Consider the following 56,462-nt stretch of genomic DNA (forward strand, 5'->3'; position numbering starts at 1 on the left):
TGGGCGGCGTGGGCGACTCGACCGGTCAGCCGGGCGCGGACGCGAACTACTGGCTGACCTGGTTCCAGGTCGCGGGCACCGACGCCGCCGCGGCGAAGGCCAAGCAGCTCGGCGCGAGCATTCTCGGCGAGCCCGCCGACAGCCCGTTCGGCCGGATGGCCATCGTCGCCGGACCGCAGGGCGAGGTGTTCGGCCTGATCGACACCACCGTCACCATCGGCTGAGACCACAGCCGTGACCCGGGCCGAGTGGCATCGCGCCACTCGGCCTTTCGATTCGGATCAGGCGAATAGTCGGGCCACGAACGGCACGCTGTCGGCCAGCGAGGCCAGCATGGCGCCGCTGTGATCCTTGCCCGGGTACACGTGCACCTCGGGATGCGTTCCGGCGGCGGCCATATCGGCCACCAGCTTGGCGGTCAGCGGGGCGGGGACGTCCGTGTCATTGGTGCCCTGGCCGATGAACAGCGGACGGTCGTAGCCGGTCAGCGGCACATCCATGACCGAGCGCGCGACGGGCACGAAGTCACCCTCGTTCAGCGGCCGGGACACCAGCTGGTCGAGCGAGACGCCGGTGGCGCGCTCGGCCATCGGGGTGAAGCAGAGGGTTTGCCCGGCGGTCACCAGATCCTTGCCGAGCGGGGTGAGGTAGCTGTCCAGATCGAAATCCGGGCGCGCGGCCTTCAGCCCGCCGAACACGTAGGTGGCGTAGGCGGTGATGTGCGAGGAACCGATGGGCGGGGTGTCCGGGCCGATGAGGGTGGCGGCGTCGACGACATTGGAGGCCGGGCCGGTTGCCACCGCGCCGCGGTAATCCAGTTCGGGCGCATAGCGAGTCGCGAGCGAGGCGGTGAAAACCGTTGCGCCGCCGCCCTGCGACTGGCCGATGGCCACCCACTTGTTTGCGAGGGAATCATCCACCGCGTGGGCGGCACGGACCATGTCGATGGCGGCGTGCGCCTCGGCGCGGCCGTCGAGGTAGGCGTGCACGCCGGGCGTGCCCAGACCGATGTAATCGGTGGCGACGATGGCGTAGCCCTGCTTCATCCAGGTGGCGAGGAAGCCCATGTCACGGTCGGCACGGCCCGCGACCGAGGGCGCGCAGTCGTCGCCGAGGCCGACGGTGCCGTGTTCCCAGGACAGCACCGGCCAGCCGCCGGGCGGCGGGGTACCCGCCGGGGTGAAGACAACGCCGGTGGACAGTGCGGGCTGATCGAGGGAGTCGCGGGTCCAGTAGGTGAGCTTGCGCGCCGAACCCGTGCCCTCGATCCAGAGATTCTGCGCCAGGGCGTCATTGCCGACGACGGTGCCCGGGGCCGCGCCCTCGGCCGTGGCGGGTGGGTCGGCCAGGGCGGTGGCGGCCAGCGGGCCGGTGGCCAGCAGTGCCGCCGAGACCAGGGAGATCACGGTGCGTCGGGTCATCGGAGAGTCCTCTCGTACTCATCTCGCGTTGGTGTCACAGTGAGACACTTCGGCCAGACTATCCTGTGAAGTGTCACATTGAGACATCAGGGTCTCGGGACACGCCTACGAGAGGGTGGAATGACGGCACCGACCGGGTTGCGGGAACGGGAAAAGGCCAGGGTGCGGCGCGAATTGATCGACGCCGCGCTGCTGCTCTTCGAACGCCGCGGCTTCGAGCAGACCACGGTCCAGGAGATCGCCGATGCCGCCCACGTGTCGCGGCGCACCTTCCACCGCCACTTCCCCTCCAAGACGGCCGTGGTCTTCAGCCACGAGGAAGACGTCATGGCCCACCTGCTGGCCGCCCTGGACCTGCGCCCGCCCACCGAGGCCGTCTTCGTCGCCCTGCGCGCCGCCCTGCGCGACTTCCTGCTCGACGACTCCCAACTCGACCTGCGCCGCCGCCAGGCCGACACCGCCCGCCGCGCCCGCCTGGTCCTGATCACCAATCCCCAACTGCGCCAGGAGAACTTCACCGGCTCCTTCGGCCGCCGCGACGCCCTGGCCCGCAGCTTCGCCCACCGGGCCGGGCTGCCCGAGGACGACCTGCGCGCCAAACTCGCCGCCACCACCTGCTTCTCGGCCTTCGGCGTCGGCCTCGACCACTGGGTGGCGCAGCCCGACCCCTCGGTCCGCACCCTCTACGAGATCCTGGACCGCACCGTCGCCGCCCTGCAACACGGACTGGAGATCCCAGCGGCGGCCGACTAGACGGGCCGGACGTAACCTCGTCATTCCGCGCTTCGGCCGGAATGCACTGCGGCACGCAGGTTCCCGGCCAGGAGAATGCCGGGATGACCATGCGATATCACCCCCGACGACGAAGGACAGCGCCGGATTCAGCAGTCAGCAGGCTGGGGCATTGCCGCGCCGTCGCTGATGTGCAGGACCGCATCGGCGCGGTCGAGGATGTCGGCGGTCAGCGGGAAGTGGCCGTGCGGCATGGCGTCCGCGCGGGGACGGGCGGCCATTATCTCCGTGGTCGATGTCAGGCCCCAGGTGGAGATACGGGCATCCAGCAGTCCTTCGTAGGTGTCGGGCTCAGGCGCGGCCAGGCCGAAAGACGCGTTGCGGCCGAGGCTTCCGGGGATGAAGGTGTAGTCGAGGACCTGTAGCGAGTCGACGATCGCGGCGGCGCTGAACCAGGTGTGGTCCTGGTCGGGCATCGGCATGGTGGTCAGGACCGGTTGCAGGTGGAGGTTGTGGGCGAAGGCCAGGGTGGGTCCGCGGCGGGCTTCGAGGCGGCGGATGGCCAGGAGGTTCCGGGCCATGAGGGTGTCGCGGGTGGCGGCCAGCGGTGTGAGGCGTTCGTGCTGCGGGAGGGGGGCCGCGCATTGGTCGTGGTAGCGGAGCAGGGCCAGGGCGGCGGTGAGATGCGTTTCGGCCCTGGACCATTCGGCGGCGGAGGTGGCGGCGATCAGGTCGGGGGCGCGGTAGTAGAGCGTGAAGTGCATGTCCTCGCCGAGGGTGCGCAGCCGTTTCGCCTCGGGTGTGCGGCCCGGGGACGCGGCGGGATCCATGACCGATTCCATGCGGCTCCAGCGGTGATCGTCACCGGCGAGGGCCGCTATGTCGTGATCGAGTTTCAGGTAGTCGCGGGCGTATTCGAGGTAGGGGCGGGGGCTGGGCGCGCTGAAGTTCTCCATCGGGGCGTCGAAACCGTGGAAGGTCACGCGGTCCTGCGGCGGGCGGGTGCGGTTGTGGTCGCGAATCCAGGCGACCAGTTCCTGATTGACCGGTCGTTCGCCCCATTCGTGTGAGAAGCCCGCGCGTGCGACCTCGTCCAGGGTTCCGGGTCCGCCCTGGACGTAGTCGTTCACGGTGAGGGCGGCCACGCGATCGGTCTCGAGTGCGATGGATCGGAAGCCGCGCTCGATCAGTCGCGGGAGGAGTTCGTTGCGGATGCGGGCGAAGGCCGGTTCCAGATGGGTCGGCTCGCCCAGTCCGAGCAGCTCACATGAGGCGGGGACGAAGTCTCGAATGTCCTGAGTCATGTAGATGAATCGTATCGTTGAAACCCCGGTTGATACTTCGAATGGCATATCGCCAGCTGGTGGTCTATCGATTGCCGGTAAAGTCTCAATACGATGAGCACCCTGCGCCCTTCGGACCTGGCCCGTGCGCACGGCCTGTCGACCCAGGCCGTGCGGAACTACGAGCAGGACGGATTCCTGCCGCCCGCCGAGCGCACGGCGAGCGGCTACCGGATCTACACCGAGCGGCACGCGGCGGCCCTCGAGGCGTTTCTCGCGCTGGCGCGGGCCTACGGTCATGCCAGTGGGGGCCGCGTCATGACCGCGATCCACGAGGACGACCTCGACACCGCGCTGCTGATCATCGACCGCGGGCATCAGCAATCACTGCGGGACCGCGACACCCTCGACACCGTCCGCAGAGCGGTGCGCCACCTGACCTCCGACACGGAGGCGGACCCGGCACCGGAAACCGGCGCCTGGTCCATCGGCGAACTGGCACACCGCCTGCACGTCACCGCGGCCACGCTGCGCAAGTGGGAGCGCGCCGGAATCCTGCTCCCGGCAAGGGAATCCGCCACCGGATACCGCCGCTACGGCGCACCCGACATCCGCGATGCCGAACTCGCCCACCTGCTGCGCCGCGGCGGCTACCCGCTGGACCACATCGCCACCGTGATCCAGCAGGTGCGTGCCGCCGGCGGCACCGACTCCCTGGCCCGGGCCCTCGAGGACTGGCGGGCCCGGCTGACCGCGCAGAGCCTCGCCATGCTCGACGCGGCCGGTCGCCTCGGCCACTACCTCCGGCTGCGCGAGGGTTAGAGCAGCCCGCGCAGCGTCAGGTCCGCCACGTACTTGTCGATGAGTTCCTTGGTCAGGTGCGGGATGTCGCCGTTCGGGCCGATCTCGGCCTGCTGCACCGCGGTCTGGAACCGCTTGGCGGGCAGCACCGAGCCGGGAATGGGCATCCCCGGGTGGCGGTAGGCGTGCAGCAGCGGCTGCACCGAGGCCGCGCGCTGCTGTTCGGGCAGGGTGCGCAGGGCAGTTTCGAAGCGGCCGAACCAGTCCCGGTAGTCGTCGATGCGGTCGACGGCATGGCCGGATTCGATGAGCCAGTCCACGAATTCGTCGAGGGAGATGCCGTCGTCGTGCGGATTGAGGACGTCGTAGGTCTCGAAACCCTCGCTCACCCGGCTGCCCAGGGTGGTGATGGCGGCGGCGGTGAAGTCGGCGGGCAGGCCGTCGTAGTGCGCGCGCTGCCGATTGCCCTGGGAGTCCAAGGCGTAGAACGACTTCGGGGCCAGACCGGTGGCGAGCACGCTGAGCAGCAGCCGGGTGAACATGTCCGGCAGGTTGAGCTGACCGGCGAATTCGCTGTGCGCCAGGATCATGTCCGACCGGAACACCGCCACGGGCAGCCCGCACAGGTCGTGCGCCTCGCGCAGCAGGACCTCACCGGCCCACTTGCTGTTGCCGTAGCCGTTGGCGTACCCGTCGTCGAGGGCACGCACCGCGCTGATCTCGCGGATGTCGCCGTCCTCGGTGAAGACGGCCGGATCGATCTGCGCGGCGACCGCGACCGTGGACAGGTAGGTGACCGGCTTGAGCGTGGTGGTCAGCGCCAGCCGGATCACCTCGGCCGTGCCGACGACATTGGGGCCGAACAGCTGTCCGTAGGGCAGCACGTGGTTGACCAGGGCGGCCGGGTGCACGATGAGGTCGACGGTGTCGGCGAGCTCCTGCCAATCCGAGTGGCTCAGGCCGAAATTCGGTTCACCGATATCGCCGGGCAGCACCCGCAGGCGGCGTTCGGCCAGGTCCCGGTAGCGCCGCACCAGCTCCGGATCGCCGCTGTCGAACACCTCGTCCAGTCGCCGCCGGGCCGCCGCCGCGTCCTGGCCGCGAATGACGCAGACGAGCGTGCCGTCCGTATCCTCCAGGCGCTGCAGCCATTCCAGGCACAGGAAGCGGCCGAGATAACCGTTGGCGCCGGTCAGCAGCACGGTGCGCGGCGGCTGCGGCGCGTGCGGGAGCGTGGGCGCGGCTGCCAGTGTCGCCGCGTCGATGAACTTGTCCAGGGTCAGGTCGGCGGCCCGAATCTCGCTGCCGCCGTGGACAGTTGCCGCCGTCGGCCGCGAACCGCCCGAGGCGCGTTCGGCTTCGATGTGCGCGGCCAACTCCGCCAGTCCGTTGGCCGGGCTGACGATGACGCCCACCGGCACCTCGACCCCGAAGATCTCGCCGAGCAGCGTCGAGAACGACAGCGCCGACAGCGAATCCCCACCCAGATCGGTGAAGCGCGAATCGGGCTGGGGCTCCTCGCCGCCGAGCACCGCGCGGGCGGCCCGGCGCACCGTCTCGAGCACCGGCAGGTCCGCGGCCTCGCGCCGCAGCGCGGCCAGCTCGTCGAGCTGCTGCTGCGCCTGCTCGGTGTAGAGCTGCTCGAGCCGCTCGCCGTAGCGTTCCTTCAGCTTGGGCCGCAACAGTTTTCCGATGCCCGACAGCAGGCCGTTGTCCTGCGTGAACGGCTCGTGTTCGACGAGGAAGGCACGCGGGATCTCATAGGATTCGAGTTCGGCCTCCTTGGCGATCTCCTGCATGGATTCGGTGATGGCCGTGGTCATCTCGGCGGGCTCGAGCGCGAGCGCGGCCTCGGTGGGGACGACCACGGCGAGCAGGTGCGAGCGCTCGCTGGACCCGTACACGAAGATCTGCGCGATGAGCGGGCTGGTGGCGTAGACGGCCTCGAGTTTGGCCACGGTCACGAACTCGCCCTGCGACAGCTTGAGCACATTGTTGCGCCGGTCCACGTAGACCAGGTAGTCGGGCCGGACCTCGGCGACCACGTCTCCGGTGCGGTAGAAGCCGTCCTCGTCGAAGATCTCCGCGGTCACCTCGGGCCGCTTGAAGTATCCGGGGATCTGCTGCATCGACTTCACCAGCAGCTCACCGCGCGGATACGGCTTGTCGGTGGAGAAATAGCCCAGCTCGGGCACATCGGCGAGCTTGTAGTCGAGGACCGGTGGGCGGCGGATCTCGTTGTCGATGAGGATGCCGCCGCCGGCCTCGGTGGAGCCGTAGCCGTCGATGACCGGCTGGCCCATGACCGAGCCCATGAACTCGCGCATCTCGGCGGAGATGGGGGCGCTGCCGACCATCAGACGGACCAGCCGACCGCCCAGGAAGTCCTCCCGCAGTTCGGTCTTCACCGCGACATCGGCGTCCTCGGCGGACTCGCCGGCGGCGACGCGGCGCTGCAGCTCGCCCTGGTAGCGCTGGAACACCATGTCGCACACGCGGGGCACGAAGAACGCCTCGGTGGGGCGGGCCAGGGCGATGTCGTCGAACAGGGTCGACATATCGCTGGCGGCGGCGAAGTAGGCGGTGCCGCCGCGCGCGAAGGTGCCGGTCAGGACCATCCGACCGGCGACATGGCTCAGCGGCATGTAGCAGAGGTTCATGACGGGGGCCGGAATGAAGGTGGGGCCCAGCCACATTCCGGTCACCAGGCGGTGCGGGTACATCGCGCCCTTGGGTGTTCCGGTGCTGCCCGAGGTGTAGATGAGCACGGCGAGTTCGTCCTCGTCGGCCGGGACGTACAGCGGGGCCTCCGGCAGCGTGGCGCCTCGATCGACCACGGCGGCAAGGGATTCCAGCGTGAGGTCCGCCCCCGATTCCGCGATGCGGCGCTGCGCGGCGGCGAAGGTCTCGGCCTGCCGGTCGTCGGCGGGTTCGAAATCGAAGACCACGAGGGAGGTCACGGGGGTGCCGCTCAGCACGCATTCGACCGCGGGTTCGAGCAGTTCCAGGCTGACCGCCAGCGCCCGGGAGCCGGTCTCGGTGATGATCGAATGCCATTGCGCCGCACTCGCACTCGACTGCAAGGGGACGGTCACCAGGCCCTGCCGGATGGCGGCGAGCTCGAGGACGGTGAAATCACCGCTGGCGAAGCCGAGGATGCTCAGGAAGTCACCCGCGCGCAGCGGATTCCGCTCGTCGTGCTGCCAGCTCGCGGCGATCGCCCCGGCGCGCGACCACAGTTCGCCGTAGCTGAGGGTCCGGTAGGCGGGCAGCAGCCGACGGATGTGCCGACCGTCCGCGTCGACCACGATCTCGCTGGCGCGTTCCCCGACGGCCGGGCGTTCGGCATAGCCCTCCATGAGCGTCGCCACCACCCGGGCCAGCCCCAGCCCGGACTGCTGGGCGGCCTCGGCCACCTCGGGCAGCGGCATCGCCGCGCGTATCTGCTCGTCGGCGAAGAGCTTCTCGAACGCCTTCGCTACCTGCTCCCGCATCAGCTCGGACGCGATCTGCTTCTCGAGCTCTGCCCGCGTGGTGTCCTCGACCATCAACAGCCTCCCTGGTTCCTCGCCACGATGACCGTCGAAAGCCGTTCGGGCGACAGGATTTCTCCCCATCAATTAGCGATGCTAACTATTCCACGATGCGCGGGCGGGTGTGGAAAGTCAAGAACCCCGGCGCACCCCTGTCCAGGATGCGCCGAGGGTCCGGGAGCGCGCTAGTTGTAGCCCAGATCGGTCACCGCGGCATCGATCAGATCGGCGATCGCACCGGGCTGCGAGGCCAGCGACGCATGGCTCGCGGGCAGTTCCACGGTCCGGCGCGGGGCGATCCGCTCGGCCATGCGGCGCTCGGCGTCCGGATTGATCATCCGGTCCTCGGTGGAGACCTGGTACCACGACGGCTTGGACCGCCACGCCGGAACGGTGACCGTGTCACCGAAGGTCGAGCCGACCGGGGCCTTCTGGGTGACCGCCATGACCAGGCCCTCGTCCTCGGTGAGGTCCTGGCAGAAGCTGTCGTGGAATTTCCCCTGGTCGATCCACAGGTAGCCGTCGGAATCCGGGGCCACCGCATCGCTCGCGGCGGGCGGCGGACCCTGCTGGCTGAGCTGGGCCAGGCTCTCCCCGGCGTCGGGCGCGAAGGCCGCGACATAGACCAGGCCCTCGACATTGGGCAGGTCACCGGCCTCGGTGATGACCGCGCCGCCGTAGGAATGCCCCACCAGCAGCACCGGTCCCGCGATCTGGCGCACCATCTTCCGGGTCCGCTCGGCGTCGTCGGCCAGCGAGGTGAGCGGGTTCTCCACCGCGTGCAGCGACTCGTAGCCGCGCCGGCGCAGTTCGACGATCAGTTTCGCCCAGTGGGCCGCGCCGCCCCAAAATCCGTGCACCAGAACGATCGCTGGCTTGTCGGCCATGGCGTGTCTCCTCTTGTCGTGCCGATCCTTGTGCGCTTCCCGGGTTGCGAGAACTACGCTATTCGGATGCTGGAGCAAAGACCATGACGCGATCGCCGCAAAACTTTGCCGATTCACCGGGCTTGGCGGAGATGGCCGCGGACGCCGAGCTGGACGCGCTCTCGGAGATCCTCGAGACCGTGCGGCTGCGCGGACGCGCCGTCACCCGCCACGACGCCGAACCGGGTGCGCCGGTGCGGGTTCCGGGCGGTCGACGGGTGCTGCACATCGTCGAGCACGGCAGCGTCGCGCTGCGGGTCGAGGGCGAATCCACCGACGTCGCAGTCCATTCCGGCGACATGGTGGTGCTGGCGCGCGGCGACGCCCACACCCTCGAGGCCGTCGACGGCCCGGCCCGCTGGGTGACCGGGTCGTTCCTGGTCGACGAACCCCAGGCCGCGCCACTGCTTTCCGTGCTCGCCCCGGCCATCACCATCACCGGGACCGGTCCCGGGCGCGAATGGCTGCCGTTGAGCCTGGAGCTGCTGCTGGTCGAGGTCACCGATCCGCGCCCGGGCGCGGCCGCCATGATCTCGCGCATCCTGGACCTGCTGTTCATCCACGCGCTGCGGGCCTGGTCCACCGACAGCGCCGCGCCCGGCTGGCTGACCGCGGCGCTGGATCCCGCCCTCGCCCCGGTCCTGACCGCCATTCACCGCTCCCCCGCCGCCCCCTGGTCGGTGTCGGATCTGGCCGCGCTGGCCTCGATGTCGCGCACCACCTTCACCGACCGTTTCACCCGGCGCCTGGGCCAGCCGCCCGCCGCCTACCTGGCCGACCGGCGGCTGGCCCGGGCCGCGACCCTGTTGCGCACCACGCCGATTCCCGTCGCGAGCGTGGCGCATCAGGTCGGCTACGACTCCGAGGCCGCGTTCAGCCGGGCCTTCCGCCGCCGCTACGACGTCCCGCCGCTGCGCTACCGCAAGGGCGACGGCGGCTAGCGCAGGTGCCGGTCGAGCCAGCGGACGGCGTGCGCGGCGGCCGTGCTCACGTACGGGTCCTGGTCGTAGAGCTCGATGTGATTGCGGGTGTCGAGCCAGATCAGTTCCTTGTCGCCGGAGGCGGCATCGTAGACCTGCTGTGCGTACTCGGGCAGCAGCGCGGAATCGGTGGTGCCGTGGATGATCTGGAGCGGAGTGGGAGCCACCAGCGGTGCGTGGACGACGGAGTTGTAGAGGAAGTACGGCTCGAGGGAATCCGCGGTCAGGGTGTAGGACCAGGATTGCGCGGGTCGAAGGTGAGCACCGTGTAGCCCGCGTCGCTCAGCCGCTGCGCGTAATGCGGCAGCGTCTGCTCCTTCACGCTGCTGATCGGCCCGCACATGACCACGCCGGGCGTGCGCGCGTCGGCGGCGACACCCGGCGGCCGATACAGGTGCCCGGCCAGAGTCGCTGTGCCGCCGGCGAATTTCACGGTGTCGCGCCGGGCGGGGTCGGCGTGCAGCAGATTCGCCGGATCGGCGGGCAGGTAGTAGCGGCTCGGGTCGCTCGCCTCGCCCATCGCGACGGTGGTGGGCCGGATACGAATCGAGTTGCGGGCCATGGGAATCTCCTCAGACCAAGGCGTCGTCGACGGCGGTGGGCTCCGAGGCGGGGCGGTCGGAGCGCAACAGCACCCCGCAGCCCAGCGCGGCCAGCACCATGACGACCGCGCCGACCACGGCCATGGTGTTCATGCCCGAGGTGAAGGCGGCCCGCGCCGCGGCGAGCACGGCCGCACCGGCCTCGCCCGGCAGGGAGGCGCTGACACCGACTGCGCCACCGAGGGTTTCATGGACAGTATGCGCCGCCGCGGCGGGCAGATCGGCGGGAACGACCCGGTCGACCCGGTTTTCGTAGACGGCCGCGCCGATACTGCCGAGCACCGCGATGCCCAGCGCGCCACCGAATTCGCCGCCGGTCTCGAGCACCGCGGACGCCGCGCCCGCGCGTTCGGCGGAGACCGCGCCGATGGCCAGATCGGTGACCAGGGTCATCACCATCACCAGGCCCGCGCCCAGCAGCCCGGCAGCGATCAACACCAGCGCCGGCGAATGCACGCCCGCCAGCGCCATGACCACGAAACCCGAAGCCGCGAGCAGGAATCCGGCGGCGATCACCGGGCCCGGACCCACCTTCGGCGCGAACACCGCCGCCAGCGGGGCCGCGCCGCCCACCAGCACGGCCGGGGCCAGACTCCACAGCGCCGAGACGAACGGGCTCAGGCCGAGCACCGACTGCAGGTACTGGGTCACGAAGACCGCATTGCCGACCAGCGCGAACATGCCGAGCAGCTGCGCGGACACCGACACCGTGTAGACGCGCTTGCCGAACAGTGCGGCGTCCAGCATCGACTCGGGCACCCGGCGCTGGCGGATCGCGAACACCACGCCGATCGCGAGCCCGGCCAGCAGGATCACCAGGCGCGTCACCGTGAATCCGTTGGCCGCCCACTCCTTCAACCCGTAGATGACCGGCATGACCGCCGCCAGCGACAGCGCCGCGCTGAGCCAGTCGAACCGTTCCGCCCGCGCCCCACGGTATTCCGGCAGCATGGCCGGGGCCAGGCCGAGCAGCAGCACCATGGCCGGGATGTTGATCAGGAACACCGAACCCCACCAGAAGTACTGCAGCAGTGCGCCACTGAGCACCGGGCCGATGGCCACCCCGCTGCTCATCACACCCGCCCAGACCGCCATGGCCTTGGTGCGGTCGGCGTCGTGGACGAAGATATTGCGGATCAGCGCCAGCGTGGACGGCATGAGCGTCGCCCCGGCGATGCCCAGTACCGCCCGAGCGGCGATGAGCGCCTCGGCATTCGGCGCGTAGGCCGCCGCGAAGGAGGCCACGCTGAAGCCGACCGCGCCGATCAGCAGCAGCCGTCGCCGGCCGATGCGGTCGCCCAGCGCGCCCATGGTCAGCAGCAGTCCGGCCAGCACGAAACCGTAGATGTCGAAGATCCACAGCTGCTGTGTCGCACTGGGATCGAGGTCGCGCACGATGAAGGGCACCGCGAAATACAGCACCGAGACGTCCATGGAAACCAGCAGCAGCGGCAGGATGAGGACCGCGAGCGCGGCCCATTCCTTGCGGCCCGCGCGAGGGTTGGCGTCGCTGTTCATTGATCGACTTTCGTTCTCGGAAGGGCGGAAACCCTGACTCCGGGGGACTTCCTCCGAAATCCCGTGTACGGGCGGCAGAGTGACCGCCGCGGCTGGCAGGGCCCTGGTACCGGACTGCCAGCGACCTGCCAGCGTCGGCGGGCACCATGGTCGGTCGAACGCGCTCCGATCGGGAAAGTGGTTCCGCATCGTGGAGACACCGAGCGCGGCATGGCCGGATAGGTCAGACTCGAACCGCACACATCCCACGAATCGCCCGAGGAACCATGCCCAACCTCTCCGACGACGCCCTGACCGAATCCCCTGCGCGCTACCGGTTGTCGAACACCTCGGCGTTCTGGCTGCTCGCCGTCGCGCTGGCGCTGCTGCTGTTCGCGTCCTCGGCTCCGTCGCCGATGTATCCGGTGTATCAGCAGATGTGGCACTACTCGGCCCTGGTGTCGACCGGGGTGTACGCCGCCAATGCCATCGCGCTGCTGGTCACGCTGCTGTTCGCCGGGTCGCTGTCCGATCACATCGGGCGGCGGCCGGTGCTGATCACGGCTGTGCTGGTGGAGTTGGCGGGCACGCTGGCCTTCGCCGAGGCGCGGTCGGTGGCTTGGCTTTTCACCGCCCGCATCGTGCAGGGCATCGCCACCGGCCTGGCCACGGGGGCGATCACCGCGACGCTGATCGACCTCCAGCCCGCCGAATCCCGGCTCGGGGCGCTGATGACGAATGTCGCCTCCGCGGGCGGACTCGCCATCGGCGCGATCAGCTCCGGGCTGCTGGTGGCCTACGCGCCCGCGCCGACGCGGCTGGTGTACTGGCTGCTGGCGGCCGCGTTCACCATCATCGTCCTGGGCGTGCTGCTGATTCCGGAGACGGTGCGGCCCGACGGGCGGGGCATGGCCTCGCTCAAGCCCAGAGTGTCTGTGCCGCAACCGGTTCTGACCGCCTTCCTGACCATGGTGCCGTCCATCGTGGCCACCTGGGCGCTGGGCGGGCTCTATCTCGCGCTGGGCGGGGCGCTCATGCGGGTGCAGTTCCATGTGTCGACGCCGCTGGCCGGTGGGCTGGTCGTGGTCGCGCTGCAGGGCACGTCGGCGGTGACCGCGCTGCTGGCCCGCGACTGGACCATCGATCAGGCGCTGCTGCGGGGCCCGGTGCTGCTCATGACCGGCGTCTCGGTGGCACTGCTCGGAGCCGCGACGCACTCCGTGTGGCTGTTCTTCGCGGCCAGCATCCTGGCCGGGATCGGCTTCGGCCCCTCGTTCTCCGGGGCGCTGCGCATGCTCACCGGGCTGGCGCCCGCCGAGAACCGCGCGGAGGTGGTGACCGCGATCTATGTCGTGTCCTATCTCTCGCTGAGCATTCCGGCGGTGATCGCGGGACTGTGCGTGCAGCGCTTCGGACTGCCCGCGACCACCTACGGGTACGGGTTCATCGTGATCGCGCTCGAGGCCATCGCGCTGGCCGGTTCGCTGCGCCACCGCAACCCGCACACCGCGCTGGCCGGACACCTGTGCCCCGCGCCGTGCCCGGGCACGGTCGCGCCGATGCCGCGCGTGGTGTCGGCGCACCCGTGACAAATGCCCGTGTCCGAGGGCGGAGGCCGCTTGTTAAGGTAGGCAAGTGATTCACTCCCTTCAGGCATGGCGTCGGCTGCTCTAGCAGCCCGCTGAACCATGACCACGGGCTGTACGCGGCCCGTGAATCCTGAACGGACTCCGGCTCGTGCAGCCCTCTCGATGAACTTCAGGAGTTGTACGGTGACCACCCCTTCGGATTCCTTCTCCGCCACCCGCGACCGCAGCGACGAGCTCGCCGCCGAGGTGGCCGCCCACCCGGATCGCTTCCGCATCCTCACCGGCGAACGGCCCACGGGCAGACTGCATCTGGGCCACTATTTCGCGACGATCCGCGAGCGGGTCCGGCTGCAGGACCTCGGCGTCGAGCTGTTCGTGATCCTGGCCGACTACCAGGTCATCACCGACCGCGACACCCTCGGCCAGGTCCGCGACAACGTCTGCAGCGCGGTCCTCGACTATGCCGCCGCGGGCATCGACATGGACTCCGCGACCGTCTTCACCCACTCCGCGGTCCCGGCCCTCAACCAGCTCATGCTGCCGTTCCTGAGCCTGGTCACCGAGGCCGAGCTGCACCGCAATCCGACGGTCAAGGCCGAACTGCTCGCCTCCGAGCGCGCCCTGAGCGGCCTGCTGCTCACCTACCCGGTCCATCAGGCCGCCGACATCCTGTTCTGCAAGGGCAACCTGGTCCCCGTCGGCAAGGACCAGCTCCCCCACCTCGAGATCACCCGGGTCATCGCCCGCCGCTTCAACGAACGCTACGGCCACGTCTTCCCCGAACCCCAGGCCCTGCTCACCGCCACCCCGGAAATCCCCGGCCTCGACGGGCGCAAGATGTCCAAGAGCTACGGCAACGCCATCTCCCTGTCGATGACCGCCGACGAGACCGCCGCGCTGATCCGCCGCACCCCCACCGACTCCGACCGCAACATCACCTTCGACCCCGACACCCGCCCCGGCGTCTCCGCCCTCCTCACCACCGCCGCCCTCTGCCTCGGCAGCGACGAGCAGACCCTCGCCGACAAACTCGGCGACGGCGGCGGCGCGGCACTGAAGAAGCTCGCCACCGACGCGGTCAACGACTTCTTCGCCCCGCACCGGGCCCGCCGCGCCGAACTGGCCGCCGACCCGGATTTCGCCAGCGGCATTGTGCGCGAAGGCAACCGCCGCGCCAATGAGATCGCCGAACGCACCTTGGAGGAAGTCCGCGCAGCAATGGGAACCGTGTACTGACTCCCTCGGCGACCGGACCGGTCAGCCTGCGGGGAGGCCGACCCGGTCGCGCTCGAGCGTGCCACGCAACTGCGAAAAGACCTGTGCGACAACCGATAGCGAAGAGTCTGGAATGCCGTTGCCGAGCATTTCGGTCAGCTGCCGGGTGAAGGTACGTTCCGCTGCCTCGACCAGCCGCACCCCCTCACCCGTCAGCACCAGCAAAGACGACCGGCGGTCCGCCGGATTCGCCTGCCGCTCAACCCATCCCGACTTCTCCAACCGGTCGACCCCTTTGCTCATCGCCCCGACGCCCGCGGCGAACTCGTTCGCGAGATCGGCCACCCGGGCCCCGGGGTGATCACGTAGGAAGCGCAGGGCTTCGAACTGCGAGGTGACGATCCCGTGCCGCTCGCGAAGGCTCTCGTTGAGCGCGTTGTACAGCCGCGTCTCACACCGGACGAGGTCGGCGAACAAGTTCGGCAGGTTGACGGCAGCTCCCGCCGATGTATATTCCATGGCATTTAGTGTACAGGAAGATACTTCTCAGGAAGGTTGCGTTATGAGCAGGGAACAACGCGCGAAGATCGACGCACTGCTACGTCAGCCACAGCCCGCCGGAGACCGATCGGTCGAGGAGATCCGCGCGGGATTCCGCGCGCTGATGGCCCAGATGAACGTGCCGACCCAGATACGCACCCGGACCACGACGCTCGGCACCCGGCCCGCGGTACTCGTCGAACCGGCCGGGCCCCCGCGCCCCGGGACGATCCTGTACTTCCATGGCGGCGGCTGGGTCTACGGCTCCCCGCAGACAGCGATGTCGCTGACCGCGAACCTGGTGACCCGCACCGGATTCCGCGCCTTCTCACTGGACTACCGGCTGGCGCCCGAACACCCCTTCCCGGCCGCGATCGAGGACACCCTCGACGCCTACCGCGCCCTGCTCGACAGCGGCGAGGACCCCTCGGCCATCGTGTTCGCGGGCGATTCCGCCGGCGGCGGCCTGACCGTCACCACCTGCCTCGCGGCCCGCGACGCCGGTCTGCCGCTGCCCGCCGCGATCGTCGCGTTCTCCCCCGGTCTCGACGCGACCCGGACCGGTGAAAGCATCGACGCCAAAGCCGGCATCGACCCGTTGTTCACCCGCGCGAGCCTCGAGCACACCGGCGCGATGTACCTCGCCGGTCAGGACCCCCACCAGCCCCTGCTCAGCCCAGCGGTCTGTGCCGACCTCCACGGCTTCCCACCGATGCTCCTCCAGGCGGGCACCAACGAAATGATGCTCGACGATTCGACCCGCCTGGCCGCCCGCGCCCGCGCGGCCGACGTCGACGTCGTCCTCGACGTCACCGCCGACGTCCCCCACGTCTTCCAATCCTTCACCGGCATCCTCGACGAAGCCGACCGAGCCCTGGACCGCGCCGCACTGTTCCTCAGCCAGCGCCTCCGCAGCCGGGACGCCGACGCCGCACCGTGATGCCGCCTGCGGGGCCGCGATCAACTGCGGCGGCCATTGCCGTTCGTCGAGGCGTTCGGTGTGTTCGCGGTGAGGACGGCGAGTAGATCCGCGGCGCTGTCGGCGAGAAGTTGGGTGTGGTCGGCATTTTCGTCGGACATCCACCGTCGGCCGGTCTGGCGGAGGATGGCCAGGCCCGCGTCGGTGGCCAGGCGTGCGGTCCGGGGCTCGATACCGCGGCGCTCGAGGGCGGCGGTCAGGGCTTCCGAGAGGGTGGAGAGTTTGATCAGTTCGCGTTCCAGCAGGGGCGGATTGGCGGCGATGACCGCGGATCGCTCCCGCAGGAACTCGCGGGGGCGGATCACCTCGGGCGCCTTGGCGAACGCGGCCATCAGCATGGTCAGCGGGTCCGCGCCCTCGGGTGCCGCCTCGATGGCGGCGACGAAGCACTGCTCGAGCTCCTCGCCGCCGAAGAGCACCTCGCGCTTGTCGGGGAACCAGCGGTAGAAGGACCGTTCGGTGAGGCCCGCGCGCTTGGCGATCTGCGCGACCGTCGTGCGGTCGTAACCCTGTTCGGCGAACAGGTCCAGTGCCGCTCGCTCCAGGCGAGCGCGCGTATTGCCTTCCCATCGTGCCATGCCCACAGCATAGTGACAGCAGATGCTGTCGTCAGCTACCGTGAGTGATGACAGCATCTGCTGTCACTAGTCAGGAGACTTCATGCGCACCCTTCGCTTCCACGAATACGGGTCACCCCTCGACGTCGTACGGCTCGACGAAGCCGACATTCCGACGCCGGGTCCGGGCCAGATCCGCATCACCGTCCAGGCCTGCGGGCTGAACCCCGCCGACTGGGCGCTGTGCGACGGCCTGTTCGCGGGCACCCTCCCCCGCGGTATCGGACTCGAGGTGTCCGGCATCGTCGATGCCATCGGCTCCGACGTGACCGATGTCGAGGTCGGCGACCCGGTACTCGGCCCGGCCCCGTTTCGGGGCGCCACGGCCGGTGCGTCCGACCACGCGGTTCTGGACCGCTGGTTCCCGCGTCCGCCGGGCCTCGACCCGATCGCCGCCGCCGCACTGCCGATGGCGGTCGAGACGGCTCATCACGGCCTGGCCGGTCTCGGTGTCCCCGAATCAGCCGACGGCATCACGGTATTCGTCAATGGCGCGGGAACCACCGTCGGGTACGCCGCCGTGCAGATGGCGTTGCGGCGGGGCGCCCGGGTCATCGCCTCCGCGGGCAAGACCCATGCCGATGCGTTGCGCGCGTTGGGCGCTCAGGTCACCGACTACGGCGAGGGCATGGCCGAGCGGGTCCTGGAGTCGGCCGGCGGCCGTGTCGATCTCGCCCTGGATACCGCCCCGGTGAGCAACTGCCTGCCCGAGGTCGTCCGAACGGTCGGCAAACCGGCGGACGCGCTGACCGTCAGCGACTTCGCCGCGGCGCACGAACTGGGGGTGCGAACCCAGTTCAGCGAGAACGCCATCCACGACCCGGGCCGGGTACTCGGCGACCATGCCCGGCTGGCGGCCGAGGGCAGGTTCACGGTGCCGATCGCACGCACCTTCCGCTTGGAGGACTGGCGCACGGCCGCGGAACTGAGCCTGTCCGGTCGGCCCGGCGGCAAGTTGATCCTTCGGCTGGTGTGACCATCGGGCTGGGGAACACCGAGTTCGGTGCGGTGGGCCTGATCGTGCACAAACCACTACCGGAAGGCAGTTTTCCGCCAATTCCATTGCCTTAGTGCACGTTCAGGCCCACGATAAACTCACACGACCCTTCGCGGCATGACGAGTACAGAACCCGGCTACTGTGGCTGTGCGTGACTGGAACTGGGATCGAAATCGATGCGGGATTGGTCCGGGAGCTATTGCGGGAGCAGCATCCCGATCTGGCTGAACATCCGGTGCGGCTGGGGGCGCGAGGGTGGGACAACCAATTGTGGCGGGTGGGTGAGCAGCTCGCGGTGCGACTGCCGTGGGCGACGGAATCCGCGGACGCGCTGCTGCGCAAGGAGTACGCCTGGTTGCCCGGTATCGCACCGCGCCTGCCGTTGCCCGTTCCGGTGCCGCAGCGTTTCGGTCAACCCTCCCAACGGTTTCCGCGACCATGGATCGTCAGCACCTGGGTGCCGGGTACGCCTGCCGATCACGCACCCGTGACCCGCGGCGAGGAGGCGGCCACCACGCTGGCCGCGTTTCTGACGGCCCTGCATCGGCCCGCCCCGGAAGGCGCGCCCACCGGGCGACACCGCGGCGGCTCACTGGCCGACTACGGCCCGCGTTTTCTCCAGGCACTCGATTCGGCTACGGAACTGGGGCTGATCCCCGACCCCGCCGCGGTCCGCGCGGTCTGGGACGATGCCGTCGCGGCACCCGACTGGCCCGGACCGCCGATCTGGCTGCACGGCGACCTGCATCCGGCGAACGTCCTCACCACCGACGGCACCCTCTGCGGCGTCATCGATTTCGGCGATCTCTGCGCCGGGGATCCGGCCTGTGACCTCGCCGCGGCGTGGATCTTGCTGCCGGACGGGGCCGCTGACCACTTCTTTGCCGATTACCAGCCGACCCCCGACGCCGCGATACTGCGCCGCGCGCGCGGAAACGCGTTGATGCGCGCCGTGGCCGGGCTGCTCATCGGCGATGCGGGCGTTCATGGGCGCCCGGGAGGGAAGTCCACGTGGGGGCCGCCCGCCCGGGATGCCCTGCGACGCTTGATCGCTTCGGCCCCTTGATTACTCAGGGGCAGGTGAAGGGGATGCCTTTGCCGCCGCTGGCGGTGCTGGCATCCATGAAGTAGGTCAGATTGTCGGTGACGTGGTTGATTTCGACGGCGAGGGCGTGGGTGCCGGAGGCCATTCCTTCGACGGAGAAGGCGAAATCACCTGTCCCGTCGGGGCTCGTGGTGAAGGTGCTCGGCGTTGAGACCGGGGCGTTCCCGTCCAGTTTGTAGTAGACGTGGAATTGCTGGTTGGGGAGGTTGCTTCGGAACATGTGACCGCTCACGAAGAGGGTCTTCGAGTCGTCACACTGGGTGGTGGCGTAGCTGTGGTTGCTGTCGACGGCTTGCCCCGCGTGTTGTCCGGTCCACGCGACGATGGGAGCGAGCTCTCCCGAACTTGGCAGCGCCATTTCAATTCTCCTTGCTTGCGATGAGCACGGATCGTGCCCTCCAGAGCTTCGGATACGCCCCTCCATGGTCCTCCCGATCCCGCTCGCGCCGCAGCGGATTCGACTCGAAATATACTGCGGCACAAGGGATTATCGAGCAATTTCAAACCGCCCATGCGGTAGGTTCGAATCAGCCTTCGAGCGCCGAGTAGACGCCGGTGAGGAAGTCGTCGCCCAGGGGGCTGCGCCATTCGGCGGCGATGATGATATTCGCGGACTGCACGAAAAGCAGTGCGACCAGGTCGTTCTCGGGGTCGGCATACCATGCGGTACCCAGGCCACCGGGCCAGGAGAGGGTGCCGACAGCGGGGATGCCGGCACCCGGACCGGTCTGGATTCGCACGCCGTAGCCGAAGCCCTGGTCGTCCCAGATACCTTGCCCCAGGGGTGGGTTGAAGGGCGATACGGCATGCTGTTCGGGGGTGAGGTAATCGGTGCGCAGGGCCTCGACCAGCTCGGCCGACAGGATCCGGACGCCGTTGAGGGCGCCGCCGCCCAGCAGCATGTGGGCGAAGCGGGCGTAGTCGTCGACGGTGGAGACCAGTCCCGCGCCGCCGGAGGGGAACAGGGGCTGTTCGCCCCAGGCGGTGGTGGCGGGGCGGTCGAGTTCGGTGGAGTCGGGGCCGTACAGGACGCTCAGGCGGTCGCGTTTCGATTCCGGGACCACGAATCCGGTATCGCTCATGCCCAGCGGGTCCAGGATTCGTTCGCGCAGCACGGTTTCCAGCGGCCGGCCGGTAATGCGGCTGATGAGGATGCCGAGGATGTCGGAGGCGGTGTGGTAGCGCCACAGGCTGCCGGGCTGACCGATGAGCGGGAGTTCGCCCACCGCGCGCAGCCACTCGTCGGGGGCGAGGCGTTCGGCGTCGGCCACGCCGATCGCGCTCGCGATGGGATCGGCGGTGAGGGCGAACAGGCGCGGCGCCAGGCTGGAGCGACCCCAGCCCAGACCGAAGCGGTAGGTGAGCAGGTCTTCGAGGGTGATGGGCCGTTCGGCGGGGACCACGTCCTCGGGTGAACCGTCGGGATCGCGCATGACCTGACGGTCGGCCAGTTCCGGCAGCCAGGCGTCCACCGGATCGTGCAGCCCGATCAGCCCCTCGTCGACCAGCGTCAGCGCGGCCACCGCGGTGATCGGCTTGGTCATCGAGGCGATGCGGAAGATGGTGTCGCGCCGCATCGGAAGGCCCGCGGCGCGGTCGCGATGGCCGACGGCGTCCACCTGCACCAGTTTCCCGTGCCGGTAGATCATGGCGACCGCACCCGCCACGTCGCCGCGCTCGACGTAGCCGTCGAGGACCTCGCTCACCTTGTTCAGACCCTCGGCCGAAAACCCGTTCACCACAACCGCTCCTCTCGTTCAGCAGTCACCATCAACCGCGAGTGACTGCGGATATTCCCGAGAGGGCGAGATCGGCGAGGGTCAGGGAGCGGCGGAGCAGAAGGGCTGGCAGTTCGGGACGGCGCTCGGCGCGGTCGAGGCCGGCTCATGGAATTTCGCGTGCCCGACCAGGATCGCGAGGCCGATCACGATGGCCAGGACGAATCCGGCACCGATCCAGGCCACCGCCCAGTTCTGCCTCCGGACGGTGACCAGGATCGTCCCGTCGTCGCCCATCAGCACGGTACCGAGCGGCGGCCCGGATAGCGGACCGAAAAATGAACTGCTCCAATTGAATCCGAGAGTCGGAGGCACTGCTGACCCCATTCCTGAGCACGCACGGTGGTAGACACTCAGCGGCCCAGAGTACGCCCTGACCCAATTAATAGCTATATGCTATTTGAGCAGATTATCGGTTGTTTTTACCGGTATGTCCGTTGTATTCCGTTCTCACCGACCGACATACGCGGCCAGGTGCTCGCCGGTCAACGTCGAGCGCGCGGCCACCAGCTCGGCGGGCGTGCCCTCGAAGACGACGCGACCGCCGTCGTGACCCGCACCCGGGCCCAGATCCACGATCCAGTCGGCGTGCGCCATGACGGCCTGGTGATGCTCGATGACAATGACCGATTTGCCGGAATCCACCAGGCGGTCCAGCAATCCGAGCAGATTCTCCACATCCGCCAGGTGCAGACCGGTGGTCGGCTCGTCGAGCACGTAGACCCCGCCCTTGTCCCCCATGTGCGTGGCCAGCTTCAACCGCTGCCGCTCACCACCGGACAGCGTGGTCAGCGGCTGCCCCAGGCTCAGATAGCCCAGCCCGACGTCGCACAGATGACCCACGATCTTGTGCGCGGCAGGGATTTTCGACTCGCCGCTGTCGAAGTACTCCAGCGCCTCGCTGATCGGCATGGCCAGCACCTCGCTGATATCGCGGCCGCCGAGCTTGTACTCCAGCACCGCCGCCTGGAAGCGCTTGCCCTCGCACTCCTCGCACACGGTGGCGACACCGGCCATCATGGCCAGATCGGTGTAGATCACGCCCGCGCCGTTGCAGGTCGGGCACGCGCCCTCCGAATTCGCGCTGAACAGTGCGGGTTTCACGCCATTGGCCTTGGCGAAGGCCTTGCGGACCGGTTCGAGCAGTCCGGTGTAGGTGGCCGGATTGCTGCGCCGCGAACCGCGTATCGCGCCCTGGTCGATCGAGATCACGCCCTCGCCGGCCGGAATCGACCCGTGCACGAGCGAACTCTTGCCCGAGCCCGCGACGCCGGTGATCACCACCAGCACCCCGAGCGGAACATCGACGTCCACCTTCTGCAGGTTGTTGGCCGTCGCGCCGCGAATCTCCAACGCTCCCACAGGCTTGCGCACCGCATCCTTCAGCACGGCCCGATCGTCGAAGTGGCGGCCGGTGATCGTGCCGCTCGTGCGCAGCCCGTCCACGGTGCCCTCGAAGCAGACCGTGCCGCCGCCGGAGCCCGCGCCCGGCCCGATGTCGACGATGTGGTCGGCGATGGCGATGGTCTCGGGCTTGTGCTCGACCACCAGCACCGTATTGCCCTTGTCGCGCAACCGTAGTAGCAGATCGTTCATGCGCTGGATGTCGTGCGGGTGCAGGCCCACCGTCGGCTCGTCGAACACATAGGTGACATCGGTGAGCGCCGAGCCCAGATGCCGGATCATCTTGACACGCTGCGCTTCTCCACCCGAGAGCGTGCCCGACGCCCGGTTCAGGCTCAGGTATCCGAGCCCGATCTCCACGAACGAATCCAGCACCCCCTGCAGCGATTCCAGCAGCGGCGCGACCGAGGGCTCGCGCAGCCCGCGCACCCACTCGGCCAGATCGCTGATCTGCAGGGCGCACACATCGGCGATGGAGACCTTCCCGATCTTCGAGGACCGCGCGAGCTCACTGAGCCTGCTCCCCTCGCACTCCGGGCAGATCTGGAAGGTCACCGCGCGCTCGACGAAGGCCCGCACGTGCGGCTGCATCGAGTCGATGTCCTTGGACAGCATGGACTTGCGGATCTTGGGGATGAGCCCCTCGTAGGTCAGGTTGATGCCCTCGACCTTGATCTTGGTCGGCTCCTTGTAGAGCAGATCCGCGATCTCCCGCTTGTTGTACTTCTTGATCGGCTTGTCCGGATCGAAGAATCCGCTGCCGATGAAGATGCGCCCGAACCAGCCGTCCATGGTGTAACCCGGGATGGTGAACGGGCCCTCGTTGAGCGACTTGTTCTCGTCGTAGAGCTGGGTCAGGTCGATGTCGTTGACCGCGCCGCGCCCCTCACAGCGCGGGCACATGCCGCCGGTGATGCTGAACTCGCGGCGCTCCTTGACCTGCTTGCCGCCCTTCTCCACGGTCACCGCGCCCGCGCCGCTGATCGAGGCGACATTGAACGAGAACGCCTGCGGCGAACCGATATGCGGCTTCCCGAGGCGGCTGAACAGGATGCGCAGCATGGCATTGGCGTCGGTGGCGGTGCCCACCGTCGAGCGCGGATCCCCGCCCATGCGCTGCTGATCCACGCTGATCGCGGTGGTCAGCCCCTCGAGCACATCGACCTCGGGCCGGGCCAGATTCGGCATGAAGCCCTGCACGAACGCGCTGTAGGTCTCGTTGATGAGCCGCTGCGATTCCGCGGCGATGGTATCGAACACCAGCGAGCTCTTGCCCGACCCGGACACGCCCGTGAACACCGTGAGCCGCCGCTTGGGCAAGTCGACCGACACGTCCTTGAGGTTGTTCACCCGCGCCCCGACGACCCGGATCAGGTCGTGGCTGTCGGCGGCGGGCAGGGCGGTCGTGGGTTTCGGCTTGGCCATGCGGCTCTCCATCTGTGCGGGGCGGTCCGGGTCGGGGGCTCGGAGTGCAGGTCAGGAAACCTGCTGGATGCGGACGAGGTTGCCCGCGGGGTCGCGCACGGCGAAGTCGCGCACCCCGTAGGGCTGGTCGGTCGGTTCCTGCACGACCTCGACGATCTCGTGGCTCTGCAGCTTCTCGAAGGTGGCGTCGACATCGCCGGTGGCCAGCAGGATCGCGCCGTAGGTGCCCTTGGCCATCATCTCGGTGATGAGCTTGCGCTCGTCCTCGGTGATGCCCGGATCCACGGCCGGCGGGGTCAGCACGATGGAGGTCGCGGGCTGGTCGGGCGGGCCGACCGTGAGCCAGCGCAGCCCGTTGTAGCCGACGTCCTTGCGGAGTTCGAAGCCGAGCGCGTCGCGGTAGAAGGCCAGGGCGGCATCGGCATCGGTGTGCGGGAGGAAGCTCGCGTTGATTGTGATGTCCATGCCGATCACGCTAGTTGCGAGGGGCTTGCCTGGGCTTCTCGATTCCTGATCGGTCTGGTGACCTGTTTCTCCACGCACGAGGGCATGCCCTCGGGGGCGTCGGCCATCTGCTGCTTGTAGACGCTCGGGGGTATGCCGACCAGTTCGGTGAAGCGGGTGGAGAACGTCCCCAGCGAGGACGCGCCGACCGCGAAACAGACCTCGGTGACGCTCAGCTCGCCGATCCGCAGCAGCGCCATGGCCCGCTCGATGCGGCGCGTCATCAGATAGGAGTAGACCGATTCCCCGTACGCGGCCTTGAACTGCCTGCTCAGATGCCCGGCCGACATGTGCGCGTCGCGCGCGAGCCGTTCCACGTCCAGCGGTTGCGCGTACTCGCGATCGATGCGATCGCGGACGCGCCGCAGCCGGGCGAGATCGCTCAGACGCTGTTCCGCGGCGGGTTTGCTGGTCACTTCACGATGGTCGCACGCTGGGCCGACACCGTCGCGACGACCGCCCCCGTGTTTCTGGACTACCGCTCAATGGTTTTGTCAGGTAACAGTTTTGTTCGGACATCAGACATACGGTGTCGGGGAGACCGGTTCATCCGGAATTCCGACCACCACCACTACACGATGTGGCCGAGCGTGGCCCGAGGACTGGAACCACTATTTCGATGAAGCTCTCTGCACTGCGTAATAGGACCGCCCTGCGGACCGCCGCCGTCGCGCTGTCCGCCGCGCTCTCGGTGGCGCTGGCCGTCGGCACCGGCTCGGCGGACCCGGACCCGGCCAAGCCCTCGGCCATCAGCTCCATCCAGAAGGACGGGCGCAACTGGCACCTGAAGGTCTACTCGGCCGCCATGGGTCAGGACATTCCGGTGGACGTGCAGCGTCCGGTCGACGAGTCCCAGCCCGCCCCGAACCTGTGGATGCTCAACGGCCTCGACGGCGGCCTCGGTACCGCCAGCTGGAACGCCCAGACCAACGCCCTCGGCTTCCTGGCCGACAAGCAGGTCAACGTGATCCAGCCGATCGGCGGCCGCGGCAGCTACTACACCGACTGGATCAAGGACGACCCGCAGCTGGGTCGCAACAAGTGGACGACGTTCTTCACCCAGGAACTGCCCCCGCTGCTGAACGACGCGCTGGGCTCGACCGGTCTCAACGCCCTGGCGGGCCTGTCCACCTCCGGCACCTCGGTGCTGCAGCTGGCCGAGGCCGCGCCCGGCCTGTGGAAGTCGGTGGCCGCCTACTCCGGCTGCGCGCAGATCGCCGACCCGGTGGGCAAGCAGTTCCTGAAGTTCGCGGTGGAGACCTGGGCCGGCGGCAAGACCGAGAACATGTACGGTCCCGACGACAGCCCGCTGTGGGTGGCCAACGACCCGGTCATCAATGCCGAGAAGCTGCGCGGCACCCAGCTCTACATCTCGAGCGGTTCGGGCATCCCGCTGATGAAGGACGTCGAGTACTACACCAAGGCGGCCCCCGGTCCGCAGGGTGACGTCAACCTGGCGCTGGGCATGATCATCGAGGGCGGCGTGGACGCCTGCACGCACAACCTCAAGAACAAGCTCGACTCGATCGACATCCCGGCGACCTACCAGTTCGATCCGGTCGGCACCCACTACTGGCCGTATTGGGAAGCCGCCCTGCACAACTCGTGGCCGATGCTGGCCTCGGGCATGGGCATCTCCGCCTGACGCACCGAATTCGAGAGCGCCGCACCGTCATTCCCGACGGTGCGGCGCTCTCGTCGTTCCGGCGCGTGCCCCCGGGTCAGCGGGTGGCCGGGTCGGGGACGCTGAACGGGGTGCGCGCGATGCGGCCGCCGAGTCGTTCGTTGACGGCGAAGCCGTGCCGGCGGCACCACTCGGCGAGGATGGGGACCGCTGAGTCGTCGTCGCGGAAGGTGGGCACGAGCTGGCCCACGATATACAGGTGCTGGGCGTCGGCGGCGCGGCAGAGGTGCTGCAGGACCGCGGTGCCCAGGCCGGTGCCGCGCAGTTCGGGATTCACGGTGATGTTGTCGAGTTTGACGGTGTCGGCGTAGATGTCGAAGACGACCTCGACGAGCGGGTCGGAGCGGCGCAGGGATTCGATGTCGAAGGGGACCGGTCGCAGCACGCCGGGCAGGTGGTCGGAAAGCCGTTGGCGCGCCGCCTCGTCGGGGGCGTCGCGGGTCAGGGCCAGCAGATCCTCGGTGAGGTCGGCGACCACGGCGCGGTCACCGACGGCGGCCAGCGGTCGGGCCTGGGCGGTCGCCCGCGACAACGCCTGCAGCCGGCGGGTCCACTGCGGGGCGCTCATGCCGTAGCGCAGGGTCAGATCGGCGAGGGTGTCCTCGAGGCAGAGCGCCGCGCCCAGACTGCGGACGTAGGCGCCCGAGAGCGCGCCCCAGCGGTGGTCGTCGGCGCCGACGCCGTGTACCGCCAGCTCGCGCACGAGTTCGTCGCGGCGGGCGGTGGCGCGGGCGACCGGGGATCCGGGCAGGTGCCGCGTCCAGCGTTGCCAGCCGGTCAGATTGACGCGAATGCGGGTGGTGGCGATGTCGGCGCTCGCGTCGAGATAGTTGCACAACGCTTGCTGACGGCGCTCCAGCAGTTCACCGGCCCGCCCGTCCGCGGGCTGGGCGGACGACGTCTGACCCTCACTCATATCGAGTTACGCTAGCGTCCAGTTCTCTCGACGCTGGTCATCGGCACGCAGAAATTGCGCTACCAGCCGAACGGCGCACCCACACCATGCACAACGCCACCCGGCCCGGGACCGAATCCGCCTGGAATCGGAGTTTGCTGTTGCGGAGCCAGATCCAGATCGGCGACCCGATCCACCAGCGAACGCTCATAGCGCTTGGCGAATTTGCGCGACATCGCCCATCGCGTGTGCCGACGCAGTTCGAGGCGGGCCTTGCGGCGACTGCGATAGGTGAGCAGCGGTTCCAGCCCGGCCTCGGGGCCGAGGGCACGCGCGGCCGGGAGCGCGATGAGCCCGCGGAACCAGCGCCGCTCGGTCGCGAGCACCCAGGAGTAGGCGATGGCGAAGATGACCAGATCGATGAGGATCGGCAGATAGGTCGACAGCAGCGCGGGGCCGGGCGGGCGCGGGGCGTCGAAGAGGAAATGCATGCTGAACGCGAGCGCGTAGAACAGGGCGAAAACGCCGAGCCGCCAACCCCACGACCGGTCGGTGCGGATGATCGCCAGCACGATGCCGACACCGGCCAGCGCCGACATGGCCCAGTGCGAGGTGAGCGCGGTGATCAGCCGCAGCACCGCCACCAGCAGCACGTCGACCACCGGATCCTGCGGCGAGGACAGCGCGATCTGGGTGCTGTAGAGGCAGTCCTCGGCGATCTGCGCGCCCAGCCCGACCGCCGCACCCAGCAGCAGCCCGTGCATCGGGCGCGACAGCCGATTCCGGAACATCAAGGCCACCACCACGATTCCGATGGCCTTGATGTACTCCTCGTCGGTCGGCGCGGTGATGGCGGCGCTCCAGCTGGTCGCGAACCGGTCGCCGATGCCATTGGTGATGGCACGGCTGAGGTGGTCGTTGGCCCACATGGCCAGGCCCGTCCACACCGTCGCGCCCCAGATCGCGCCCATGGCCATCGGGGCCACCAGGTGGCGGCGAGCCCGGAAGGGGTCCAGTGCGAACACGATCCGCGCGATCACCAGCAGGGTCAGGGCGGTGATGGGCAGCGCGGCCAGTGCGGGCGTGCCCGCGAACCACACCTGTCCGGCGGCCTGCAGCAGGAACAGCAGCGGCCCGGCGATCACGGCCAGGCAGTACACCCAGAACAGCATCGACCGCGGCTGGAACCAGCTCATGCCTCGACCGCCTTGCTCGAGTTCAGGACGTCCGCGATCATCTGGTAGCCCGCCTCCCGCGTCGGCCCGGTGACCGTCACGGTCACCGCCACATCCCCGCTGTACGCGACCGCGCAGACCCCACCGGCGGTATCGGGCAGCACGCAGGTGAGTCCGCGGAAATCGCCCGCCTCCACGCTGCCCCCGTCGAACCGCACGGTGACCCCGGCCGCACGCAGCGGCAGCAGCATTCGCGGTGCGGCCGTGTCGAAATCGGTGATCCCGTCGACCACCGACACCGACAGCCGCTGCTCCCCGATATCGGATTTCAGCACCGCGATGGATTCGTCCCCGGTGGCGATCTGCCGCATCTGCTCGGGCACCCGGAACACGACCGCGTTGGCCGGGTCGGTCCCGTGCACCGAGCCGACCCCCGTCGCGGTCAGCGTGATGCTGGTTCCCGCCGCCACCTCGGTCTCACGAGTGGGCACCGCCGCCGACAGCAGCGGCGGCACCACCAGCGCGACGGCCAGCGCCCCCACCACCCCGATCGCGGGCCCTACCGAATGCACAAGGCGCACCATGCGTTTCCACCCTCTCGGCTCCCTGAGGCAACGCCGGGGACGGTGGATGCGTTCCGGGCCTCCGGACCGGCACGCCCGCCCACCGCTTGCCGCGAGTTAACCACACCCGCGGTGGGTTGCCGGGGATCCCGGCGCACGGTTTCACGAGGTTCTGGCGATGACGGCGTCGGCCATGCTGCGCAGACCGGCGATGGCGGTGGGCGGGAACGGGGCGTGGGCGAGGGTGCGCTGGACTTGCAGCCAGCGGTCGCGGATCATCTGCTCGACCTTGGGACGTGCTGTGGCGGCGAGGATCTGGCGACAGCGGGCGGCCTCGTGCTCGGTCAAACGGGAGTTGCCGATCAGGGTGTCGAGTTGGGCGCGCTGGTCGGGGGTGGCGTGACGCAGGGCCAGCGCGAGGAGGACGGTGTGCTTGCCCTCGCGCAGGTCGTCGATATTGGATTTGCCGGTCTGGGCCGGGTCGCCGAAGACGCCGAGCAGGTCGTCCTGCAGCTGGAACGCCTCCCCCAGTGGCTGGCCGTAGTCCGAGAGTGCCTGCGCCACTTCGGGTCCGGCTCCGGTCAGGGCCGCGCCCAGTTGCAGTGGCCGCTGCACGGTGTAGGCGGCGGTCTTGTAGCGGATGATCTCGAGGGCCCGGTCGAGGTCGTGGGTGGGTTGCCCGGTCGTCGTCAGGTCGAGGTACTGGCCGTAGTTCACCTCGGTGCGCATGACGTCGAGAATCGGTGCGGCGGCGGCCATCTGGGCCGCCGAGAGTCCGGCGGTGTGCAGCAGTTCCTGTGACCACACCAGTCCGAAGTCGCCGATCAGCAGCGCGGCGTGGGCGCCGAAGCGGGTGGCGGCACCGTGGTCGCGGGCGGCGCGGGTGCGGTCGGCGACCGCGCGGTGCACGGTCGGCTGGCCGCGGCGGGTGTCGCTGTCGTCGATGATGTCGTCGTGGATGAGGGTCGCGGCGTGGAACAGCTCCACCGCGGCCGCGGTCCGCAGCACCGCGTCGGTCGGCTCGCCACCTCCGCCCGCGTACCAGCCGAGCACGCAGAACAGCGGCCGGATTCGTTTGCCGCCGGCGAACAGGAACGAGCGCACGGCGTCGACCACGTCGGCGGGCAAGCCCGCGGCGGCCGCGGATTCGGCCTTGTCGCCGAGGAATTCGTCGAGCGCGGCCTCCACCCGCGCCTGCACGGCGGTGCGGTCCAGCGGCGACGGGGTGATCGTGGGGGTACTCATGGGGTGTCCTCCGATCCGGTGAGCGTCAGAGCCTCCGCCAGCAGGGCTTCCACGATCTGGTGCTCGGGCACACTGTGCACGACCTCGCCCCGGACGACGATCTGGCCCTTGCCGTTGCCCGAGGAGACGCCCAGATCGGCTTCGCGGGCCTCGCCGGGCCCGTTGACCACGCATCCCATGACCGCGACCCGCAGCGGATGCGGAAATCCTTCGAAAGCGGCCTCCACGCGCCGCGCGAGCCGATGGATGTCGACCTGCACGCGCCCGCAGCCGAGGCAGGACACGATCTCGAGTTGCCGGGGCCGCAGTCCCAGCGATCGCAGAATGTGGTTGCCCACCTTGACCTGTTCCACCGGCGGCGCGGAGAGCGACACCCGGATGGTGTCGCCGATCCCCTCCTCGAGCAGGATGCCGAAGGCGACCGCGGATTTCACCGTCCCCTGGAACACCGGCCCGGCCTCGGTCACGCCGGCGCTGACGTTTTCGTTCACCATCGAGTCATTCCTCATCTGTTCCGGTGGGCGACGAGATGGGCGAGGGTGACCAGATCGCTGTAGCCGGACCCGTTCGGCAGCGCGGCCAGGGCGCTGCGCAGCCGTCTGCGGGCCAGCCGCTCGGCACCGCGGCGGCCCCCGGCCTTGTCGACAAGCCGTGCGGCCCAGACGATTTCCTGCGGCGACAGCGGCGCCTCGCGTTGATACAGCTCGGCCAGCTCGCACCCGGCGGCGGTGCCGGACTCCAGCGCCAGCACGATCGGCAGACCGCGTTTGCGATGGGCCAGATCCGCCGTCGGCTTCCCACTGCGCGCCGGATCGCCCCAGACGCCCAGAATGTCGTCGACGGCCTGGAACGCGACCCCGAGATCACGACCGAAACGGTCGAAGCCGCAGACGGTTTCATCATCAGCGCCCGCACTCAGGGCCCCCAGCGCGCAGGCGCAGCCGAACAGCGCCCCGGTCTTGCCCATGGCCGTGGACTCCCACCCGGCGAGGCTCGCCGCGGCGGCATCGCCGTGACAGTCGGCGTGCTGGCCGCGGCACATCTCGGTCACCGTGGTCTCGAGCCGTTCGATGGCGGCCATGGCGGTGCGGGGAGTCGCCAGTGCCGCAAGGACATTCGTGGCCAGTGCGTGCAGCGCGTCACCGAGCAGCACCGCGTCGGCCATGCCCCACACCCGCCACACGGCGGGCCGGCCGCGGCGCACCGGGTCGGCGTCCATGACGTCGTCGTGGATCAGGGTGAAGTTGTGGACCAGTTCGACGGCCGCGGCCGCGGTGGCGGCCGGGCCCGCGCCGCCGTCGCAGGCGAAGGCCGTCGAGGTGACCAAGGCCGGGCGCAGCATCTTGCCGGGATCGGCGTGCATCGGATTTCCGCGCTCGTCCCACCAGCCGAAATGGTATCCGGCCAGGTGCCGCATGGGTTCCGGCAGCGTCAGCACCGATTCACGCAGTACCGGGTCGAGCAGGGTGCGGGCGCGGGCGAGGATCTCGGCGGGGCGACGGGCGGGTGGAATGAAAGTGGTGACGGTCAATGCGGACGCCTCTTTCACAGTGCGCGAATCGGATTCGATCCCGTGGGCCGCAGACCCGGCCGATCCCCGATCCGGATACCTGCTGCGGCAGGCGATCTCGGTATCGGCCCACACCATCGAGGGCCGCTTGCGGGAGGTGGCGCGAACCGACCCGGTGAGGGTATCGGGATTGCCTGCGCGACAGGCGAATACAGAGCGACGATATCGTGCGACCGATCGGGCTCTCGAGAAACCGAGCACTGCGGCCGCGCTTCTGACCTCCGAATTCTACCCCTCACCCATCGGAGTTCGTGAGGTGTTCGGCGAGGACCCGCAGCACCTCCCGGGCCGCGGCGGGCACATGCATCTCATCGACGGCGCGCAGGGCGTGCTCGCGGCGCCGCGCGATGCGGCGCTCGATCTCCTCGCGCGCGCCCACTTCGGTCATGATGTCGCGGCACAGGGTGGCCCCGCCCAGATCCAGGCTCGGATTGCCCAGCAGCGCACGCAATTCGATGGCGGTGGCGCCCACCGCCCGCTCCAGCGCCGAGGCCACCAGCGCGGTGTGCTTGCCGTCGCGCAGGTCCTCCACCCGCGAGCCGACACCGGCCCGGTCGCCGAAGACCCGATGCAGATCCTCGGCCAGATGAACCGCCTCGCCGAGCCCGCGCGCGTACACCGACAGCGCCGCCAGGGTGTTCTCGTCCGCACCGGCCAGCCGCGCACCCAGTTGCAGCGGCCGCTCACAGGTGTAGCCGACGGTCTCGAGGCGCATGATCTCGAGGGCGCGCTCCAGATCGACGACCTGGTCACCGGCCGCGCGCACATCCAGATACTGCCCGTAGATGACTTCCATCCGCATGGCCGACATCACCGATCCGGCCGCCGCGCGCTGCCGGGCCGTCAGATGCGCGGAGAACAGCAGCTCGTCGGACCAGACCAGGGCCAGGTCCCCCAGCAGGACCGCGGCTTGGCGGCCGAAACGCTCCCGGTCCGGCTTGTGCGCGAAACGGGCGGCCATCGCACACGACAGGGTCGGGAAGCCGCGCCGGGTGAGCCGGCGCTCGATGACGTCGCGGTGGATGAGCACCGCGGCGTGCTGCAGTTCGAGCGCGGCGGCCACCCGGATCACGGCCGCGGGCAGCCGCTCACTGCCGCCCGCGGCGAACCAGCCGAGCACGCACAGCAGCGGGCGAATGCGCCGGCCGCCGCTGAAGACGAAGGAGTGCAGGGCATCGACGAGATCCGCCGGTAATCGCTCGCGGTCGGCCTGCCGCGCCTTCTCGGCCAGGAAACCCTCCAGCACGGCGTCCACCCGGTCGCGCACGCCGGCCATATCACCGGGGACGGCCCATTCCGCACAGACGGATTCGGTCATGTCGACACACCTCTCCTGGCACCGGAAATCGATTGCGGGCTGCGTGTTCGCCTGGATTCAGGGACGCGGGCGTCCGGCTTTCTCTCGAACCACGGTGTGCCGGAAGGCATTCGCGATTCCCTCGCGCGCCCTGCGAAATCCCCCGAAGCCTGTGACCCCGACCATGATCCGATTACTCCCCTGCGCCAGGCCGAAAAGGGTGTGCACCAATGCGTTTCATCGCCGCGCCGGAGGGCGCAGTCGCGATCCCGTTAGTCTTCAGCCAATGAGTAAAACGTAACCTGAACCGAGAAAAGTGTAATACGGGTCGTTGCCGACGGTAAAGCGCTACCGCACAGCATCGGCGACACCGATACGCACCCGAGACGATGCGTCCGAGACGCGAACGCCGCGTGCGGGATCGTCCCACACGCGGCGCGCGTACCTGGCTCGGTTACCGAAATCCGCTGTCCCCCAACAGCGGAGTCACTACTACAACAGGTCGGCGAGACCCTTCAGCGGCCCGGGCAGCCCGGCCACGTGCTTCTTCAGGCCCGCGGCCACCGGGTTCGGCGTCTCGGCGCGCAGCCGGTCCAGCTCGGTCTGCATGGTCTCGACCGTGCGGTCGTAGTAGCCGTCGACCAGATCGCCGTCCTCGGGATCACCGGGCTGGGTGGACCAGTCCAGCGCCGGCAGGAAGCTGACCGTCACCGAGGCGGGCAGCGGAATCTGCGGCAGGATCGGTGCGATGCCGAAGGGCAGGCCCAGGGTGTAGGGAAACACCTTGGCGCGCACCAGCTTGTCCAGCTGCAGCAGGCGCGCGGTGCGCTCGCCGCGGCTGAGCACGAAGATCGAGTCGTGGCCGCCGTTGGCGACCGCGGGGATCACCGGCACGCCCAGTTCCAGGGCCAGGCGGATGAAGCCCTTGCGGTCGGCGAAGTCGATCTTGCCGCGATCGGTCCACGGGCGGCACGCCTCCCAGTCGCCGCCGGGGTAGACCATGACCGCGCCGCCGTCCTTGAGGCCCTTGGCCGCGGCCTCGCGCGAGGCGGGTATCACGCCGAACTGGCGCAGGCTGTCACCGAGAATCGGTGCGCGCAAAAGGATGTCGTGCGCGACGCCGTAGCTGGGCTCGTCGGGGCGGCGATCCAGCATGGCCATGAAGGTGATCCACACCTCCGGGGCCCAGTAGATGGACGAGTGGTTGCCGATGACCAGGGCCGGGCCGGACGCGGGCAGATTCTCCACGCCGGTGACGGTCGGGGTGAAGTAGTCGGTGTACGCGCGGGCCAGCGGCATCAGCGGGTGGTTGGGGTCGGGGATTACCGTGGTTTCGGTTTCGGTCATGAGCCATTCCTGTCGATTGCTTTGCCGGGGACGGGCGGCACGCAACGACATCCCACGACGCTGTCGATCAACGTCGAGCCGAAATGAATTGCCCCCGGGTCACATCCCCATTGATAGCTCCGACGGCCGCGCACGCGCGGTCCTGCTCAGCGTACGGACGTCGCTGCGTTGCGACAGATGCCCGTCACCGTCCTCCTGCACCCTCGACGGTATCAACCCAAGCGTTTGCTTGGTAGAGAGTGTGCGGAACCCAACATTCGTTGCGCATTCCCGAGCGCGGCTCACGGCCCGCGACCTACGATGGCCGGTCCCCCTCACCTGCGATGCTTGCCAGCGGGCAGGATCGGATCGACCATGGCGGAATGCGATTCGGCACGGTGGCACTGCTGGCCGGCTCGGTGTCCGACCAACTCCCGGACTACAGCCGCACCGAAATCTGGGTGGGGTCGGCCATTCTGCTGGTGGCCCTGCTGGCCCTGCTGGTGGCGGTGCTGCGGCGACGCTGAGCGCGCGCAATCCCGGATCCGCGACACACCGTGCGGCATACTGATTGCCGGTTATCAGCTCCGGCTGTCCTCGGTGTGCTTGCATCACGATCCTCCCGCTCCTCCATGGTCACAGTGGCGAAGGGAATGCGTGTGCGCGACAACGGATTCACCCATCGACTCGATCGCAGGACCCTGCTCGGCCTGGGGGTGACGGCCCTGGCGGCCATGAGTGTGCCCGGCTGTTCGAAATCGACCTCCCCGGGCGGCAGATCCACCACCACCGCGAACTCCGACGACCCCGGCGCGATCGCCACCGACGCCTACGTCTTCGGCTACCCACTGGTCCTGATGGACGTCACCCGCGCGGCCGCCGGGGCGTCGAACCGCTTCCTGCACGCCCAGAACCTGCCCACCAGCAGCGATCGCGCCGTGGTCCGGATGAACGTGGACACCCTCTACTCCAGCGCGTGGCTCGACCTCGGACCCGAACCCCTGGTGCTGCAGGTGCCCGCCATGCCCGGCGGGCGGTACTGGCTCATGCAGATCATGGACGCCTGGTCGAACACCGTCCAGGACCCCAGCAGCACCGATCCGCAACTGGCCGACCGACATCCGGGACCGCCGTTCACCTACGTCATCACCGGCCCGAACTGGTCGGGCAGCCTTCCCGAGGACCTCACCCATCTGCCCATGCCGACTCCGACCGCCTGGCTCATCGGGCGCATCCAGGTCAATGGCGAGGACGACCTGCCCGCGGTGCACACGCTGCAGCAGCAGCTGAAACTGGTGCCGCTCAGCGCCTGGATCGCGGGCAACCCGCCGCCCGCCGTGGGATTGTCACGGCCACAAGGCGATCCGCCGCCGGACCAGGTGGCGGCCATGGACGCCAAGACCTTCTTCAACCGCCTGTGCGCGGTGCTGGCCGTGAATCCGGCCGCGCCCGCGGACGATCCGATGATGAAACGGATCGCGGCCCTCGGCATCGGGCCGGGCGGAAACGTCGACAGCCAGTCCGCCGACATGCTGACCGCGGCCGTCAAGAACGCGCAGCACACGATCGTCACCTACAAGGACCCCGAGAGCAAGGACGCCAACGGCTGGAAGTTCGCCACCAATCTGGGCGCCTACGGCATCGACTATCTGCGGCGCGCCAATGTGGCCGTCACCGCGCTGGGCGCCACCCGGGCGCGAGACGCGCTGTACCCCACCATCGCCGAGAACGCCGACGACAATGGGACACCGCGCCGCTTCCGGCTGAAGTTCCCCGCCGACGGCCTGCCGCCCGCGGACGCGTTCTGGTCACTGACCGCCTACACCGCCGACAGCTACCTGGTCGAGAACGACGCCGATATCTACTCGGTCGGCCACGCCGTACCGGTGGTGAAGGGTCCGGACGGTTCGATCGAGCTCGCCGTCCAGCACGACGATCCGGGACCGGCCGTGCCCAAGGGCAATTGGCTGCCGATCCCGGCCGCGGGCCGCTTCTCGCTCACCCTGCGGTTGTACGCGCCCTGGCCGGAAGCTCTCGACGGGAAATGGCAGCCGCCCGGACTCACCGCCGTCCCTGCGAGCTGACCCGACCGACGGCGAACCCACGGGAAGCCGCTCGGCCGAGCCACTCCCCGTGGGTTCGCGAGAAACCGACACTCGGCACATTCATTCGATAATGCGCATATCGGCGTAGACATATCTCAGGCGTTGGCGCGACGGCGGAACAGCAGGCCCGCGGCGAGGTATCCGGCCAGCGCGATCCCCGCACACCAGGCCAGCGCGGTCGGCGCGGAATCCCCCACCGGAGTGTCCATGAGCAGGCCGCGCACCGTCTCGGCGATCGAGGTGACCGGCTGATGCTCGGCGAAGCCGCGCAGCCAGCTCGGCAGCGTGTGCACCGGAACGAAGGCGCTGCTGACGTAGGGCAGGAACATGAAGAAGAACATGAAGCCGTTGGCCGCCTCCGGATTCGCCACCAGCACACCGGCCGCCGCCGCCAGCCAGGACAGCGCCAGGATGAAGAAGGCGACCATGCCGAGCACGCCCAGCCAGCGCAGCGGGTCCGCGGTCGGGCGGAAGCCGATGGCCACCGCCACCGCGATCACCAGGCCCGTGGTGACCAGATTGCGCAGCAGGTTCTCCAGCACGTGCCCGGTGAGCACCGCGGTCCGCGACACGGCCATGGCCCGGAACCGATCGACGATGCCGTTCTGCAGATCGGTGGCCACCACCACCGCCGTCCCACCCGACCCGAAACCCGCGCACAGCAGGATGATTCCGGGGACCACATAGTTGATGTAGGAGCCGCCGACGTTCATCGCGCCGCCGAAGACGTAGACGAACATGAGCAGAATCGACACCGGAATGACGAAGGTCATGATCATGGTGTCCGGGCTGCGCAGGGTATGGCGCAGATTGCGCCCGACCATCGACACCGAATCCTGGGCGGCATGGGTGAGAGTGCTCATCGCACGGCCTCTTTCGCGGGAGCGCCCGTCAGGGCGAAGAAGACATCATCGAGATCGGGTGTGTGGATGGACAATTGGTCGATGGTGACGGCGTGATCGTCGAAATGGCCGAGCAGGCGGCGGATATCGTCGACGCTGCCGTCCGAGGGCACCTGCAGCGCGAGCTGCTCGGCGTCGAGCTCGGCCCGCGGTAGCGCCCGCGCGGCCGCCACCAGGCCGTCCTCATCGGCGAACTCGATGCGGATGTGGCCACCCGGCACCAGCCGCTTCAGCTCGGCCGCGCTGCCCTCGGCGACGATGCGGCCGCCGTCGAGAACCGCTATGCGGTCGGCCAATTGATCGGCCTCCTCCAGATACTGCGTGGTGAGGAAGATGGTGACGCCGTCGGCGACCAGGCCCCGGATCACCCGCCACAACTCGCGGCGGCTGCGCGGGTCCAGCCCGGTGGTGGGCTCGTCGAGGAACACGATGCTGGGCTGCCCCATCAGGCTCATGGCGATGTCGAGGCGGCGGCGCAGACCACCGGAGTAGTCGCCCGCCCGCTTGCCCGCGATCTCGGTGAGTTCGAACTGCTCGAGCAATCGCGCGGTGCGCCTGCCGGTTTCGCGGGAGCCCAGGTGCAGCAGGCGACCCATGAGCCGCAGATTCTCGGCGCCGGTGAGGATCTCGTCGACCGCGGCGAACTGCCCGGTCACGCCGATGAGCGCGCGCACCGCGTCCGCCTCGCGCACCGGGTCGTGGCCGCCGACCCGCACCGCTCCCCCATCGGGCCGGTTCAGCGTGGTGAGGATGCGGACCATGGTGGTCTTGCCCGCGCCATTGGGCCCGAGCAGGGAGAAGACGGTGCCGGCGGGCACGACCACGTCGATGCCGCGCAGCACCGGCTGGTCGCCGAAGGATTTGGTGAGCCCGCTGACCTCGATGGCGAGGCCGGGGTTGATGGTGGTCATGGGTGCTCCGATTCGACTGAGCAGTATCCGGAGCCTGAGCGGCATCCGAAACTGTTTATGCTCTACTCTGTTTATAGGCTACACAGTTTCGGTGATGGCGCAAGATAGATGTCGGAGTCCACGACAGGAGGTCAGATGAAGCGGCCCGACGAGCGCGTCCTGCCCAAGGCGGTACGGCTGCTGTGGGATCTGGACAGCGCGGGCAGCCGCGGGCCGAAACGTGGGATGAGCCTGGACCAGATCCTCGACACGGCCGTCGCGATCGCCGACGCCGAGGGCTACGCGGCGCTGTCCATGGCCCGGCTCGCCAAGGCGCTCGGCTTCACCACCATGTCGCTCTACCGCTATGTCGACAGCAAGGACACGCTGGTCGAACTGCTGCACGACCGCATCTTCTACACCGAGCCCGACCTACCCGCCGACGACTGGCGGGGCGGGCTGGAGGCCTGGGCCTGGGCCGAGTTCCGCGCCATCCGCGCCCACGACTGGTGGCTCGACATCCCCCTCACCTCGCCCCCGATGGGCCCGAACAATATGACCTGGCTGGAAGCGGGCATGAACGCGATGTCGAGCCTGGACGTGCCCGAACCGCTCAAACTGCAACTGCTGCTGAATCTTTCGATCTACGTCATCGGCCGCGTCCGCTTCCTGCGCGACATCACCCGCAACGACAAGGACGACGACTACACCGAGATCCTCGTCGCGGTGCTCGACCCGCAGCGCTTCCCCTCGGTTACCAGCGCCTTGACCCACCGCGCCTTCGACAGTGACGACATGAATTGGGACGAAGCCGATTTCAGCTTCGCCCTGGCCAGACTGCTGGATGGTTATCAAGTCTTCATCGACGCGCACACCGGCAAGTGATCTGGACCGCACTCGAATCGCACTGCGCCGGAGCGTTATCGGTCGTCGTGTCAAGCGTGCGTAAACATCGTGCTAACCGGGCCGTTTCCGCTTGACCGGGTCCGGGCCCGTCCCGAACATGGCCTCATGAGACCCGCGGGCAGGTGCGGGTTTCGGCTCGCGTGATCGACACGATGAGAGCACGACGCATCGTTGTCATGACAGCGAGAAGGTGAGGAGTTTCATCATGGCCGTTGCCACCTTCCCGCGCGTTTCCCCCGCAGATCGCCCCACGCTGGCGGCCGGGGCCATGGTCCTGGTATTGACCGCGCTGACAGCCGCTTTCGTCTTCGGGGCGATGCCGGCCGTGGCCGGACCGGCCGGGCCCGCGCCCGCGAACCCGGCCCTCGTACATGCCGCCGTACCGGCGACGCCGCACGCCGACACCCCCGCTACGCCGCTGCCCTCCTGTACCGAGATCACCGAGGACAGCGTGAACCCGGCGTGCACCGATGTCAGCGCGGACGCCGTGCCCGGCTCGGACGCGGCGCCGCTCGACCAGCCGTGACCAGCGACGCCACCAGGATCGCGGCGATCACGAAGAGCGCCGTCACACAGGCCACCAGGCCGAGCCAGCCGCCCGCCGCATAGGCGATCCCGGCCGCGCTGCCGACCACCGCGCTGCCCAGGTAGTAGGCGAACATGTACAGAGACGATGCGGCGCCGCGGTTTTCGGCCAGCGTGCCCACCCAGGCACTGGCCACGGTGTGCGCGCCGAAGAACCCGGTGGTGAACAGTAGGACGCCGAGCAGCACGGTGCTCAGGTGGTCGGGGATCGTGATGAGCGCGCCCGCGACCATCAGCGCCAAGGCGGCGACGAGGATGCGGTGGTGGCCGCGGCGGTCGGCGAGCCGACCGGCGTAGGCGGAGGCCGCGGTGCCCGCGAGGTAGAGCACGAACACCGAACCGGCCAGGGCGGCGGGCATGTCGAACGGGCGGTGGGTGAGGCGGTAGCCGAGGAAGTTGTAGACCGACACGAAACTGCCCATCAGCAGGAACGCCAGTCCGAACAGGGCGAGCAGGCCGCGATCGCGCAGCTGGCGGCCGAGATCGCCGAGCAGCGTGCCCAATCCGGCCGGGCGCGGGGTGAATCCGCGCGAGGGCGGCAGGGTCCGGGCGAACCACACCGTGCACAGCGCCGCCGCGATCGACACCGACACCTCCGCCCAGCGCCACGACGCGACGCCCAGCGTGATCGAGGGGATCAATCGGCCCGCCAATCCGCCGATGGTCGTGCCGGCGATGTAGACGCCCATGGCCGCGCCCAGCCCGGCCGCGCCGATCTCCTCCGCCAGATACGCCATGGCCACCGCGGGCACTCCGGCCAGCACGATCCCCTGGACCGCGCGCAGTGCGAGCAGCACGTTCAGGGTCGGGGCCAGCGGCAGCAGCAGACCCAGCGCGGAGGCCGCGATCGCGGATCCGATCATGACCTTCGTCCGGCCGATCCGCGCCGCGAGCACACCCGCCGGAACGATGGCCAGCGCGAGGAAACCGGTGGTCAGCGAGACGGCGAGGGCGGCGTGCGCGGGCGGGACGGCGAAGGCGGCGGACAGGCTCGGCAGCAGCGACTGGGTGCTGTACATGGCGGCGAAGGTGGTGAGACCGGCCGCGAAAAGCGCGATGGTGACCCGCTTCTCGTGGGCGGCCCGCGGTCGCTCGAGCAGGGCCGGGCTCTCCATGCCGGTCATCGGATCCTCCGCAACTCTCGGTGTGCGGGATCCAGGGTGCGACGCTGGCGTTTAGAACGGAAATGCATGATGATCTGATCGCAAATGCAGTAGCCACATAACACGAGGAGGCGGCGTGCTCGGCTCGGATCTGGAGTGGTTCACGACACTCGCCGAAACGGAGAACGTCAGCGCCGCCGCCGACCGGCTGCACCTGGCCCAGCCCACACTGTCGCGCATGCTCGCCCGCCTCGAACACCGGCTCGGGGTCGCGCTGTTCGACCGGCACGGCAAACGCATCCGGCTCAACGACTACGGCCGCCTCTACTACGAGCACGCCCGCCGCGCCCGCGCGGAACTGCACGCCGGTGAGCAGGCCGTCGCCGATCGGCTCAATCCGGCCAAGGGCGTGGTGCGGCTGTCGTTCCTGCACTCCTTCGGCGGCGGGCTCACGCCGCAGCTCATCGGCGAATTCCGGCGCGGCTCCGGCCGCGTCGATTTCACGTTGTTCCAAGGCGCGGCAGAGGTGATCACCCGCCAGGTCCTCGACGGCGAGGCCGATCTGGCGCTGGTCTCCCCGCGGCCCGGCGAGCCCGGACTCGGCTGGCGCACGCTACTGAATCAGCCTGTGGTGCTGGCGGTTCCGGGCGATCACCGGCTGGCCGGGCAGCGGCAGATCCGGCTGACGGAGCTCGGCGACGCCGAATTCATAACCATGCATCCGGGATTCGGCATGCGCCGCATCTTCGACGAGCTGTGCGCCGCGGCGGGCATTCGTCCGCGCATCGCCTTCGAATCCAGTGATCTGGTGACGGTCCGCGGTCTGGTGGCGGCCGGGCTCGGCATCGGGCTGGTGCCCTTGGAGGAACCCGCGCCGCCGGGCGTCGCGCTGGTGCCGCTCGCCGACGCGGGCGCCTCCCGTGACGTCGGGCTGATCTGGTCGGCCACCGCCACCCCCTCCGAGGCGGTGCGGCGCTTCCGCGATTTCGCGGGCGAGTGGGCGGCCCGCCGCCACACCCGTTGAGGCGGCGCGCTGTTACGGTGGCTGGACGGTAACTGATCTTGTCGCTTCGACCTCTGGGAGCCGTCCGTGCAGCGGTATCGTGCGGCCCTCGACACGGCGGGCGGATGCGCCGCCGCCGCGGTCGCGGGCCTGGCGCTGATCGTGCCCGTCGACAGCGGGTGCGGCGGCGGACCCTCCGCGCTGCAAGTGGAACTGCTGTCCATCACCGTGCCCCGCGCGACCGCGGCGGGCGCGATCGTGGCGGTGCTGGCCGCGGTCTGCGTATCCATGTTCGGCAGTCGGGCCGCCTGGGGCACCGCCACGGTCGCCGCACTCGTGCTCGCCACCGACCACCTGCTGGTGACATCGACCTCGACGAGCCTGGCCACCGCCAACTTCATCGATTCGCTGTCGGCGGGAGTGCTGCTCGGCGCGGCGGGCGCGGCCGCGCTCGAAAATCGCCCGTCGGCAATCGGATACGTGCTCGGGGCGCTCACCGGCCTGGCCGTCGGTGATCACGTCGAGACCTTCGCGGCCGAATACGGCGGCCGCTCGCTGCTCGAACGCGCCTTCCTCGACCTGCCGCCGACTTGGCTCACCGGCGCGACGGTGGTGTTGCTGGCAGGCTGCTTCCTGACCCGCCATCGCCGGGTCGTGAACTACCCGACCACCCTGGAACTGCCGTTCGGTCCGGTACTCGCCGCGGCCGTGGTGATCACGACCATCACCGTGGTGCCGGAACGGCTCGCGTCCTCGACGGGCAGCCCGGTCGCCATCGCCGTCAGTGTGCTGGTCACCGTCGCGGTCTCGATGCTCGCCGCACTGCTGTTGCCGGGCCGCGACGGCACCCTCACGCTGCTCGCGGTGGCACTCGCGGGCACCGGCAGCGCCATCGCCCTTGCCGCCCAGGCACATTGGAAAATCGCTCCGATGCTGCTGGCCATCGTGGCCGGTTTGGCGGCCGGTCTGCTGCGCCCCGCCCCGCTCGCCGCCGGGACGGCCATTCTCGCCGTCGCGGTATTCGCGCTGCTCGGTCCCGTTGCACCGCGCGATGATTCGTGGATCACGCTGGTCGGCAGCTGCGCTATCGCCGCCGTCTCCGGCTACTGTTTCGGCTCGGCGCCCACCCGCTCGGCCGCGGGCACCGTGTTGCCGCTGGGCATCCTGCTGCTGCCCTCGGCGGTGCTCACCCTCGAATACCACAGCTGCACAACCGCATCGACGCACACCGTCGCCGACGACCACCGTCCCGCCCTGACCGCGCTGGCCGTCGTCGTCGGCTGCCTGCTCGCGATCGTCGCGCTGCGCCGGTGGCGGCCCGAGCCCGCGGCCTAGGAGACCCGATACAGCCAGACCCGCGGATCGGCGGGCTCACCGGCGGCGGTCCAGGAGTAGGAGTGCGCGATGCCGTCGGCGTGATACTTGTGCAGGTAGTCGCGCAGATCGGTGCGCTGAGTATGTCCGGAGACGATGCCGCGCAACACGATCGCGGTGAGGTCGTAGGACTCGACGGCGAACTTGTCGGCGTCCTGACCGGCCGCGGCCTTGTAGTCGGCGAGGAACCGGTCGGTCGCGGGTCCGCACGAGCACTCCACGAGGACGCCCGGGCCCGCCGGCCCGGCGTCGGCGCGGAAGGCCCGCTCGTAGTCGCCGTCGGCGAGGACGAAAGGTGCTGTGACACTGGCGCTTCGGAGTTTCGTCAGCAGGTCGGCGGCCTGTACCGGGTAGCCCGCGAAGAACACCGCATCCGGATGCGCGGACGCGACCGTCTGGGCGACCGCGGCGGGACCACCGGCCGTATCGATATTGAGCTGGCACTCGGGCAGCGCGGCGCGGCCCAGCCCGTCGGCGACCGCGGGGGTCAGGGAGTCCTCGTAGCTGTTCTCGTTGTCGCGCACCACGCAGACGCGGGCGTAACCGGCGGTTGTCGCCAAGTAGCGGCCCAGAGCCGGGCCCTGCACGTTGTCGTTCGTCACGCCGCGGAAGAAACCGGACCAACCCTGCTGTGCCAGTATCGGATTCGACGCCACCGGGCTGAGGAACGGCAGGCCCGCGTCGTCCAGGGTCTGGCCGGCCGAGATCACCTCCGGGGACAGGGTGGGGCCGATCACCGCCGCGACGGACTTGTCGGCGGCGATCTTCCGCGCGATCTGCACCGCGGCCGCCGGGTCGCCGCCGGTGTCGAACCTCTGGACGGTCACCTTGCAGCTGTGCCCGCCGCCCTCCCCGACGAACTGGGACGCCGCGAGATTCACGCCGCCCAGTACCGCCTCGCCCAAGGTGGCGTTGTCGCCGGTGCGCGGCGCCATCACCGCGATGGACGTCGCCGGGCACGGCAGCCGGCCGTCATTGACCGGATCCTCCACCGAGACCGGCGGGTTCACGTGTCTGCCCTGTGCGTCGATCTGCATGAACGGGCCGAATCCGGGCAGGACCGCGACCTGCGGGCCGTCGAACCCGGCCACCGGGACCGCCTTGGGATCGGAGACGGAATCGCGTGCCGCCCAGATGATTCCGCCGGTGACGGCGAGCACCACCGCCACCGTCGCGGCGCCGGCGGCCACCCAGCGGCCCTGGTGGCGGGTGGGCGGCGTCGCGCGTACCGGTGAGATATCGGTGTCGGTCTCGGTGAGGTCCCCGGGCGCGGGCAGGGTCGCCACCGCGGCGTGCGCGGCGACCGATTCGCGGACGGGTCCGGCGGCGACCGGCTGCACGCGCGTCGCGTCCGGCGCGCCGATGCTCGCCTCCGGGAACGGCAGCAGCGTGGTGTCGGAGACCTCCGTCAACGCGTGCGCGGCGGCCTCGGCGAAGGCCCGGCACGACTCGAATCGGGCCTCGGGCCGTTTGGACAGGGCGCGGGCGACCACCGCGTCGAGCGTGGCGGGCAGTTCCGGGCGGCGGTCGCTCAGCTTGGGCGCCGGATGCCGCAGGTGGCCCGCGATGACCGCGGCCACGGTCTCCGCCTGGAACGGCGTCGAACCGGTGAGCAGCCGAAACAGTGTGCACGCCAGCGAGTATTGATCCGAGCGCTCGTCGAGCGCGGCGCCGGACAGCTGTTCGGGTGAGGCATAGGTGATGGTGGCGGCCAGCATGCCGCTGCGGGTGATCTGCGCGGAATCGTCGCGCAGTCGTCCGATACCGAAGTCCGTCAACAGGATTCGCTGGTCCTGACCGGTCGACGGCCGGGTCAGCAGGATGTTGGCGGGCTTCACATCGCGGTGGATCACGCCCGTGGAGTGGGCGTAGTCCAGCGCCTTGGCGGTCTCGGCGATGATGTGCACCGCATCCACCGGCGAGAGGGTGAACGGGTCCAGCGACGCGGCGTCGCCGCCGTCCACGTACTGCATGGCGATCCACAGTCGCCCGTCCTCGACGCCGCGGTCGTGCACGGTCACGATATTCGGGTGGTCCAGCCGGGCGATCAGCTCGGCTTCCCGCTCGAAGCGGGCGCGAGTCTCCTGCTGCGAGGCCAACTCCCGAGCCAGCAGCTTGATCGCCACCAGCCGCGGCAGTCGAGGATGCCGGGCGAGATAGACCTCCCCCATCCCGCCCCCGCCGAGCCGCCGTTCGATCACATATCCCGCGAATTCCTCGCCCGCACGCACCATTCGGCCCCTCGCACAACAAAAACCCTTCGAACCCTACCGTTTCCGGCCCCCATTCCGCGCCCCCGCCTCATCCGAGGTGCTCGGCGACCATGCGCAACACCATCTCCCAGGTCGGTTCGCCGGGCTCGAACTCGGAATCGGGATCGGCGGGATCGAAGGCGGCCGGGTCGGCGGACAGCATGAGCGCGCGCAGCCGGTCCTCGGCTCCCGGTGCGTAGCTGTCGTCGGGGCCGAGGATCTCGAAATCGTAGTTCGGGCGCTCGATGTCGAGCAGGTGCAGGAAGTGCGCGAACGCTGCCAGGTCGGTGTTCAAGCGGGCGGGAATGCCGCCGTCCGGGATGCTGAAGACCGAGCCGTCGGAGATGTCCAGGTACACGGGGTCGTTGGAGATCGCGCCGAGCAGGGCCCAGCGGGCGAAATCGATGTCGGACTCCGGGAAAGCCTCGGCCAGATCATCGTTCGCACAGTCGAGCCGTCCCGCCCGGAGTTCGTCGTGGACGTCCAGCCACATCGAGTCGGGGATGCCGACCTCTCGCAGGAATTCCCTCGTGGGGGTGTGTCGGATGAGTTCGAGCGACTCGTCGGGCAGCGTGAGGCGAGAAACGGTGACCAACTCCTTGTGCATGGTGCGTGCAAATTGTTTACCGTGGGCTGCGCAGACTATCGCGGACGTCCGGGAGGGCAGGTGTGGATGTCGACTTCGAGGGTCGCCGACTGGCAGCGATCCGGCATGCTCGAAACCATTGGCGGACACCGCATCTTCGTGCGCGAACGCGACGGTGACCCCGACCTGCCGCCGGTGCTGTTCCTGCACGGCTACCCGTCGAGCTCCTACGACTGGCGCGACGCCTTCGACCTCATCGACGGCCATCGGCTCCTCGTCTTCGATTTCCTCGGCTACGGCCTGTCCGACAAACCACGGAATCAGCTGTACTCCTTGCGGATTCAAGCCGACATCGCCGAGCAGGTGGCGCGGCGCTACGCGGGCGAACCACTCGTCATGGTCTCCCACGACATGGGCAGCTCTGTCGCGACCGAACTCCTGGCCCGCGACCTCGACGGCACCCTGTCCTTCCCTCTGAAGTCGGCCCTGCTGTTCAACGCGAGCCTGGTCCGCGAACAAGCCAGCCTCCTACTCGGCCAGAAACTCCTGCTGAGCCGCCTCGGCCCCCTGGTCGCCCGCCTGACCAACACGACGTCCTTCCGCCACTCCTTCAGCCGCATCTTCTCCCCCTCACACCCCCTGACCGCCGACGAACTGGCCGACCAGTGGTCGCTGCTGACCTACAACGACGGCCACCGCATGCTCGACAAACTCATCCACTACAACCACGAACGCGTCACCCCACCCACCTCCGACCGCTGGCACAACGCCTTACGCGCCTGGCCCGGCCACCTGGAACTCGCCTGGGCCACCCAAGACCCGATCTGCACCGAAGCCGTCCTACAAGCCGTCCTCACCCTCCGCCCGACCGCCACACTGACCCGCCTCCCGAACCTGGGCCACTACCCCCACCTAGAAGACCCCAACCGCACCTACACCCTGATCCAACGCCACGCCGCACCCGAATACCCCTGACCTGCACAACGGTTGAGGGCAACGCCAGCCGCCTCACCCAGCCGGTTTACGCCGGAGCGCCGCCTGTGGCGTCATTCGGGGCAGGCTGGCTTCTGGGCATGGCGTCCGGCACGGGAAGTCCGGGGGCCTGACGACCACCAGCTTGGGCAGTGCGCACGAGCGCGGCGAACAACGCGCCGACCAACCCAACGCCTTTGGACACCTTGCTCCCCTCGACAGTCACCCTGGCTTGCGCCGGAGTGTATCCGTGCGGGCATCGAGGTCACCGGATGGCGATCCGAGTGGCTGTGAATCCGGCGCGATTGCGACAGATTCGGGCGTATCTCCTCTGATCTGCTGGGAACATGCGAGGAAGGCCGTAACCTGCTGTCCCACAACGTGAGAGCATTCTCGCCTGGTCAGGAGGCTGGGCGGGGGTGGTCTACCATCCCTGAAGTGCAGGTTTAGGGTGCGTGTCCGAGCGTTGGTCTTACGGGAACAGGCGGTAGCGTCTAAGAGGGACCGGTCCGCACACGCGGCCGGGCGCGTCGTTCACGGCAGGTCGGTGGGCGAGGTAAGGGCAGGAACGTCGAAGGAGCAGCGGACGTGACGACTACCGGTGGTGCGGGCCAGCGGATCGAAACCGCCGCGCAAACGCTGTGGGAGGCACCCGATGTGGTGCACGACGCGAAGCAGGTCGGACCCACCGGGCGGCCGCTGCGGGAGATTCCGCTGCCGCCGGAACCCGATCACACCGCGCCGGCGCTGATCGTCGCCATGTGTAATCAGAAGGGCGGGGTCGGCAAGACCACCTCGACCATCAATCTCGGTGCGGCGCTGGCGGAGTACGGGCGCAAGGTGCTGCTGGTGGACCTGGACCCGCAGGGCGCGCTCTCGGCGGGTCTCGGTGTGGCGCACCACGATCTGGACGTCACCGTGCACAACCTGCTGGTCGGGCCGGGCAAGGTCAATGTCGACGACGTGCTGATGAACACCAAGGTCGACGGCATGGACTTGCTGCCGTCGAACATCGACCTCTCGGCCGCGGAGATCCAGCTCGTCAACGAGGTCGGCCGCGAGCAGACCCTCGGCCGCGCCCTCGCGCCGCTGCGCAACCGCTACGACTACATCCTCATCGACTGCCAGCCCTCGCTCGGCCTGCTCACCGTGAACGCGCTGGCCTGCGCCGACGGCGTCATCATTCCAATGGAGTGCGAGTACTTCTCGCTGCGCGGCCTGGCCCTGCTCAACGACACCGTGGAGAAGGTGCGGGACCGGCTGAACCCCGCCCTGGTGCTGTACGGCATCGTGGTCACCATGTTCGATGCCCGCCTATTGCATTCGCGTCAGGTCATGACGCGCGTGGTCGAGGTGTTCGGCGACCTCGTGTACGACACGGTCATCTCGCGGACCGTCCGCTTCCCCGACGCCAGCGTCGCCGGTGAGCCGATCACCACCTGGGCCCCGAAATCCGGTGGCGCGGAAGCCTATCGGGCCATGGCCCGGGAAGTCATTCAACGGTCGGGCCGTTGAGCGATTCTTTCGACACGGCGTCCGAGCACGATCCGGCGGACGCGGATACGACGCTGCCCGGGGAGGGCGGCGTGCTCGCGGACATCAGCGGTTCCGCCGACGCGCTCGGCGATGACGGCGTGCTCGGCGATATCACCGAGTCCGGCACCGTCGCGCCGGAGACCGTCCCGGAAGACGCCGCAGCATCGGACAATCCGAACTCTCCGGGCAAATTTCACCTGAAGCTGGCCAACTTCGAGGGCCCGTTCGACCTGCTGCTGCAGCTCATCAGCTCGCGCCGGCTCGACGTCACCGAGATCGCGCTGCACAAGGTGACCGACGAATTCATCGCCCACACCAAGGCGCTGACCGCCATGCTCTCCGAAGAGAAGGGCCTGCGCGCCGACAAAGTCCTGGACCAGACCACCGAATTCCTGCTCATCGCCGCCACCCTGCTGGATCTGAAGGCGGCCCGGTTGCTGCCCTCGGGCGAGGTCTCCGACGAGGAGGACCTCGAACTGCTCGAGGCCCGCGACCTGCTCTTCGCCCGCCTGCTGCAGTACCGCGCGTTCAAGCAGGTGGCCGAACTGCTCGGCGAGCTGGAGGCGGCGGCGCTGCAACGCTATCCGCGCGCCGTCTCGCTCGAGGACCGGTATCTGGCGCTGTTGCCGGAGGTTACGCTGGGGGTGGACGCCGCGGGATTCGCCGAGGTCGCCGCCACCGTGTTCCGACCGCGACCGAAACCGAGGGTGGGCCTGGATCACATCCACGCCCACGCCATTTCGATCGCCGAGCAGGCCGCCCTGGTCCTGGAAATGCTGAAAAGCCGTGGCGCGGGCGGCTGGACGACCTTCCACGAACTCTGCGCCGACTGCGAGCACCCGATCCAGATCGTGGCCCGCTTCCTCGCGCTGCTCGAGCTCTTCCGAGGCAAGACCATCGAGTTCGACCAGCCCGACCCCCTGGGCCCGCTGTCCATCAGCTGGATCGGCGAGCTCGAAGACCAACCCGCCCAACCGGTGACGATAGAAGAGGACTACGGGTGACCGAGGTGCACAACCTGGGAGACGACGTGCAGGACCCGGCCGCCGACAACCAGGCCGCGCCCCCGATGACCATGGCCGAACGGATCGTGGCCGAAGCGGCCGCAGCGGCGAGAGCCGCCCACGCGGCCGAAGCATCCGCCGCCCACTCCACGCCCGCCGAGGCGCGCCCGGCGGCCCCCGCCGAACCGGACGAAACCAGCGGCATCCCCGCACATACCAACGTGATCGCCGAAGACGCCGGCGACTCGACCGGCAGCCCGTCGACCGACGCGGATTCCTCCGAGTCCGAGCCCGACTCGAGCATCGCGCCCGAAATGTCCGAAGCTGCCCTCGGTATCGAGCCCGCCACCAGCGCCGCTGCAGCCGAAGCCACCGTCGACCCCGCGGGCTCGGATTCAGCCGGAGCTGAGCCTGATTCGAGCGCTACGCCGGAAATGTCCGAGGCCACTGTTGGCGCCGAGCCCGAACCCGTCCCGGATGGGCAGCGCGGCGACAGCACCGGGCCCATCGACGAAGTCGTGCGAGATGCCGACGGCTCAGCCGACGCCGTCGAGACTCCGGCCGAGAGTGCGGTGGACTCCAGCGAGGCGACCGGGCTCGAGCAGTCGGCCGAACTCGGGGCGGCCCCGGACGGGACCGATGGGGGCGACGAGGTCGCCACTGCGGAAGTCGGTGTGGCGGAAGTCTCGAAGGATGCGGCGGCGAGCGGCGCTGCCGGAGTGCTGCCCGTCGATCCGCAGGAGTTCGACGACGAGGACGAGCTGAGCGAGGAGGAGTTCCGCGCAGCGCTCGAGGCGATGTTGCTGGTGGTGGACGCGCCCGCCTCGACGGAGTTGCTGGCCTCGGCGTTGCGGGATCATCCGATCCGGGTGGAGACGGCGCTGCGGGAGATGTCGGCGGAGTTGACCGCGCGACGCAGTGGCATGGATCTCAGGTTCGTCGGGGACGGGTGGCGTTATTACACGCGGACGGAATTCGCCCCCTATGTGGAACGTATGCTGTTGGACGGCGCACGGTCGAAGCTCACACGCGCCGCTTTGGAAACCATGGCGGTGATCGCGTACCGTCAACCGGTTACCCGAGCACGCGTGAGCGCGGTGCGCGGCGTGAACGTGGATGGCGTGATCAGGACCCTGCTGGCGCGGGGGCTGATCGCGGAGGCCGGAGCGGACCCGGAGACCAACGGCACTCTGTACATCACCACCGAGCTGTTCCTGGAACGGATCGGACTCGCGTCACTGGCGGATCTGCCGCCGTTGGCCCCGCTGCTCCCGGGCGTCGATCTGATCGACGAGATCAATGAGAGCCTGGACACCGACCCCCGGTACACCAGGCTGAAGAAACCGGCCGAGGCCGATATCGACCTCGGCACCGATGACTGAAACAGGACAACGTGAATACACCCGCTCGCCGAGATGGCACACCGGATCGTAGGAAACGTGGCAGCGAACCGCCCAGCGGTTCCCGCGCCGCCCGAGGCCGGACCGGAGACGACCGGTCCGCACGAGGCGGCGGATCGGCCAACCGCGGCGGCGCCCGCGGCGACTCGCCCAGCTGGGGCGGAAACTCTCGAAACGACTCACGCGGCGGCTCGTACGGCCGCGGCGGCAACTCATATGACTCCCGCTCCGGCGGCTCGTACGGCGAGTCGCGTGGTGGAGGCTCCGGCTACGGCGACTCGCGAGGTGGCTCGCGCGGCGGCAGCTCGTACGGTGATTCGCGCGGCAGCGACTCGCGGGGCGGCTCGTACGGCGGCGGACGCGGCGGCAGCGGGTCCTACGACTCGCGCTCCGGAGGATCCCGCGGCGGTTCGGGCTACGGCGACTCCCGGAGCGGCGCATCGCGCGGCGGATCCGGCTCGTTCGGCGGCTCGCGCGGTGGCGCAGGCTCTTACGGCCGTGACGGCGGCGACCGCTCGCGTGGCGGCTCCGGATCCTTCGGCGCGCGTGGCGGTTCCGGCTCGCGTGGCGAAAGCCAGTGGGGCGGAAGCGGTTCCCGGGGTGGTTCGTCCGCTCGCGGCGGCTCCGGGTACGGCGGCTCGGCCGGAAACTCCGCGCGTGGCAGCCAATCTCGCGGCGATTGGGATTCTCGCGGTTCGCGCGGCGATGCCCGCGGCGGCCAGTCCCGCACCGGATTCGGCTCCGACCGTTCCGGTTTCGGCCAGGACCGCAATGCCTCGCGCGGCCGCATCGGTGGCGGCAGCCCGCTGGCCCCGCACACCTCGCCGAACACTCCCGCCAAGAAGAAGACCGCCAAGCCGGAGCGCAAGATCGTCGCGCCCGTGCTGATCAGCAATGCCAAGCCCGCGCGTCACCAGCACGTGGACCTGGAGGAGCGCGGCCCGAAGAAGCTCCCGTGGGGCGAGGGCGAGCGCCTGCAGAAGGTCCTCGCCAAGGCCGGTGTGGCTTCCCGCCGCGCGGCCGAGGAGATGATCGACGCCGGTCGCATCGAGGTCGACGGCAAGATCGTGCGCGAGCAGGGCCTGCGCATCGACCCGCAGACCGCGGTGGTCCGGGTCGACGGTGTGCGCGTGGTCGTCCGTGACGAGCAGGTGTATCTGGCTCTGAACAAGCCCAAGGGCTGGCAGTCCACCATGTCCGACGAGATGGGCCGCCCGTGCGTCGGCGATATCGTCGCCGAACGGATCGCGGCCGGGCAGCGCCTGTTCCACGTCGGCCGTCTCGACGCCGACACCGAGGGCCTGCTGCTGCTCACCAATGACGGCGATCTGGCCCACCGGCTCATGCACCCCTCCTTCGAGGTGTCCAAGACCTACCTGGCCACGGTCAACGGCGAGGTCAAGAACCGCGAGATCGGCAAACTGCTCAAGGACGGCGTCGAGCTGGAGGACGGTCCCGCCAAGGTGGACAAGTTCCAGCTGCTCGAGGTCGGGCAGGGCAAGTCGCTGGTGAAGGTGGTCCTGCACGAGGGCCGCAAGCACATCGTGCGCCGCCTGCTGGCCGAGGTCGGCCACCCGGTGACGGCGCTGGTGCGCACCCACATTGGACCGGTCGCCCTGGGCGATCAGCGGCCGGGCACGCTCCGTGTCCTGGGCCGGGACGAAATCGGGAAGCTCTACGAGGCGGTGTCGTTGTGAACGGTGTGGGAAGTCTGATCGACGCGGGCAGCGCGCTGACCGGTTCGGCGCGGCTGGTCGTCGCCATGGACGGCCCGTCGGGCACCGGCAAGTCGAGCGTGTCGCGCCAGCTGGCGACCCGGCTCGAGGCCAGCTACCTCGACACCGGTGCGATGTACCGGGTCGCGACCCTGCGCGTGCTGCGCAGCGGCGTGGACCTGGACGACGCCGCCGCCATCGCGGTCGCGGTCAAGGAGCTGCCGCTCACCATCGGCCATGACCCGAGCCACGAGGTGATCATGCTCGACGGCGAGGACGTGTCGGACGAGATCCGCGGCAATGCGGTGACCAAGGCGGTCTCCGCCGTATCGGCCGTGCCCGAGGTGCGTGAGCAGCTCGTGGCCCTGCAGCGCGACATCACCGCGGCCTCGGGCCGAATCGTGGTGGAGGGCCGCGATATCGGCACCGTCGTGCTGCCGCAGGCCGACGTGAAGATCTACCTGACCGCCTCGGCCGAGGCGCGGGCCTTCCGTCGCAATGCCCAGAACATCGCGGAGGGCCGCGGTGACGATTACGAGGCCGTGCTCGCCGACGTGCAGCGTCGCGACACCCTCGATTCGACCCGCAAGGTCTCTCCCCTGCGTCCCGCCGAGGACGCCGTGCTGGTCGACACCAGCGATCTGAACAAGGACGAGGTCATCGACGAGCTGTATCGCGTCGTGGCCGAACGGATTTCGGCGGGAGGCTCGCAGTGACCCAGGACACCGTCGCCGGTGATGGCATCTGGTCGGACGAATCCGATTGGGACATCGCCGAATTCGAGGGCGAGCAGGACGCCGAACACATCCCGCTGCCGACGGTGGCCATCGTCGGCCGCCCGAACGTCGGCAAATCGACCCTGGTGAACCGCATCCTGGGTCGCCGCGAGGCCGTCGTCGAGGACATCCCCGGCGTCACCCGCGACCGCATCTCCTACGAGGCCACCTGGGCCGGACGCCGATTCATGGTGCAGGACACCGGCGGCTGGGAGCCCGACGCCAAGGGCCTGCAGCAGTCGGTGGCCCGGCAGGCCGAGGTCGCCATGAAGACCGCCGACGCGATCGTCGTGGTCGTGGACGTCACCACGGGCGCGACCTCCGCCGACGAGGCGGTCGCGAAGACGCTGCGCCGCAGCAAGACCCCGGTCATCCTGGTCGCCAACAAGGTCGACAACCAGAAGCTCGAGGCCGACGCCGCCGAGCTGTGGTCGATGGGTCTGGGTGAGCCGCACCTGGTCTCGGCCGCCCACGGCCGCGGCACCGGCGACCTGCTGGACAAGATCCTCGAGGTGATGCCCGAGACTCCCCGCGAGGGCACGGGTCTCACCGGCGGCCCGCGCCGCGTGGCGCTGGTCGGCAAGCCGAACGTCGGCAAGTCCTCGCTGATCAACCGGCTGGCGGGCGAAGAGCGCTCGGTGGTCCACAATGTCGCGGGCACCACCGTCGACCCGGTCGACTCGCTGGTCGAATTGGGCGGCAAGCCTTGGCGTTTCGTGGACACCGCGGGCCTGCGCCGCAAGGTGAGCAATGCCTCGGGCCACGAGTTCTACGCCTCGCTGCGCACCAAGGGCGCGATCGAGGCCGCCGAGGTCGCGGTCATGCTCATCGACGCCTCCGAGCCGATCACCGAGCAGGATCTGCGCGTCATCTCCATGGTCGCCGAGACCGGCCGCGCCCTGGTCATCGCCTACAACAAGTGGGACCTGGTCGACGAGGACCGCCGGGAAATGCTGGAACGCGAGATCGACCGCGAAATGGTCCAGGTCCGCTGGGCCCAGCGCGTCAATATCTCCGCCCACACCGGCCGCGCCGTCCAAAAGCTCGTCCCCGCAATGGAAACCGCCCTGGAATCCTGGGACAAGCGCATCCCCACGGGCCGCCTGAACAACTGGCTCAAGGAGGTCATCGCCGCCACCCCGCCCCCCATGCGCGGCGGCCGCCTCCCCCGGGTCCTGTTCGCCACCCAGGCGTCGACCCGTCCTCCGACGTTCGTCCTCTTCACCACGGGCTTCCTCGAGGCCGGCTACCGCCGCTTCATCGAGCGAAAGTTGCGCGAGGAGTTCAACTTCGACGGCTCCCCCGTCCGAGTGAACGTCCGCGTCCGCGAAAAGCGCGAACGCAAGAAGTAGCGGCTACCTGAACGCCCGGGCGACGGATCACACCGTCCCCGGGCGTTTTCGTCTACGCCCCAACCGAAATAGGGCATTCTCCCGATATTGCCCGGGTCCCCGCCCTACCTAGAGTCCCCACATGACGATCAATCCGATCCGCACCGCCCTCGCCACCGCCGCCGTCGGCGCATCTCTTCTCGCGGCCCCCGCCCTCGCCTCCGCGGCGCCTCTCGACTCGCCCGCCACCCCCATCGGCACCACCGGCTCGGCCGACTCGGGTTCCGCGGGCCCCGGCTCGATCATCTGCTGGCTCCTCCACCCCAGCCCCACCTGCCAGGTCTGACCGCACGCGGGGTCCGCAGCAAGATCAGGGAGCTCTCACCGTGGGATTTTGTCCGAATCCTCGCGGTGAGAGCTCCCTGATCTTGTTCGGGCGGGCTGCGCTCGGGCTAGGACTGCGGGGTGAGTTCGAAGACCGGGTGTGTCGCGGCGGTGCGCGCGAAATCCGCGGGGGTTGCGCGGCGGCCGAGAGAAAGAGTGCGGCGCAGGACGAGTCCGCCGAAGGGGCGGGAGAGGCGGGGGCCGACAACGTCTTTCAGGATCTGGGTGGCGGCGTCGGTGGGGAGTTCGACGGCGGTGAAGTCCGCGCGGGCCGATCCCGTGCCGAGCGAGGCGCGGCCCGCGGCGCGGAGGTTGCGGACCCACTGGGCCTCGCCGGAGTGGGTGGCCACGATCCAGCGGCGATCGCCCGAGCCGAAGACGTCGACCGGGTTGGTTCGGGGTAGCCCGGATTGCCTGCCCGTCACGGTCAACTGTGCGACCGGGCCGAGCGATACCCCGGCCCGCAGCAGCGCGGCGACGGCTCGGCCGACCAGATTGTGACCGAGGCGCGCGCCACCGACCACGTGCACGATGGCGAAAGCGACCAGGAAGAGCCCGGCGAGCAGTCCGCCCAGCCAATCCCACAGCGCGGCGGCGCCGAAGACGGCGATCCCGAGATGCATGGCGATGAGCACGCCGCCCAGACCGCCGACGGCCTTGATTCCTCGACTCCGGGTACCGGTGGTGGCGTGGAGATTCTTCGTGGAGTTCATGATTCGCGTCTCTCTCAGCAGGCACAAGACCACTATGGGCGTTTGCCCATAGACTATGGGCAAACGCCCATAGATGGCAAGGGCCGCTCCCGGAGATGCGCCGAGGCTCACCCACGGTGACCGCCCCATAGACTTGACCGGATGCCCGGAACGGCCGAAGCGGCCGCCATCGACACCGAGCCGGAACAGGAGAACCCAGGCATGCGCGGCGTTCCACGTCAGGATCTACGCGGTGAACTCTTCGCCGCCGCGGACCGGATCCTGGCGCGCGACGGCGCGGCCGGACTGACCAGCCGGGCCGTCACTGACGAGGCCGGATGCGCGAAAGGCATCCTGCACAACCACTTCGACGGCCTCGAGGGTTTCCTCGCCGACTACGCCGCCGACCGCGCACGGCGGGCCGTCGATCAGCTGTCGGGGCTGCCGGAGCGCGCCGGCCAGGGCGATATCGTCGACACACTCACCGACGCGGCCGTCACCCTCTTCGATTCCGGCGCGCTACCGACCGCCGCGTTGATCTCGGCACGCCCCGCCCTGGCCACTCGCATGGCCACCGTGATCGACGCCGATTCGGCGCTCGGCGCGAGCGAGCGAATCTTCGCCGACTACCTCTCGGCCGAGCAGGCCGGCGGCCGGCTCCCGGCGGATCAGGACGCGCACACCCTCGCCTTCGCCCTGGTCGGTTCCGTCCACCACCTGTTCTTCACCTCGCAGGGCGCGGAACTCGATCCCGCCCGAGTCCGGCAGCTCGTTCGCACGCTGCTCCATCTCTGATCTCGGGACACGCACGCCGAACCGCGGGACACCGCAGTTCCGTCGGCGACGAACATAATTCACGCATGGATGTCTCGGTGGCGTTGTGCGGGTTCGCGGGCGCGTGGGCGCTGGTGGCCGGGCCCATGTACCAGGGTGCCGTCGAACTCGGCGAGTTGGGCAGAGGCACAAGGGCGCTCCGTCAGCGCGCCCGGGGATGCGCGGTCGCCCAGACCTCGTGCAGTGTCCCGACGGTCACCAGGGTGTAGATCTGGGTCGTCGTGACCGAGGCATGACCGAGCAACTCCTGCACGACGCGCACGTCCGCGCCGCCGTCGAGCAGGTGGGTGGCGAAGGAGTGGCGCAGCGTGTGGGGCGATACCTGGGCGGCGATTCCGGCTCGGTCGGCGGCGGATTGCAGGACCTGCCAGGCGGATTGGCGGGATAGGCGGCCGCCGCGGTGGTTGAGGAACAGGGCGCTGTTGCCC

General features: G+C 69.2%; 53 protein-coding genes and 2 pseudogenes (2 of these 55 running past the window's edge). 25 read left to right on the forward strand and 30 right to left on the reverse strand.

Translation table 11 applies throughout. The features are described 5' to 3' along the window. A protein-coding gene (locus GPX89_RS42625; protein WP_157393485.1) for a VOC family protein crosses the window boundary here: on the forward strand, positions 1-224 show its final stretch. Its footprint begins 559 nt before the window's first position; only the last 224 of its 783 coding nucleotides appear in the window; the start codon falls outside the window, past its left edge; the stop codon is at positions 222-224. 57 nt (positions 225-281) lie between these two features. Here the strand turns inward: GPX89_RS42625 and GPX89_RS42630 are convergent, their stop codons facing one another. Further along, positions 282-1,421 carry a lipase family protein gene (locus GPX89_RS42630; RefSeq protein ID WP_157393486.1) on the reverse strand — a complete coding sequence of 380 codons (1,140 nt, stop codon included), beginning with the start codon at positions 1,419-1,421 and terminating at the stop codon, positions 282-284. A gap of 120 nt (positions 1,422-1,541) precedes the next feature. Between GPX89_RS42630 and GPX89_RS42635 the strand changes: the two genes are divergently transcribed. Further along, the gene (locus GPX89_RS42635) at positions 1,542-2,174 is read left to right on the forward strand and encodes a TetR family transcriptional regulator (protein WP_157393487.1); all 633 of its coding nucleotides are present in this window, start codon (positions 1,542-1,544) and stop codon (positions 2,172-2,174) included. 128 nt (positions 2,175-2,302) lie between these two features. Here the strand turns inward: GPX89_RS42635 and GPX89_RS42640 are convergent, their stop codons facing one another. Further along, positions 2,303-3,457: an erythromycin esterase family protein gene (locus tag GPX89_RS42640; RefSeq protein ID WP_157393488.1), complete on the reverse strand. Its 1,155-nt coding sequence runs from the start codon at positions 3,455-3,457 to the stop codon at positions 2,303-2,305. Between the two features lie 93 nt (positions 3,458-3,550). Here GPX89_RS42640 and GPX89_RS42645 point away from each other — a divergent pair, with 93 nt between their 5' ends. Then, positions 3,551-4,258, forward strand: a complete 708-nt coding sequence (locus tag GPX89_RS42645; protein WP_157393489.1) for a TioE family transcriptional regulator — start codon at positions 3,551-3,553, stop codon at positions 4,256-4,258. Here GPX89_RS42645 and car read toward each other — a convergent pair. Then, complete coding sequence (car, locus tag GPX89_RS42650; RefSeq protein WP_157393543.1) at positions 4,255-7,731, reverse strand: carboxylic acid reductase; 3,477 nt, start codon at positions 7,729-7,731, stop codon at positions 4,255-4,257. The two genes, GPX89_RS42645 and car, sit on opposite strands and share 4 nt — an antisense overlap. Before the next feature lie 224 nt (positions 7,732-7,955). Beyond that, complete coding sequence (locus GPX89_RS42655) at positions 7,956-8,657, reverse strand: alpha/beta hydrolase (protein ID WP_157393490.1); 702 nt, start codon at positions 8,655-8,657, stop codon at positions 7,956-7,958. A gap of 83 nt (positions 8,658-8,740) precedes the next feature. On the opposite strand from GPX89_RS42655, the gene GPX89_RS42660 reads away from it, so the two are divergent. After that, positions 8,741-9,637 (forward strand): AraC family transcriptional regulator, encoded by an 897-nt coding sequence (locus GPX89_RS42660; RefSeq protein WP_157393491.1) that lies wholly within the window; start codon positions 8,741-8,743, stop codon positions 9,635-9,637. Here the strand turns inward: GPX89_RS42660 and GPX89_RS42665 are convergent. Genes GPX89_RS42665 through GPX89_RS42675 form a run of 3 tightly spaced genes read right to left on the reverse strand, consistent with a single transcriptional unit; the run spans position 9,634 to position 11,796 of the window. After that, complete coding sequence (locus tag GPX89_RS42665; protein ID WP_157393492.1) at positions 9,634-9,843, reverse strand: alpha/beta hydrolase family protein; 210 nt, start codon at positions 9,841-9,843, stop codon at positions 9,634-9,636. The two genes, GPX89_RS42660 and GPX89_RS42665, sit on opposite strands and share 4 nt — an antisense overlap. A 56-nt stretch (positions 9,844-9,899) precedes the next feature. Further along, positions 9,900-10,238, reverse strand: a complete 339-nt coding sequence (locus GPX89_RS42670) for an alpha/beta hydrolase family protein (protein ID WP_157393493.1) — start codon at positions 10,236-10,238, stop codon at positions 9,900-9,902. Positions 10,239-10,248: 10 nt separating this feature from the next. Next, positions 10,249-11,796 carry an MFS transporter gene (locus tag GPX89_RS42675; RefSeq protein WP_157393494.1) on the reverse strand — a complete coding sequence of 516 codons (1,548 nt, stop codon included), beginning with the start codon at positions 11,794-11,796 and terminating at the stop codon, positions 10,249-10,251. Between the two features lie 266 nt (positions 11,797-12,062). On the opposite strand from GPX89_RS42675, the gene GPX89_RS42680 reads away from it, so the two are divergent. Next, positions 12,063-13,364: an MFS transporter gene (locus tag GPX89_RS42680; protein WP_157393495.1), complete on the forward strand. Its 1,302-nt coding sequence runs from the start codon at positions 12,063-12,065 to the stop codon at positions 13,362-13,364. Between the two features lie 183 nt (positions 13,365-13,547). Continuing rightward, positions 13,548-14,600 (forward strand): tryptophan--tRNA ligase, encoded by a 1,053-nt coding sequence (gene trpS / locus GPX89_RS42685; RefSeq protein ID WP_456237948.1) that lies wholly within the window; start codon positions 13,548-13,550, stop codon positions 14,598-14,600. A 21-nt stretch (positions 14,601-14,621) separates the two neighbouring features. Here trpS and GPX89_RS42690 read toward each other — a convergent pair whose 3' ends face one another. After that, on the reverse strand, positions 14,622-15,056 hold the full coding sequence (locus GPX89_RS42690; protein WP_198347854.1) for a MarR family winged helix-turn-helix transcriptional regulator: 435 nt from the start codon (positions 15,054-15,056) through the stop codon (positions 14,622-14,624). Positions 15,057-15,141: 85 nt separating this feature from the next. Here GPX89_RS42690 and GPX89_RS42695 point away from each other — a divergent pair, with 85 nt between their 5' ends. Continuing rightward, the gene (locus GPX89_RS42695) at positions 15,142-16,059 is read left to right on the forward strand and encodes an alpha/beta hydrolase (protein ID WP_157393498.1); all 918 of its coding nucleotides are present in this window, start codon (positions 15,142-15,144) and stop codon (positions 16,057-16,059) included. Between the two features lie 20 nt (positions 16,060-16,079). Here the strand turns inward: GPX89_RS42695 and GPX89_RS42700 are convergent, their stop codons facing one another. Next, complete coding sequence (locus GPX89_RS42700; protein WP_157393499.1) at positions 16,080-16,676, reverse strand: TetR/AcrR family transcriptional regulator; 597 nt, start codon at positions 16,674-16,676, stop codon at positions 16,080-16,082. Positions 16,677-16,758: 82 nt separating this feature from the next. On the opposite strand from GPX89_RS42700, the gene GPX89_RS42705 reads away from it, so the two are divergent. Next, positions 16,759-17,691, forward strand: a complete 933-nt coding sequence (locus GPX89_RS42705) for an NADP-dependent oxidoreductase (protein ID WP_157393500.1) — start codon at positions 16,759-16,761, stop codon at positions 17,689-17,691. A 173-nt stretch (positions 17,692-17,864) separates the two neighbouring features. Further along, positions 17,865-18,779 carry an aminoglycoside phosphotransferase family protein gene (locus tag GPX89_RS42710; RefSeq protein WP_328602970.1) on the forward strand — a complete coding sequence of 305 codons (915 nt, stop codon included), beginning with the start codon at positions 17,865-17,867 and terminating at the stop codon, positions 18,777-18,779. Positions 18,780-18,783: 4 nt separating this feature from the next. On the opposite strand, the gene GPX89_RS42715 is transcribed toward GPX89_RS42710, so the two are convergent. The 6 genes from GPX89_RS42715 to GPX89_RS42740 all read right to left on the reverse strand — a co-directional run bounded on the left by GPX89_RS42715 (position 18,784) and on the right by GPX89_RS42740 (position 24,345). Beyond that, entirely contained in the window at positions 18,784-19,176 is a 393-nt protein-coding gene (locus GPX89_RS42715; RefSeq protein ID WP_157393501.1) for a hypothetical protein, read from the reverse strand. 169 nt (positions 19,177-19,345) lie between these two features. Then, positions 19,346-20,557, reverse strand: coding sequence for a serine hydrolase domain-containing protein (locus GPX89_RS42720; protein ID WP_157393502.1), 1,212 nt, complete (start codon positions 20,555-20,557; stop codon positions 19,346-19,348). A gap of 81 nt (positions 20,558-20,638) precedes the next feature. Continuing rightward, the gene (locus tag GPX89_RS42725) at positions 20,639-20,833 is read right to left on the reverse strand and encodes a hypothetical protein (protein ID WP_157393503.1); all 195 of its coding nucleotides are present in this window, start codon (positions 20,831-20,833) and stop codon (positions 20,639-20,641) included. A 213-nt stretch (positions 20,834-21,046) separates the two neighbouring features. Then, positions 21,047-23,425, reverse strand: a complete 2,379-nt coding sequence (locus GPX89_RS42730) for an ATP-binding cassette domain-containing protein (protein ID WP_157393504.1) — start codon at positions 23,423-23,425, stop codon at positions 21,047-21,049. A gap of 51 nt (positions 23,426-23,476) precedes the next feature. Further along, on the reverse strand, positions 23,477-23,890 hold the full coding sequence (locus GPX89_RS42735) for a VOC family protein (protein ID WP_157393505.1): 414 nt from the start codon (positions 23,888-23,890) through the stop codon (positions 23,477-23,479). Between the two features lie 5 nt (positions 23,891-23,895). Beyond that, positions 23,896-24,345, reverse strand: a complete 450-nt coding sequence (locus GPX89_RS42740; RefSeq protein ID WP_328602971.1) for a helix-turn-helix transcriptional regulator — start codon at positions 24,343-24,345, stop codon at positions 23,896-23,898. A 203-nt stretch (positions 24,346-24,548) separates the two neighbouring features. Between GPX89_RS42740 and GPX89_RS42745 the strand changes: the two genes are divergently transcribed. Further along, positions 24,549-25,574, forward strand: coding sequence for an alpha/beta hydrolase (locus tag GPX89_RS42745; protein ID WP_157393506.1), 1,026 nt, complete (start codon positions 24,549-24,551; stop codon positions 25,572-25,574). A 76-nt stretch (positions 25,575-25,650) separates the two neighbouring features. Here GPX89_RS42745 and GPX89_RS42750 read toward each other — a convergent pair whose 3' ends face one another. From GPX89_RS42750 to GPX89_RS42785, 8 genes and pseudogenes are all read right to left on the reverse strand, one after another. After that, positions 25,651-26,529 carry a GNAT family N-acetyltransferase gene (locus GPX89_RS42750; RefSeq protein ID WP_157393507.1) on the reverse strand — a complete coding sequence of 293 codons (879 nt, stop codon included), beginning with the start codon at positions 26,527-26,529 and terminating at the stop codon, positions 25,651-25,653. Between the two features lie 59 nt (positions 26,530-26,588). Then, positions 26,589-27,704 carry a PrsW family intramembrane metalloprotease gene (locus GPX89_RS42755; RefSeq protein WP_157393508.1) on the reverse strand — a complete coding sequence of 372 codons (1,116 nt, stop codon included), beginning with the start codon at positions 27,702-27,704 and terminating at the stop codon, positions 26,589-26,591. Beyond that, positions 27,701-28,267 carry a hypothetical protein gene (locus tag GPX89_RS42760; RefSeq protein WP_157393509.1) on the reverse strand — a complete coding sequence of 189 codons (567 nt, stop codon included), beginning with the start codon at positions 28,265-28,267 and terminating at the stop codon, positions 27,701-27,703. Before GPX89_RS42760 ends, GPX89_RS42755 begins: the two co-directional genes overlap by 4 nt. Before the next feature lie 141 nt (positions 28,268-28,408). Next, positions 28,409-29,491, reverse strand: coding sequence for a polyprenyl synthetase family protein (locus GPX89_RS42765; RefSeq protein ID WP_157393510.1), 1,083 nt, complete (start codon positions 29,489-29,491; stop codon positions 28,409-28,411). Continuing rightward, positions 29,488-29,961: pseudogene (locus GPX89_RS42770) on the reverse strand (flavodoxin-dependent (E)-4-hydroxy-3-methylbut-2-enyl-diphosphate synthase); the annotation flags it as partial. The pseudogene GPX89_RS42770 and the gene GPX89_RS42765, both read right to left, overlap by 4 nt. A 35-nt stretch (positions 29,962-29,996) precedes the next feature. Next, positions 29,997-31,022: a polyprenyl synthetase family protein gene (locus tag GPX89_RS42775; RefSeq protein WP_235949366.1), complete on the reverse strand. Its 1,026-nt coding sequence runs from the start codon at positions 31,020-31,022 to the stop codon at positions 29,997-29,999. Positions 31,023-31,296: 274 nt separating this feature from the next. Then, entirely contained in the window at positions 31,297-32,379 is a 1,083-nt protein-coding gene (locus GPX89_RS42780; protein ID WP_157393512.1) for a polyprenyl synthetase family protein, read from the reverse strand. 471 nt (positions 32,380-32,850) lie between these two features. Then, on the reverse strand, positions 32,851-33,705 hold the full coding sequence (locus GPX89_RS42785; protein ID WP_157393513.1) for a lysophospholipid acyltransferase family protein: 855 nt from the start codon (positions 33,703-33,705) through the stop codon (positions 32,851-32,853). A gap of 362 nt (positions 33,706-34,067) precedes the next feature. On the opposite strand from GPX89_RS42785, the gene GPX89_RS42790 reads away from it, so the two are divergent. Both GPX89_RS42790 and GPX89_RS42795 read left to right on the forward strand, forming a co-directional pair. After that, a complete protein-coding gene (locus GPX89_RS42790; protein WP_157393514.1) occupies positions 34,068-34,211 on the forward strand; it encodes an MYXO-CTERM sorting domain-containing protein in 144 nt (47 codons plus the stop codon). Between the two features lie 126 nt (positions 34,212-34,337). After that, positions 34,338-35,768 carry a DUF1254 domain-containing protein gene (locus GPX89_RS42795; protein ID WP_157393515.1) on the forward strand — a complete coding sequence of 477 codons (1,431 nt, stop codon included), beginning with the start codon at positions 34,338-34,340 and terminating at the stop codon, positions 35,766-35,768. A gap of 116 nt (positions 35,769-35,884) precedes the next feature. On the opposite strand, the gene GPX89_RS42800 is transcribed toward GPX89_RS42795, so the two are convergent. Both GPX89_RS42800 and GPX89_RS42805 read right to left on the reverse strand, forming a co-directional pair. After that, positions 35,885-36,652, reverse strand: a complete 768-nt coding sequence (locus GPX89_RS42800; RefSeq protein ID WP_157393516.1) for an ABC transporter permease — start codon at positions 36,650-36,652, stop codon at positions 35,885-35,887. Then, a complete protein-coding gene (locus GPX89_RS42805; RefSeq protein ID WP_157393517.1) occupies positions 36,649-37,602 on the reverse strand; it encodes an ATP-binding cassette domain-containing protein in 954 nt (317 codons plus the stop codon). Before GPX89_RS42805 ends, GPX89_RS42800 begins: the two co-directional genes overlap by 4 nt. Positions 37,603-37,737: 135 nt before the next feature. Between GPX89_RS42805 and GPX89_RS42810 the strand changes: the two genes are divergently transcribed. Together GPX89_RS42810 and GPX89_RS42815 are read left to right on the forward strand one after the other, a co-directional pair. Continuing rightward, positions 37,738-38,466 (forward strand): TetR/AcrR family transcriptional regulator, encoded by a 729-nt coding sequence (locus GPX89_RS42810; protein WP_235949368.1) that lies wholly within the window; start codon positions 37,738-37,740, stop codon positions 38,464-38,466. A 226-nt stretch (positions 38,467-38,692) separates the two neighbouring features. Beyond that, positions 38,693-39,013 carry a hypothetical protein gene (locus GPX89_RS42815; RefSeq protein ID WP_157393519.1) on the forward strand — a complete coding sequence of 107 codons (321 nt, stop codon included), beginning with the start codon at positions 38,693-38,695 and terminating at the stop codon, positions 39,011-39,013. Here GPX89_RS42815 and GPX89_RS42820 read toward each other — a convergent pair. After that, a complete protein-coding gene (locus GPX89_RS42820; RefSeq protein ID WP_157393520.1) occupies positions 38,961-40,196 on the reverse strand; it encodes an MFS transporter in 1,236 nt (411 codons plus the stop codon). The genes GPX89_RS42815 and GPX89_RS42820 overlap by 53 nt on opposite strands. Positions 40,197-40,311: 115 nt before the next feature. Between GPX89_RS42820 and GPX89_RS42825 the strand changes: the two genes are divergently transcribed. Next, positions 40,312-41,199, forward strand: coding sequence for a LysR family transcriptional regulator (locus GPX89_RS42825; protein ID WP_328602973.1), 888 nt, complete (start codon positions 40,312-40,314; stop codon positions 41,197-41,199). 66 nt (positions 41,200-41,265) lie between these two features. Continuing rightward, a complete protein-coding gene (locus tag GPX89_RS42830; RefSeq protein ID WP_157393521.1) occupies positions 41,266-42,513 on the forward strand; it encodes a hypothetical protein in 1,248 nt (415 codons plus the stop codon). On the opposite strand, the gene GPX89_RS42835 is transcribed toward GPX89_RS42830, so the two are convergent. Both GPX89_RS42835 and GPX89_RS42840 read right to left on the reverse strand, forming a co-directional pair. After that, complete coding sequence (locus GPX89_RS42835) at positions 42,510-44,786, reverse strand: bifunctional serine/threonine-protein kinase/ABC transporter substrate-binding protein (protein WP_157393522.1); 2,277 nt, start codon at positions 44,784-44,786, stop codon at positions 42,510-42,512. The genes GPX89_RS42830 and GPX89_RS42835 overlap by 4 nt on opposite strands. 67 nt (positions 44,787-44,853) lie before the next feature. Continuing rightward, entirely contained in the window at positions 44,854-45,411 is a 558-nt protein-coding gene (locus GPX89_RS42840) for an SUKH-4 family immunity protein (RefSeq protein WP_157393523.1), read from the reverse strand. A 105-nt stretch (positions 45,412-45,516) separates the two neighbouring features. Here GPX89_RS42840 and GPX89_RS42845 point away from each other — a divergent pair, with 105 nt between their 5' ends. The 8 genes and pseudogenes from GPX89_RS42845 (at position 45,517) to GPX89_RS42880 (ending at position 54,470) form a co-directional block, all read left to right on the forward strand. Then, positions 45,517-46,365, forward strand: a complete 849-nt coding sequence (locus GPX89_RS42845) for an alpha/beta fold hydrolase (protein ID WP_235949370.1) — start codon at positions 45,517-45,519, stop codon at positions 46,363-46,365. Positions 46,366-46,980: 615 nt separating this feature from the next. Then, positions 46,981-47,877 (forward strand): ParA family protein, encoded by an 897-nt coding sequence (locus GPX89_RS42850; protein ID WP_328602982.1) that lies wholly within the window; start codon positions 46,981-46,983, stop codon positions 47,875-47,877. A 131-nt stretch (positions 47,878-48,008) separates the two neighbouring features. Then, positions 48,009-48,902 carry a segregation and condensation protein A gene (locus GPX89_RS42855; RefSeq protein WP_407939577.1) on the forward strand — a complete coding sequence of 298 codons (894 nt, stop codon included), beginning with the start codon at positions 48,009-48,011 and terminating at the stop codon, positions 48,900-48,902. A gap of 719 nt (positions 48,903-49,621) precedes the next feature. Beyond that, positions 49,622-50,284 (forward strand): SMC-Scp complex subunit ScpB, encoded by a 663-nt coding sequence (gene scpB / locus GPX89_RS42860; RefSeq protein WP_328602983.1) that lies wholly within the window; start codon positions 49,622-49,624, stop codon positions 50,282-50,284. Between the two features lie 857 nt (positions 50,285-51,141). Continuing rightward, positions 51,142-51,999: pseudogene (locus GPX89_RS42865) on the forward strand (pseudouridine synthase); the annotation flags it as partial. Positions 52,000-52,064: 65 nt separating this feature from the next. Continuing rightward, positions 52,065-52,733, forward strand: coding sequence for a (d)CMP kinase (cmk, locus tag GPX89_RS42870; protein WP_157393551.1), 669 nt, complete (start codon positions 52,065-52,067; stop codon positions 52,731-52,733). After that, complete coding sequence (gene der, locus GPX89_RS42875; protein ID WP_328602974.1) at positions 52,730-54,145, forward strand: ribosome biogenesis GTPase Der; 1,416 nt, start codon at positions 52,730-52,732, stop codon at positions 54,143-54,145. The genes cmk and der overlap by 4 nt, the downstream gene beginning before the upstream one ends. 121 nt (positions 54,146-54,266) lie before the next feature. Next, on the forward strand, positions 54,267-54,470 hold the full coding sequence (locus GPX89_RS42880) for a hypothetical protein (protein ID WP_157393525.1): 204 nt from the start codon (positions 54,267-54,269) through the stop codon (positions 54,468-54,470). Between the two features lie 106 nt (positions 54,471-54,576). Here the strand turns inward: GPX89_RS42880 and GPX89_RS42885 are convergent, their stop codons facing one another. Next, positions 54,577-55,221 carry a nitroreductase family deazaflavin-dependent oxidoreductase gene (locus GPX89_RS42885; RefSeq protein WP_157393526.1) on the reverse strand — a complete coding sequence of 215 codons (645 nt, stop codon included), beginning with the start codon at positions 55,219-55,221 and terminating at the stop codon, positions 54,577-54,579. A gap of 141 nt (positions 55,222-55,362) precedes the next feature. Here GPX89_RS42885 and GPX89_RS42890 point away from each other — a divergent pair, with 141 nt between their 5' ends. Further along, positions 55,363-55,995, forward strand: coding sequence for a TetR/AcrR family transcriptional regulator (locus GPX89_RS42890; protein WP_157393527.1), 633 nt, complete (start codon positions 55,363-55,365; stop codon positions 55,993-55,995). A 181-nt stretch (positions 55,996-56,176) separates the two neighbouring features. On the opposite strand, the gene xerD is transcribed toward GPX89_RS42890, so the two are convergent. Beyond that, on the reverse strand, positions 56,177-56,462 hold the end of the coding sequence (gene xerD / locus GPX89_RS42895; RefSeq protein ID WP_328602975.1) for a site-specific tyrosine recombinase XerD. Its footprint extends 635 nt past the window's final position; the window shows 286 of its 921 coding nt (coding positions 636-921); its start codon lies beyond the right edge, outside the window — the gene reads right to left on this strand; its stop codon occupies positions 56,177-56,179.

This window comes from Nocardia terrae (genome assembly GCF_009760405.1).
GTDB classification, from domain to species: Bacteria; Actinomycetota; Actinomycetes; order Mycobacteriales; family Mycobacteriaceae; genus Nocardia; species Nocardia terrae.

Excerpts from the sequence above, each read along its gene's own strand:
- GPX89_RS42760 (WP_157393509.1), bottom strand. The coding sequence starts at position 28,267 with ATGGTGCGCCTTGTGCATTCGGTAGGGCCCGCGATCGGGGTGGTGGGG.
- GPX89_RS42730 (WP_157393504.1), bottom strand. The coding sequence starts at position 23,425 with ATGGCCAAGCCGAAACCCACGACCGCCCTGCCCGCCGCCGACAGCCAC.
- GPX89_RS42670 (WP_157393493.1), bottom strand. The coding sequence starts at position 10,238 with ATGGCCCGCAACTCGATTCGTATCCGGCCCACCACCGTCGCGATGGGC.
- GPX89_RS42630 (WP_157393486.1), bottom strand. The coding sequence starts at position 1,421 with ATGACCCGACGCACCGTGATCTCCCTGGTCTCGGCGGCACTGCTGGCC.
- GPX89_RS42655 (WP_157393490.1), bottom strand. The coding sequence starts at position 8,657 with ATGGCCGACAAGCCAGCGATCGTTCTGGTGCACGGATTTTGGGGCGGC.
- car (WP_157393543.1), bottom strand. The coding sequence starts at position 7,731 with ATGCGGGAGCAGGTAGCGAAGGCGTTCGAGAAGCTCTTCGCCGACGAG.
- GPX89_RS42680 (WP_157393495.1), top strand. The coding sequence starts at position 12,063 with ATGCCCAACCTCTCCGACGACGCCCTGACCGAATCCCCTGCGCGCTAC.
- GPX89_RS42820 (WP_157393520.1), bottom strand. The coding sequence starts at position 40,196 with ATGACCGGCATGGAGAGCCCGGCCCTGCTCGAGCGACCGCGGGCCGCC.
- cmk (WP_157393551.1), top strand. The coding sequence starts at position 52,065 with ATGGACGGCCCGTCGGGCACCGGCAAGTCGAGCGTGTCGCGCCAGCTG.
- GPX89_RS42785 (WP_157393513.1), bottom strand. The coding sequence starts at position 33,705 with ATGACCGAAACCGAAACCACGGTAATCCCCGACCCCAACCACCCGCTG.
- GPX89_RS42715 (WP_157393501.1), bottom strand. The coding sequence starts at position 19,176 with ATGGCGCTGCCAAGTTCGGGAGAGCTCGCTCCCATCGTCGCGTGGACC.
- GPX89_RS42800 (WP_157393516.1), bottom strand. The coding sequence starts at position 36,652 with ATGAGCACTCTCACCCATGCCGCCCAGGATTCGGTGTCGATGGTCGGG.
- GPX89_RS42780 (WP_157393512.1), bottom strand. The coding sequence starts at position 32,379 with ATGACCGAATCCGTCTGTGCGGAATGGGCCGTCCCCGGTGATATGGCC.
- GPX89_RS42640 (WP_157393488.1), bottom strand. The coding sequence starts at position 3,457 with ATGACTCAGGACATTCGAGACTTCGTCCCCGCCTCATGTGAGCTGCTC.
- GPX89_RS42700 (WP_157393499.1), bottom strand. The coding sequence starts at position 16,676 with ATGGCACGATGGGAAGGCAATACGCGCGCTCGCCTGGAGCGAGCGGCA.
- GPX89_RS42750 (WP_157393507.1), bottom strand. The coding sequence starts at position 26,529 with ATGAGTGAGGGTCAGACGTCGTCCGCCCAGCCCGCGGACGGGCGGGCC.
- GPX89_RS42765 (WP_157393510.1), bottom strand. The coding sequence starts at position 29,491 with ATGAGTACCCCCACGATCACCCCGTCGCCGCTGGACCGCACCGCCGTG.
- GPX89_RS42840 (WP_157393523.1), bottom strand. The coding sequence starts at position 45,411 with ATGCACAAGGAGTTGGTCACCGTTTCTCGCCTCACGCTGCCCGACGAG.
- GPX89_RS42695 (WP_157393498.1), top strand. The coding sequence starts at position 15,142 with ATGAGCAGGGAACAACGCGCGAAGATCGACGCACTGCTACGTCAGCCA.
- GPX89_RS42890 (WP_157393527.1), top strand. The coding sequence starts at position 55,363 with ATGCCCGGAACGGCCGAAGCGGCCGCCATCGACACCGAGCCGGAACAG.
- GPX89_RS42705 (WP_157393500.1), top strand. The coding sequence starts at position 16,759 with ATGCGCACCCTTCGCTTCCACGAATACGGGTCACCCCTCGACGTCGTA.
- GPX89_RS42790 (WP_157393514.1), top strand. The coding sequence starts at position 34,068 with ATGCGATTCGGCACGGTGGCACTGCTGGCCGGCTCGGTGTCCGACCAA.
- GPX89_RS42805 (WP_157393517.1), bottom strand. The coding sequence starts at position 37,602 with ATGACCACCATCAACCCCGGCCTCGCCATCGAGGTCAGCGGGCTCACC.
- GPX89_RS42880 (WP_157393525.1), top strand. The coding sequence starts at position 54,267 with ATGACGATCAATCCGATCCGCACCGCCCTCGCCACCGCCGCCGTCGGC.
- GPX89_RS42725 (WP_157393503.1), bottom strand. The coding sequence starts at position 20,833 with ATGGGCGACGACGGGACGATCCTGGTCACCGTCCGGAGGCAGAACTGG.
- GPX89_RS42675 (WP_157393494.1), bottom strand. The coding sequence starts at position 11,796 with ATGAACAGCGACGCCAACCCTCGCGCGGGCCGCAAGGAATGGGCCGCG.
- GPX89_RS42835 (WP_157393522.1), bottom strand. The coding sequence starts at position 44,786 with ATGGTGCGTGCGGGCGAGGAATTCGCGGGATATGTGATCGAACGGCGG.
- GPX89_RS42815 (WP_157393519.1), top strand. The coding sequence starts at position 38,693 with ATGGCCGTTGCCACCTTCCCGCGCGTTTCCCCCGCAGATCGCCCCACG.
- GPX89_RS42660 (WP_157393491.1), top strand. The coding sequence starts at position 8,741 with ATGACGCGATCGCCGCAAAACTTTGCCGATTCACCGGGCTTGGCGGAG.
- GPX89_RS42810 (WP_235949368.1), top strand. The coding sequence starts at position 37,738 with ATGAAGCGGCCCGACGAGCGCGTCCTGCCCAAGGCGGTACGGCTGCTG.
- GPX89_RS42845 (WP_235949370.1), top strand. The coding sequence starts at position 45,517 with ATGCTCGAAACCATTGGCGGACACCGCATCTTCGTGCGCGAACGCGAC.
- GPX89_RS42635 (WP_157393487.1), top strand. The coding sequence starts at position 1,542 with ATGACGGCACCGACCGGGTTGCGGGAACGGGAAAAGGCCAGGGTGCGG.
- GPX89_RS42755 (WP_157393508.1), bottom strand. The coding sequence starts at position 27,704 with ATGAGCTGGTTCCAGCCGCGGTCGATGCTGTTCTGGGTGTACTGCCTG.
- GPX89_RS42885 (WP_157393526.1), bottom strand. The coding sequence starts at position 55,221 with ATGAACTCCACGAAGAATCTCCACGCCACCACCGGTACCCGGAGTCGA.
- GPX89_RS42745 (WP_157393506.1), top strand. The coding sequence starts at position 24,549 with ATGAAGCTCTCTGCACTGCGTAATAGGACCGCCCTGCGGACCGCCGCC.
- GPX89_RS42795 (WP_157393515.1), top strand. The coding sequence starts at position 34,338 with ATGCGTGTGCGCGACAACGGATTCACCCATCGACTCGATCGCAGGACC.
- GPX89_RS42645 (WP_157393489.1), top strand. The coding sequence starts at position 3,551 with ATGAGCACCCTGCGCCCTTCGGACCTGGCCCGTGCGCACGGCCTGTCG.
- GPX89_RS42735 (WP_157393505.1), bottom strand. The coding sequence starts at position 23,890 with ATGGACATCACAATCAACGCGAGCTTCCTCCCGCACACCGATGCCGAT.